The following is a 47,156-nucleotide window of genomic DNA, read 5'->3' as shown; positions in this document are numbered from 1 at the left end:
CCCACCTGGCCCCTCCGCCCCGCCGCCGGAGCCGCCGGCCGGCCGCGATCGCCAGGCCGCGCGGCGTGCGCCCGATGTGGGCCCCCCGCCGCCGCTGCCGTCCTCACCCGGCGTGCGCGGCTTCCGCGACATCACGGCCGACGCCAACGATCTCGGCGGTGCCGCCGCGCAGGCCAGCCGCGCCGCGCGCCGCACCTACGCCAACGTGCCCTCGCCCTCGCCGGAATTCGACCGGCTGGAGCCGAGCCTGGAAAACCGCGCCGGCGAGACCGAAGCGCCCTATTCCTACGACGAGTCGATCGAGGAGGCCGAGCGCTACACGCCGCAGCCGCCGTCGCCGCGTCCGCGCATCGCCCCCGATCGCGACGTCAAGAAGCGCGCCCGCACCGGCTCCGCCTTTCCGTTCAAGAGCGCGATTGCCGTCGGCATCGTGCTCATCCTGGTCGGCGCCGGCATCCTCTGGGGCAAGCAACTGGTCCAGATCGTCAACGGCTTTCTCAAGCCGTCCGCGACGCAAGTTGCGGATACGCCGACCCCGGCGCAGCCGCAGAGCAAGCCCAAGATTCCCGATCGCGTCGGTCAGCCCTCGGCGGACCAGCCGGTCGCGCCGGTGGCGCAGAAGGTCGTGCTCTACGACGAGGATCCGTCCGATCCGAAGGGCAAGCAATATGTCGGCTCGGTGGTGTGGCGGCTCGAGCCGATCAAGGCCTCGGGCAACCAGAAGGCCGACGTCGCCGTGCGCGCCGACATCGAGATTCCCGACCGCAAGTTCAAGATGACGATGTCGTTCCGCCGCAACACCGATTCCTCGTTGCCGGCGAGCCACACGGCGGAGCTGACCTTCATCCTGCCGCAGGATTTCCCCGGCGGCAGCGTCTCCAACGTGCCGGGCATCTTGATGAAGTCGAACGAGCAGGCCCGCGGCACGCCGCTCGCCGGCCTCGCGGTCAAGGTCACCGACGGCTTCTTCCTGGTCGGCCTCTCCAATGTCGACGCCGACCGCGCCCGCAACGTCCAGCTCCTGAAGGAGCGCTCCTGGTTCGACGTGCCGCTGGTCTACGCCAACCAGCGCCGTGCCATCATCGCCATCGAGAAGGGCGCCCCCGGCGAGCGCGCCTTCAACGACGCCTTCGCGCAGTGGGGCGATTAAGGCTCTTCTGTCATTCCGGGGCGCGCGTAGCGCGAACCCGGAATCCATTTCACCGCGTCACATGCCGCCCGATGGATTCCGGGCTCGTGCTTCGCACGCCCCGGAATGACGTCCGAGAGGACTACTGCGCCGCGGCTTCCCGCTTGCGCGATGCCGCGGCGGCGGCGTGCTGGCGGTCCATCACGGCGCGGCAGCCGGGGCTGACCTGCGCCTTGTTCCGCACCATGCAGGCGGTGATCCGCGGGATGTCGGGAATCTCGCTGGAGCACAGCCGCATGGCGTCACCCGAGCACATCTGCTGGGCTTCTTGCGTGAAGGCGAAACTGGGTGAGGTCTGGAGAGCGAAGGTGGTGGCGACTGCGAAGAGCGAAGCGATGGTCTGAAGGCGTGTCATATGGAATGGATCCCCGAGTTCCCTTAAGGCTTGAGCCGCTTGGTTTTGGGGCGCCGCACGCGGCTTGATCTGCCGCATGTCGCAGCCTTCACATCGGGAGCTTCGATCCCGCGTGTGGTCGCTCGACTTCTTGATGCTCGAATCGAAAGTGCTGCGCCGCCCGAGCGAAGTATGCGCCATTGTCACGCGCCCGCAATGGCCGGCACAAAGGAATTCGCAATTGTTGCACGCCAGTCACGTCGCGCGATCGGATCAGCCGATCGGAGACGCTTGTTCCTCATCGCTCGCGCCGAGAGCGGCGGCGTGCTCCTCGACAGCGGTAACGCCCTTGGGCGTCAATTCGAACAGATCGCCGTCTTTCATCACGTAGCCGTCGGCGATCAATTGCCCCATCTTGCCCTGCCGGTCGTCGGCAAAGGCAACGGATTGGCTGATGTCCCGCAGGATCGAGAGCTCTTCGTCGTGCAACATGGCGTCACTCTCCGTTTCGCGGGTATGGGTCCGTCCTCACATGCCGTGGCTCTGAAACACCTTGCTGCAGGACTTCGACAGCTTGGCCCGGTTGGCTTGCAGGCAGCTCTGCACCGCGCCGTCATTGCCGAGGTCCTTGCGGCAGAAGCGCTGGGCATCGCGCGTGCAAGCCTGCCGCTCCTGCGGCGTGCCCATATGGCCTTGGGCCAGCGCGGGTGCCGCCGGCAGGCTGCTCAGGGCCGCCAGCGCGATCGTCGCCAGGAGAAATTTGCGGGCCATCGGCGGCTCCAGTCTGCCAGGGGTCAATTCAGGTCCAGCATGAACTCATCGCCTTGCCACTTGTTCCCCTTAAGGAGCCCGGCGCCCGCTGTTCAAGGTTCCCGCTGCGCTGCTATAACGCCTGCAGAGTGTGAGGTGCTTGATGAAACGCTATCTGGTATTTGCGCTGGTCGTCCCATTCATCGGCGGGTTCCTGCTGCTGCTGACGACGACCTACCAGTCCGGCTATTGGGCCCAGACCAACCTCGGCGAGGTCGGCAAGCTGTTCGCGGTGTTCTTCAAGACGCTCCAATACAGCTACCTGTTCGGGTTCTTGCCTGCGCTGATGATCGGCGCAGTCGATGACATCCTGATCCACATCCGCCGGATTGGGCCGGTCTTGCGGATGCTCCTGGTCGGCCTGTTCGCCTTCGCTCTGGCCTCGCTCACCCACAGCTCGCGCGGGCCGGATTCGGGCGCGGTGCAGTTCATTCTGTACGGGCTCGTCGGTTTCGTGCCGGCGGTGATTTCATCCTGGCTGGTGCATCGCTACGTCGAGGAGCCGCAAGCCGCGCCGGTGCCGACCTGACGCGCGGCGTTCGGGCGCGGCCGCAACCTCCGCCGCGCTGGCGCGTTCACTGAAGGCCATGGCCATGCAAGACGACGACATCCTCGCTCCGCGCAAATCCCGTTCCGGGAGCGGCTCGCATGCGCGCTTTTCGCGCGACGAGGCGCGCGGCCCGATCATCGACCAGGACGGCCACGAGATCAGGCCGGAAAGCCTGGAGCAGGGATTTCGCGAGTTTCGTTTCGAGTTCGGTCAAGGCAGCCCGTTCGGCAATCTGACGCGCGAGCAGCGGATCGCGCGGCTCGAGGCGATCGCCAAGCTGCTCGACGTCGCCTTCATCCTGCCCGGCACCAACATCCGCTACGGCATCGACGGGCTGATCGGATTGATTCCCGTCGTCGGCGACGTCATCACCACCGCGATCTCGCTGTGGCTGGTGCGCGAAGCCCGCGCGCTGGGCGCGCCCTGGCACATCACGGCGCGCATGCTCGGCAATGTCGCGGTTGACGGCGTGGTCGGCCTCGTCCCGTTCGCGGGCGACGCCTTCGACGTCATGTTCCGCGCCAACACGCGCAACGTCCGCCTGCTCCAGCGCTGGCTGGAAAAGCAGCCGCGGATGTAGCCTGGCTGAGAGCGCTCGCCGCGAGTCCGACTGGTCGACAATGCGCTCGATCTCCCTGCGTCGTCATTGCGAGCGCAGCGAAGCAATCCAGAATCTTTCCGCGGAGGGACGCTGGATTGCTTCGCTGCGCTCGCAATGACGGATGAGAGATAGCGGGTGAGAAAGCCCCCAAACACAAAAGGCGCGACGACCTTTCGGCCATCGCGCCTTCTGCGCACATCGAACTTTGTTGCGAAAGCTTACGCAGCGTCGGCGTCGGTCTCCGCGGCCGGGGCCGGCTTGGGCCGGCGGGGCAGCGGGAAGGCATCGCTCTCGTACAGCGAGCGGATGCCGTTCTGGTCGAAGCGCGCTTCCTCGACCTGGAGATAGGCGCCGTTCAGCGAGTCCGTCGGCAACTGCTCCATCGCGAACTGCACGGCCTCGGCCGCAGTGCCGAACCGTCGATAGGTGAAGCCCGCGCGCTTCTTCTTGCGGATGGCGGCGGGGAAGAGTTCGGCGGAGGTGTTGAAGTTGAACGGACGCAGTGGACGCATGGTCAAAGACCTCGTGATCTTCTCTGGGGCTTTAAGCGCGTGGGGTTGGGGAGGGCAGGGGCCGCAATCGAGCGGGCCCGCCGCATGTCGTTGTCGCCCTCTAATATAGGCCGATTTGACAAAAATGCGACCCCCGCGATGCGAGATGATGAATCAGCGCATGGCAGCCCCGCGGAGACGAAACTTATCAATGTTTCAAAGACTTATATGGCTTAAACTTTGCCAAGAAGCAGCAGCACGACCAGGATCACCAGCACGACCCCGCCGATCCCGATGCCGGAATGGCCAAGGCCATAGCCGTAGCCGCCGAACCGGCCGGACAGGCCGCCGACGAGATAGATGATCACCAGGATAATCAGGATGGTCCCAAGCGCCATGGCATCCTCCCTGGCGGCCACCGAAATGCGATGATCGGCCGCACCGCCAGAGCAGAAAAGCACATCGCGCCGCCGGGTTCCATGGGGGAACCCGACGGCGGGCTTGGGTTTATTTGGGCTCGAGCTTCAGGGCCGCGGAATTGATGCAGTAGCGCAGGCCGGTCGGCCCGGGGCCGTCGGGGAAGACGTGGCCGAGATGGCCGCTGCATTTGGAGCAGAGCACCTCGGTGCGGATCATGCCGTGGCTGGTGTCCCGCTCCTCGTCGATATGGCTCTCGATCGCGGGCTGGGTGAAGCTCGGCCAGCCGCAGCCGGAATCGAACTTGGCATCCGACTCGAACAGCACATTGCCGCAGCCGGCACAGACATAGGTGCCGGTACGGTGGTCGTGCTCATATTCGCCCGAGAAGGGACGCTCGGTCGCCTTCTCGCGCAGCACGGCGTATTGCATCGGCGTCAGCTCGCGCCGCCACTGCTCTTCACTCTTGATGACCTTGTCGTCGGTCGCTTTCGTCTTGGTGTCGGGCATGGGTCTCCCGTTGCATTGGGGATCTCGCGATCAGTTGGTGGCCTTGCCGGCATTCACCAGCGTCGGCTTCTCGATGTAGTTATCCGCGAACAGCTTTTTCAGGTTCTCGACCTTCGGGATGTCGTTGAAGGCGATGTAGGGCTGGTTCGGGTGCAACGTCATATAGTCCTGGTGATAGGCCTCCGCCGGGTAGAACGCCTCCAGCGCGCCGACCCTGGTCACGATCGGCTTGTTGAACACCTTGGCGCCGTTGAGCTGGGCGATATAGGCCTCCGCGATCTTCTTCTGCTCGTCCGACGTGGTGAAGATGGCCGAGCGATATTGCGGGCCGACGTCGGGACCCTGGCGGTTGAGCTGGGTCGGGTCGTGCACCACTGAGAAGTAGATCTGGAGGATCTTGCCGTAGGAGATCTTCTTCGGGTCGTACTTGATCTCGACCACCTCGGCATGGCCGGAGCGGCCGCTCGACACGGTCTTGTAATCGGCGGTCGCCTTGGTGCCGCCGGCATAGCCGGAGACCGCGTTGACCACGCCTGCGGTGTGCTGGAAGACGCCTTGCACGCCCCAGAAGCAGCCGCCGGCGAGCACGGCGGTCTGGACGCCGCTCGCGGGCGCCGCGTCCAATGTAGGGGCTGGGATCACGACCGCCTCCTCCGCGGCCCGCGACGGCATCACGAAAGCCAGCGTCAGGGCGGTGGTTGCGGCGAGCAGGGTGGCGAGGGCGGTTCGGCGCATGGCATCCTCTTCCGGAAGGGCTGACAGTCTAGGGCGGTCGGGACCGGGCGAACAGCCTGCCCGGCCGCGTTTTCGCATCATCCGAGATACGGGCCGTACCGCAGATTGTTACGCCGGGGCGGACACGAGACCGTGAGGACGCGGCTGACGCGGCGACGGGCCGGCTTGGCGGGATGCGGAACTCCGCGCTAGATGAACCGGCGCGATCGGTGATCGACCAAATGGTGGCTGGAGCTGGCCTGACAATATGCTGCGCGTCGTACTCCTGATCCTGGCCGTCCTCGCCGCCGGCACTTGCTTTGCCGCGGCCGATCCCCGAGCCGGCGACGATCTCGCTTTGTGCCGCGACCGCCAGGCTGAGCTGCAGGCCCGCGCCGCCGCCTGCGAGAATCTGCTGAGCGCCGATCGCCTCACCGCCAAGGACAAGGCGATCGCCCTGTCCGCGCGTGGCAATGTCCTGCTCAACAAGCGCGACCATGTCCACGCGATCGAGACGCTGTCCATGGCCATCGACCTCGATCCCGACAACGTCGTCGCGCTCAACCTGCGCGGCCTCGCCTATGAGCGGAGCGGGCAGGAGGATCTCGCGATGGCCGACTACAATCTCGCGCTCCGGAAACGCCCGGCCTATGGCGTTGCCTACAACAACCGCGGCGTCATCCACGCACGCCGCGCTGCGCTGCAGAGCGCGATCGATGATTTCAGCCTGTCGATCAAGTACACGCCGAAATTCCTGCTCGCCTGGACCAATCGCGCCCGCGCGCGCACGCTGATGAAGGATTTCGACGGCGCCATCGCCGATTTCGCCGAGGCCGAGAAGATTGAGCGGCTGCGCCGCAGATCGCCGGCAACCGCTGCGTCACCTACGGCATGATGGGCAAGTTCGACCGCGCCCTGGCCGATTGCAATGGCCTGATCGAAAAGCAGCCCAGGAACGCGTTCGCGATTAACAACCGCGCCGACGTCAACATGATGAAGGGCGATCTCGACGCGGCGCTGAAGGATTACAACACGGTCATCCAGATCAACCCGAACAATGTCCGCGCCCATTCCGGCCGCGGCCAGATCTACGAGCGCAGGAAGGATCTCGCGCAGGCCCGCGCCGATTATCGCGCCGCCGCCTATTCGCTGACGAGGTTCGACGAGACCGAGGTTGCGCGCGCCCGCGCCATCGCGCAGGAGCGGCTCGCCGCCCTGACGCCGAAGGAGGCGGCGAGCGCGACGACCGGCCGTCGCGTCGCGCTGGTGGTCGGCAACGGCGCCTACAAGAACGTCCATGCGTTGCCCAATCCGCCGCGCGACTCGAAGCTGATCGCGGGCGTGCTGCGCGACCTCGGCTTCCAGACCGTGATGGACACCAGGGACCTCACCCGCGATGCGTTCTTCCAGACGCTGAAGGCCTCCGCCGAGGAAGCGGAAAAGGCCGATTGGGCCATGGTGTATTATGCCGGCCATGGTTTCGAGATCGGCGGGGTGAACTATCTCGTTCCGGTCGACGCCAAGCTCACCGCCGACAAGGACGCCGAGACCGAGGCCGTCGCGCTCGAGCAGGTGATCGCCGCGGTCGGCGCGGCGCGAAAAGTGGGTCTCGTCGTCCTCGATGCCTGCCGCGACAATCCGTTCGCGCCGGCCATGCAGCGCACGCTGTCGCTGAAGCTGGTCGAGAAGGGCTTTTCTAACATCGAGCCCGGTGCGGGCTTCATGGTCGTCTACGCCGCCAAGCACGGCCAGACCGCGATGGATGGCGATGGTAGCCCCAACAGCCCGTTCGCCACCGCGCTCGCGCGCGAGATCAAGCAGGCGAAGGTCGAGATCCGAAAATTGTTCGACATCGTCCGCGACGACGTCTGGGCCGCGACCAGGCACGAGCAGCAGCCGTTCACCTATGGGTCGCCGCCAGGGCGCGAAGATTTTTACTTCGTCGCGGGGAAATAGCCGCGCTCACGCCAGCGAATTGAACCAGTCGAACGCCGTCGCGTGTCCGTTCAGAACGGCCGCTTCGCCATAGAGGCTCGACAGGAACGTGCCGCGATGGCTTGCGCCATTGACCGCGACGCCCGCGGCGAAATGCCCGCCGGCGGCGATTGCGGGCCGCACCAGCCGGGGATGCAGCGCCTCATCGGCCAGCCCGTAGTAAAATCTGATCGGGGAATCGTACTGCCAGTACGTCGCACCATTGCCACCAAGGCGGCGCAGCAATGCGCTGTTGGTCTCGTTGGTGAAGCGATCGAAGAAGCCTTCGACCAGGAAATCGCCGGCGGGCGGAATGCTCTTCGCGATCTCGCCCTCGAGGCTGTAATCGGACCAGTATTTCTCCGCGAAGGCTTGATATTGGGGCTTGACCGCCGTCTTGAACAAGTCGGTCAGCCCGTAGTAGCGGCGATAGCTGCCGAGCAGGACGATCAGGCAGGGTGTGATCCAGGCCGGCGGCATCGGGTAGGAGGTTTCCGAGGCCGGAATATAGGCCGTGGGGTTCGTCCAATAGTGAAAGCTCTCGGCGAGATCATTGAACGGACTCTGTGTGGCGGTCGCCCGCACCTTGATGCCGCGGCGCTGCAGCTCCTGTTTCAGCCACTGCGTGTTCAAGGCGCCTTGCGACCAACCGTTCAGGAACAGGTTTGATTGGCGCAGGCTCAGTGTCCGCAATTCGTGCAACCCTGCCGTCAGGATGTCGAGGCAGCATTGCACCGTCGCGCCCTTCACGGCATAGGCTTCGCTCCGACCGTTGCGATAAGGGCCCTTGCCGACATAATCGGCCGCGACGACCGCATAGCCGTTGCCGGCGAAGCGCTGGATATTGAACAGGGTCTCGATCGAATCGACATTGTCGCGCAGCTCGTAATTTTCGTCCTTCAGCCGCAGCAGGTTCGACGGGACCTGGTCGAAGGAGAGGATCGTGCCGTGCTGCCATGACAGGAGCGGCAAGGTGCCGCGCGCGCCGACCGGAACCGCAAGCAGGCCGCTGACCTTGACGCGTTCTCCGGTATCCGGGATGCGCGTGAAGGTGACGATGCGCCGCAGCTCCACGTCGTTTCGTGCCGCATATCTTTCGGGAAAGGCAGCTGGCAGGATATTGCCTTCGTTGAAGACGGCATAGAACTTTGCGGCCAGCGTATTGAGCCGTTCCTTGGAGACGCGCACAGGCTTGCCCGCATCCGTGCGTCGTACCTGCGCCGGCAATGCAAAAGCGGTGTCCGGAATTGTGGTCGAGAGCGCAAGGCCCGCTGCCGCGCTTCCGGACTTGAGGAAGCTCCGGCGGCTCACTGCAACATCATCGAGCCGGCGATCGAGGTCATCAGGCTTTGTCGCGCGAGAGGTCATGCGTTCCACTCCGAGGCTGATACAGCACAAAGCCTAGCGGGCGGTGAACGCACCTCGTCGTGGGTGCTCATTGTGCGGGTCCGTGGCCCGGATGAGCGCAGCTACAAGCGGCGGATATCGCTACGCTCATCCGCGCTACGGCAGCTTCATACCACCACGCTCAGCCGTTTCGCGGCACGCGTGATGCCGGTATAGAGCCACCGCGCCCGCGAATCCTGGAACGCAAAGCTCTCGTCGAACAGCACGACGTCGTCCCATTGCGAGCCCTGCGATTTGTGCACGGTCAGGACGTAGCCGTAGTCGAACTCGTCATAGGGCTTGCGCTGCTCCCAAGCGATCTGCTCGACGCCGCCCTCGAAGCAATCGGCGCGCACTGAGACCTTGGTCACCTTGTGACCGAAATCCTCATCCGGCGACAACCGCATTGAGAGGATGCGCGATTTCGATCGCGAGGTGTTGCGCGACTTGACGCGCCACAGGCCGCCATTGAACAGGCCCTTCTTGCGGTTGTTGCGCAGGCACACCAGCTTGTCGCCGGCGACCGGGAACTGGTCCTCGATGTTCTGGCGCTGGCGCACCCGCATGTTGTAGGCGCGGCGCGTGTTGTTGCGGCCGACCAGGATCTGGTCGGCGCCCATGACGCGATCGGGATCGAGCTCCTTGCGCGAGACGACCTCGCTCTCGCCGTAACGGCCAATGTCGAGCTCGCGTCCCTCGCGCACGTCCATCGACATCCGCACGATCGGATCGTCCTGGGCCTGGCGATGCACCTCGGTCAGCATCGCGTCCGGCTCGGAATTGGTGAAGAAGCCGCCGCCCTGGATCGGAGGCAACTGCGCGGGATCGCCGAGCACCAGCAGCGGACAGTCGAACGACATCAGGTCGCGCCCCAATTCGGCATCGACCATCGAGCATTCGTCGATCACGATCAGCTTCGCCTTCGACGCCGGCGCATCGTCCCACAATTCGAAGCTCGGCTGCTCCTCGCCGGATTCGCGGGCGCGGTAGATCAGCGAATGGATGGTGGAGGCGCCGTCGCAGCCCTTGTTGCGCATGACGAGGGCCGCCTTGCCGGTGAAGGCGGCGAACTTCACCTCGCCGTCGACGCCCTCGGCGATGTGCCGCGCCAACGTGGTCTTGCCGGTGCCGGCAAAGCCGAACAGGCGGAACACCGGCGGCGTGCCGCCCCGTCCCGGCTTGGCCTTGAGCCAGTCGCCGACGGCCTTGAGCGCAGCATCCTGATGCGGGGTGAAAGTGGCCATGTCTGTCTTGAGGGAGCGGCGAATGAGGCGATTCGCCTTCCCCCAAACTAACCATTCGCCCCGCTGGTTCAAGCGCGGGCCCGTCGCATTTGAAGTCCGTTCCCGGCCGCCATCCTTCGAGACGCCCGCCTTTGGCGGGCCCTCAGGATCAGGGCTGAGTGCGCGGCGGCATTTTTGGCGGGCAAGATGCCGTTGAGCCTCATCCTGAGGAGGCTGCGAAGCAGCCATCTCGAAGGACGAGGCGTTCGCTCAGGCGTCGCCAAACCCTACTGCCAGCCGGGAACGCCGCGCATGTCGGGCAGCTGGTGGGCGATGCCCTTGTGGCAGTCGATGCAGGTCTTTTCCTTGGTGAACAGGAAGCGCTGGTGCGCCACCGAGGCCCGCGGCGACTGCTTGGTGATGTCCATGGAATCGGCGCTGTGGCAGTTGCGGCATTCCAGCGAGTCGTTGGCCTTGAAGCGCGCCCATTCGTGCGCGGCGAGCTCGAGCCGGTGATCCTGGAATTTCTCGCGGGTGTCGATCGTGCCGAAGATCTTGCCCCAGACCTCCTTGGAGGCCTGCATCTTTCGCGCGATCTTGTCGGTCCAGTTGTGCGGCACGTGGCAGTCCGGGCAGGTCGCGCGCACGCCGGAGCGGTTGGTGAAGTGGACGGTCGACTTCAGCTCGGCGTAGACATTGTCCTTCATCTCGTGGCAGCCGGTGCAGAACTTCTCGGTGTTGGTGATCTCCAGCGCGGTGTTGAAGCCGCCCCAGAAGATCACTCCGGCGACGAAACCGGCCAGCACCAGGGTGCCGAGCGCGAACACCGAGCTCGGCCGGGTCAGCACCTGCCACAGCTCGAGCAGGAACGCCCGGCTGCGCGCGATGACGCCGCGCTTGGCATTCAGCTCCGCGTTGGGATCGTCGGCAGTCGTCGTCATCTGCGGCCACCCGGGCTTGCGCGTGACAGCAGCGTGTCGATGTCGGTGAAATCGTTGCTGACCGGAGGATTGGCGGTGTTCTGCGGCACGTGGCATTCGGTGCAGAAGAAGCGGCGCGGCGAGACCGAGGCCAGGAACTGGCCGTCGCGATCCATGAAGTGCGTGATCGACACCATCGGCGCCTGCGACTCCGCCGTGCGCGCCCGTGCATGGCAGGACAGGCATTTGTTGCCGTTGAGGTCGACCTGGTAGCCGTCGATATTATGCGGGATGACGGGCGGCTGCTCCGGATAGTTGCGCACCTCCTTCTCGGAGGTGTTGCGGTTCGGCAGCATCGGCGGCGCCGGGCCCTCGTCGTTGAGCGGGGTCGGGCCGCGCAGGCCGGAGCTCACCGTCTGCGCCGTCAGCGAGCTCGTGCCCGCTGCGATCGCGAAGGCGAGCAGGATGATTGCGGATCGTTTCATCATGACATGTTCACCCGCTCGATGCGCACGGCGCATTTCTTGAAGTCGGTCTGCAGCGAGATCGGATCGGTGGCGTCGAGCGTCACCTTGTTGATCAGCTTGGATTCGTCGAACCACGGCACGAAGACGAGGCCGCGCGGCGGCCGGTCGCGGCCGCGCGTCTCGACGCGGGCGCGGATGAAGCCGCGGCGGGAGACCACCTTCACCTCGTCGCCGCGGCGCAGCTTCGCCTCCTGCGCATCGTCCGGATGCATGAAGCAGACCGCTTCTGGAAAAGCCTTGAACAGTTCGGGCACGCGGCGCGTCATGGTGCCGGAATGCCAGTGCTCCAGCACGCGGCCGGTCGAGAGCCAGTAGGGATATTCGTTGTCGGGCGATTCCGCCGGCGGCTCGTAGGGCAGCGCGAAGATGCGGGCCTTGCCGTCGGCATGGCCGTAGAACTGCACGTTGGTGCCCTGCTTGACGTAGGGGTCGCTGCCTTCGCGGAAGCGCCACTTGGTCTCCTGGCCGTTGACGACGGGCCAGCGCAGGCCGCGCTCCCGGTGATAGGTGTCGAACGGCGCGAGGTCGTGGCCATGGCCGCGGCCGAACTGGGCATATTCCTCGAACAGGCCCTTGTGGACGTAGAAGCCGAACGCCTTGGATTCGTCGTTGGCATAGCCCGGCTCGATATCGGTGACGGGGAATTTGTCGACCTGGCCATTCTTGTAGAGCACGTCGAACAGGGTCTTGCCGCGATATTCCGGCTTCTTGGCGATCAGCTCCGCGGGCCAGACCTCCTCGATTCTAAAGCGCTTGGAGAACTCCATGAGTTGCCAGAGATCCGACTTCGAATCGCCCGGCGCGGGGACGAGCTGGTGCCAGAACTGGGTGCGCCGCTCGGCATTGCCGTAGGCGCCTTCCTTCTCCACCCACATCGCGGTGGGCAGGATCAGATCGGCGGCGAGCGCCGTCACGGTTGGATAGGCATCGGAGACCACGATGAAATTGTCGGGGTTGCGGAAGCCTGGATAGATCTCCTCGTTGACGTTGGGACCGGCCTGCAGGTTGTTGTTGACCTGCACCCAATAGGCGTTGATCAGGCCGTCCTTCAGCATCCGGCTTTGCAGCACGGCGTGCGCGCCCGGCTTGTCGGGAATGGTGCCTTCGGGCAGCTGCCAGATCTGCTCGGTGTGGTCGCGATGCTTCTTGTTGGTCACCACCATGTCCGCGGGCAGACGGTGCGAGAAGGTGCCGACCTCGCGCGCGGTGCCGCAGGCCGAGGGCTGGCCGGTCAGCGAGAACGGGCTGTTGCCGGGCGCGGAGATCTTTCCGGTCAAAAGGTGGATGTTGTAGACGAGGTTGTTGCACCAGACGCCGCGGGTGTGCTGGTTGAAGCCCATGGTCCAGAACGAGACCACTTTTGTCTTCGGGTCGGCATACAACTCGGCCAGCGCCTCGAGCCGGTTCAGCGGCACGCCGGACATCTGCGCGGCCTTTTCCAGCGTGTACTCCGACACGAACTTGGCGAATTCGTCATAGCTCATGTCGGTGGCGTCGTTGGGTTTCGCCGCGCCCGTCGCCTTCTTCTGCAGCGGATGGTCGGGCCGCAGGCCGTAGCCGATGTCGGTCTGGCCGCGCTTGAACACGGTATGCGCGGCAACGAAGTCCTTGTTGACGCGACCGGTCTTGATGATGTGGTTGGCGATGGCGTTGAGGATGTACAGGTCGGTGTGCGGCTTGAACACCATGCCGATGTCGGCGAGGTCGAACGAGCGGTGCTCGAAGGTGGAGAGCACGGCGACGCGGACATGCGGTGCGGACAGCCGGCGGTCGGCGATGCGCGTCCACAGGATCGGATGCATCTCCGCCATGTTGGAGCCCCACAGCACGAAGGCATCGGTGGCCTCGATGTCGTCATAGCAGCCGGCCGGCTCGTCGATGCCGAAGGTGCGCATCATGCCGGCGACCGCCGAGGCCATGCAGTGCCGGGCGTTTGGGTCGATGTTGTTGGTGCGGAAGCCGGCCTTGAACAGCTTGACGGCGGCATAGCCTTCCCAGATCGTCCACTGGCCGGAGCCGAACATGGCGACGCCGTTGGGGCCGCGCTTCTTGATCGCCTCCTTCCACTTCAGCTCCATGATGTCGAAGGCTTCGGTCCAGGTGACGGGCGTGAACTCGCCGTTCTTGTCGTACTTGCCGCCCGTCTTGCGCAGCATCGGCTGCGTCAGCCGGTCATGGCCGTACATGATCTTGGAGAGGAAGTAGCCCTTGACGCAGTTGAGGCCGCGATTGACCTCGGCCTTGATGTCGCCGTGGGTGGCGACGACGCGGTTGTCCTTGGTCGCGACCATCACCGAGCAGCCGGTGCCGCAGAAGCGGCAGGCGGCCTTGTCCCATTTCAATTCGCTCTCCTTCCGCTCGGCGGCGAGGTTCGCGGCGAGCGCCGGTGCCGGAAGGCCGGCGGCGGCCGCGGCGATCGCGGCGGCCTCGAGCTTGAGCATCTGGCGGCGGTCGAGCTTCGGCGATGTCATGATGGCTCTTCCTGACTCAGGCGGTTTCGATAGCGTGGAAGACGAGCGCTGCGGAATAGACGTTCGGCAGCGACTGGATGGTGTTGAGCATGGTGCCAAGGCTGCCGGCATCCGCCGCTTCAGCCACGACGACGAGCTTTCCGCGCGCGTCGCGGGCATGAATCTCGCAGCCGGGAAGCGCTGCGATCTCCGCTTCTAGTTCGGCAAGGCGCTCGGGCCGCGCCTGCACGATGATGCTGGCGATCTCGGCGCCCGGCGGTGCGATGACGCGGTCGGCGCTGAGCACCCGGCCGGTGATCAAGGCGCGGCGGTTGAGTGTGGCGTGAGCCATGATGCCTGTCTTTCGCTGGTTGCCGATCAATGCGGGGAGGGCGGCGGGCCGGGAGGGCCGGCGAACATCTGGTAGATCCAGACGCCAAGGCCGTAACTGCCGACGGTCCCGACCGCGAGCACGGGCATCACGATCGCGGTCAGGAACAGGAAGGCGAAAATCTCCATGCGCTTACGGCGCACGCGCGACGTCGTGTCGTCAGGGGCCGACATATTCGGTCTCTTGAAGCTGTGGGGAATCGTGACGGCATCCGGGCCGTCGCCTTGCTGCACTTTAGATACGTTCCACCCGACAGCGCGTTGATTTGGATCAATGTCGGTTGGCTGCTTCTCGCTGCGCCGGAGGATGGATCGTCTCCCACGTGGCGGAATTGCGCATCCGTAGACAGCGTCGCCTCGCGCATTAAGATGCCGTTAACAACAATAAGCGGGAGAGCGACGCCATGAAGTTCGGCATCTTCTACGAGCTGCAGCTGCCGCGGCCCTGGGCGGCCGGCGACGAACTCGCCCTTTATCAGAATGCGCTCTCGCAGATGGAGCTCGCCGACAAGCTCGGCTACGACCATGCCTGGGTGGTCGAGCATCACTTCCTCGAAGAATATTCGCACTCGCCCTCGCCGGAATCGTTCCTGGCTGCCGCAAGCCAGCGCACCAAGAACATCCGGCTCGGCCACGGCATCCTCCAGCTCACCACCAACCATCCGGCGCGCGTCGCCGAGCGCGTCGCGGTGCTGGATCTGCTTTCGAACGGCCGCTGCGAGTTCGGCATGGGCGAGAGCGCCTCGATCACCGAGCTCGAGCCGTTCGGCCGCGACATGGAGACCAAGAAGGAGGTGTTCGAGGAGGCGGTCGCGGCCATCTTCCCGATGTTCAAGGACGCAGGCTCAGAGCATCACGGCAAATATTTCGACATCCCCTTGCGCAACGTCGTGCCCAAGCCGGTGCAGAAGCCGCACCCGCCGCTGTGGATGGCCTGCTCGCAGCTGCCGACCATCGAGCGCGCCGGCCGCCACGGCTTCGGTGCGCTCGGCTTCCAGTTCGTCAGCGCCGATGCCGCGCATGCCTGGGTGCACGCCTATTACAACGCCATCACCAAGCGGCTGCACAAGCTCGCCGACTACGAGATCAATCCGAACATGGCGCTGGTCTCGTTCTTCATGTGCGCGAAGACGGATGAAGAGGCGCGCGCCCGCGCCGACGGCGCCACCTTCTTCCAGTTTGCGCTGCGCTTCTACGGCGCCGCGCAGAACCGCCAGCGCCCCGCGCCCTACACCGTCAACATGTGGGACGAGTACAACAAGTGGAAGCGCGACAATCCGCAAGCCCAGGAGGCGGCGCTGCGTGGCGGCCTGATCGGCTCACCCGACACGATCCGAAGGAAGCTGAAGCGCTTCCAGTCCTCGCACATCGACCAGGTCATCCTGCTCAACCAGGCCGGCAAGAACAGCCACGAGCATATCTGCGAGTCGCTGGAGCTGTTCGGCCGCGAGGTGATGCCGGAGTTCCAGAACGATCCGGCGCAGGCGGCCTGGAAGCAGGGCGTGATGAGCGGCGAGATCGAGCTGGAAGAGATCGATACCGAGGCTTTCACCGATCGCTACGGCAAGCTGGCGATCAACGTGGCCCCCGCGAAGGCGGCGGGGGGGTAGCCTGTAAGCAACGACAGGTCCTGCTTCCTGGTGCTGAAGCGGTGCGGTGAGCCGCGCATCAGTGCGGCGTTTTGACCCGGAGCAGACCTTTCGAACCCTTCCGCATCCAGCAATGGCTAGGCGGCCGAGGTCGCGCGCCGTTGCGCTGCTTCACGCATATCGTCGTCCCGGCAAGCGCCCAAGCGGCGCGAGGAACGATTCAACACAGCGTGAGTTCGACCTCAAATCTAAGAAACAAAGGCAAGAGGGTAACGCGATGACACGATCCGTGGAGGAGTTGAGACGGGAGTCCGAGCGTAGCCGCGCCGAGCTGGCGGCAACGGTCGGACGGTTGAAGGAGCAGATATCGGACACCGCCGAGGACATTCGCCACAAGGTCTCGCCGCAGCACATCAAATCCGAAGTTACCGAATACGTCAGCCACAAGACCCAGAGCTGGGTCGAAGGGCTCAAGCAACAGATCATGGACAACCCGATAGGCGCAGTCGCCGCGGGCGCCGCAGTCGGCATTCCGTTGCTTCGGTTGGTGCGAGGTACGCCGTTGCCACTTCTCATGATCGGCGCAGGACTCGCTCTGACCTCGAAGACGGTGCGCGATCGTGCTGCAGACGTCACCGCCCCGGTCATGGACAAAGCCGGGCACATGCTTGAGGAGGTGGCCGAGAGCGCACGGGCGATGCAGGGTGACGCCAAGGAGACGCTATCCTCCGCGCAAAGCCGAACCGCTGGCATGGCTGATGACGCGCAGGAGAAGGCCGCCGGCATTGCCGCCGATCTGCGGGAGAGCGCGGCGCGTGCTGCCAGTTTTGCGAGTGAAAAGCTCAAGAGTGGCATGAATGCAACCAGGGATGCCGCCGCGAGCGCGCCTGACCAGGCCCGGCAGGCCATTGGCGACAATGCTGCGCTCATCGGCGGCCTGGGCATCGCGATCGGCGCCATCATTGCGGCTGCTCTTCCCGAGACCAAGGTCGAAGCTAAGGTTATGGGCCGGACGAGCGACGAGGTGAAGCAGGCTGCTGCCGCCGCGGCGCAATCCGGGTTCGAGGCCGCGAAAGACGCCACCACGTCGGCGGCCGATGCTGCGGTGCAAAGGGTCGCCGATGCTGATCTCGGCACCCATGCCAGCCGCATGACGCAGAACATGGCGGACACTCTGAAGGAGGCTGCGGACGACGTGGTCAAAGCTGCCTTTAGCCCCTCTCAAACCAACACCTGAAGGAAACCATCATGAGCGATTTGGACCCGCAGAACGTGAAGCAGTTCACAAAGAACCAGGACAAGGGCACCGCGAAGGACATGAAAGAGCAGATCGGCGATGCCGGAGCGGAGATGAAGCAGCGCGCCGGCGATGCGTTCCGGGCATCGGCCGACGTCGCGCGAGACAAGTTCGGCGAGGCCGCGGATGCAGCAAAGGGCGTCGCGGACGGAACCATGGACCAGATTCAGAGCCAGGCGCGCGAACAGCAGCGATCGGGCGCCGATTTCGTCGAGCGCCTCGCGGCCAACATCCGCGAGGCCGGACGGGCTTTCGAGAGCGACGTACCGTTCGCCGCACGCGGCATCGGTTCGGCGGCGGACTATGTCGAGGATGCCGCCCAGAAGATTCGGGACGGAAGCTTCCGAGATCTTGTCGCAGGCGCGACCGATTTCGCCAAACGTCAGCCGGCCGCCTTTCTTGGCATATCGGTGCTGGCTGGCTTCGCGGCCGTTCGCTTCCTGAAGGCATCGGGCGGACAGTCGTCATCCCAAGGGCAGCGCAACACCCCCGGCAGCACGTCGGGGAGCGGGCAAACGTCGGGCGGGAGACCGTTTTCGGCGGGAGAGCAAAACTGGAATCGGGAGTCCGGGACCCGTAACCCCCATACGCAACAATCCTCATCCTTCCAGGGCAGCACGTTACCATGAGCATCGAGCGCGATATCAAAACCAGCAAAAGCGAGTTCAGGGAAATCTCGACGCTGCTCGGCGATGCCATGTCGCAGTTCGCCAAGCTGTTCCAGAACGAGATCGACCTGGCAAAGGCAGAAGTTGGCGAGAAGCTCCAGAAGATCGGCGGCGCCGTCGGCTTGATCGTAGGCGGCGCCGTTCTGGTGATCCCGGCCATCGTCATGGCCTTGTTTGCCCTCTCGGCCGCATTGATCTCCGCAGGATGGTCGCAGCCACTGTCATATCTGACATCGGCAGTCATCGCTGCGGCCATCGCCGCCGCGCTGGTGGCCATGGGCATGAACCGGCTTGATATGCGTCAGCTGGCTCCCCGCGAAACGATCGGCCAGCTGGAAAAAGACAAGGACACCGTGAAGGGAATGGTGCGATGACCAGCACGAAAACCGGCTTTATCGACAATCTGGTAACGGCCGCCAGGGACAATCCGCTCGCCGCAGCCCTCATCGGAGGCGGCGCGCTATGGCTGTTGGCCGGAGACCAGAGGCTGAAGACTGTGGCGCGTTCCGCTGCCGAGGCCGTCGAACCTGTTGCCGATATTGGGACGAGTGGTTTCAGGTCGGCAGCATCCGCGATCAAGCGGACCGTCGCGCCGCCGACCGCCCCCGAAATGGACAACGACGGCTCGCAAGGGGTCGGGGAGACCCTGCGTGGCGCGACCGCCGCCGCTTCCGATACTATGTCGCAGGCCGCCGAGGGCGTCCGGGATCGTTTCGACGAGGGCGTCGCCTTCGCGCAGGAGCAATTCAGCAAGCTGGGCAATGCGCTTCCGAACAAGGACACCATGGCGAGTGCGAAGTCGTCACTGGCGGACATGCTGGAGCGGCAACCGCTCGTGCTAGGGGTCGTGGGCATCGCAATTGGTGCGGCCGTGGCGGGCGCGTTCCGCGCCTCCGAGATTGAGAACCAGTATATCGGAGACGTCAGCGACGACGTGAAGGCTGACCTGAACCGGCGCGCCGGTGCGGTCTCGCAGGCCCTGCGTGAAGCCTCGGACACGGTTGTCTCGGAAATCAGCGATACCGGCGCCGAAATTGTGGACCGGGTCAAGCAGGCCGGGATGGACGCCGCGGCAGCTGCCCGCGCCGAGGTGAAGGCTCCGTAGTGAGGCGACGGAGAGCGGGGTGCGCTGGCCACGCGCCTCGCTCTGGTTGGGTGATCAGGCAGGTGGGTTGTCCTGAAGGCGAACCTAATCCCAGTATGGAATGGCCGGACGGGCGATCATCAGCCAGAAGATCATCAGCACGGCCGCGAAAGCCGGAAAGCCGAACGCGAACCACCACCAGAAGAGACGGTGATAGCGGGCGGGCAGCTTGCCGTTGCTCGCGACCGCCGCAACGGCGAGATCGCGCATCTGCATCTGCATCCACACCACCGGCAGCCAGAAGGCGCCGATCACGAGATACAGTGCAATCGACGCCGCCACCCAGCCGTCGCCGAGGGAATACCCGCTCGACCAGGCGAGCCATGTCCCGGTGATCGGCTGCAGGATCACGGCACTCGCCGTGAACAGGAAGTCGGCCAGCACCACCGTGCGCGCGACGCCCGCGATCTCGCGCGGGTCGCCGCGCAGATGTGCCACCAGCATGAAGAAGGCGATGCCGGCCCCGGTGCCGAGCAGCACGGCAGCGCCGATGATGTGCGCCATCTTCACGAGGAAGTAGAGCATCAGCGATCCTCCCGGATCGCCATGGCGACCAGGTTGAGCATGATCACCGGCCAGATCTTCAGCATCGGTCCGAGCGGATCGGCCCACAGCCGCGGCACCAGGACGGTGCCGATCACGGCATAGGTGAGCGAGATGATCAGTGCCGCCCAGAGTCCGTAGCGGCTCAGAGGCCGCCAGAGAATGGCGATGCCGATGACGATGTCGGCGAGCGCGCCGGCGGTGACGACGAGCGCCGCGACGTTTCTTTGCAGCCCGCCTTCAAGCAGCAACGACATGCCGATGTCCCAGCCCGCGCTCAGCGAGATGATGCCTGTGGCGATCCAGAACGCGCCGAAGACGCCGAAGATCAGCGGCTTGAGCGCATACAGCTGTGCAAACCAGCGTTCCTGCACCGACGCAGGCTCGCGTGCGAGCGCGGTTTCGAGATCGCGCGGTGGAGTGCCGGTCAATCGACGCCAGGGCTCGGGATCGCCGGTCGCGCCGCGGCGCATTTCCGCCTGTGCCGTCGTGTTGATGGGCGTTGGCCATCCCAGCATCTGCGCAACGTCGCCCGCACGATAGGCAATTGAAGCCGCCCAGCGCGGCAGCTGCAGGCGATAGGCCGGGCGCCAGCGCAGCCAGGCGCGAAACAGCGCGACCGCATCGCTGAAGGCGATCCGCCGCGGGCCGGCCAGATCGACCGCGACCCGTGAAGGCGCGCCGGGCTGCAGGAAGAACAGCACGGTCTCAACGACGTCGTCGAGATGCACCGGTTGAATCGCCGCCGTGTCGGGCATGACCGGCAGAACCGGCAGCGCCGCCAGCCCGCGCAGCAGCGCGCTGCCACCATAGGCGGGCCGGCCGACCACGACAGAAGGCCGCAGCACCACCCAATCGAGCTCCCGCGCCATCAAGGCGGCTTCGCCCTCGCGCTTGGTGCGGGAAAAATCGCTGAGCGCATCGACATTGCTGCCGATTGCCGAGAACAGGATGACCCTGCGGACCCCGGCGGTCTCGCAGGCCGCATAGAGTGCCGCGCTGCCGGCGACATGAACGCCTTGCATGTCCTGTCCCTGCAGCGCACCCGCTGCATTGATCACGGCATCGACGCCGGCGAGAAGGCCCTTCCATTTCGACACATCGGTGGTCCGGGCGACGTCGAGCGCGACGTGGCGAGGATCGTGCGCCGCCGCGGGATGACGCGACACCAAGATGCAGTCATGTCCTTCGGCGGACAGCCTGGCGTGGATCGCCGATCCGATAAGTCCTGTAGCCCCGACGAGAAGGATGCGCATCGACTGATCCTTCGATGAGCGGCCTGGGCAACGCCCTGATCAAGCCTTGAAGATATGGACCAATAAAGCGGGGCTGCAATCGTTCCTCGCGGGGGAACTGATGGGTTTGGCTGCAGGCAGAGAACCGGACACCCCGCCCCGCGCAGCTCCCTTGAAGTCAATGACGGATGATCGAAAGGGTACGGAGCGACGCAGCGGCGTGATCCGCGAATGCCCTCACAGCCGGTGCGGTGCGCCGGGAACCGGGAATCACGACTTGAACCGGTACGGCCGGCGGCTCATAGGCCGGAAGAAGACGCACGAGCTTGCCTGACGAAATCTCGGCTTCGACCTGATAGGATAACAGTCGAGCGATGCCTTGGCCCGATGTCACGGCGGCAATGACCGTGTCGAGATCTGTCGTCATGAGGCGCGGCATCATGCGAACCGTGTGCAAGCGACCTCGATTCTGAAAACGCAGTTCGGTCGGCCCCGCAAATCCGGAAAAGAACACGACATCGTGCTTCGGTATGTCTCGCGGATGTCGAAGCTCAGGTTGCCTGCGCAAGTAGGAAGGGCTGGCGACCAGGACGCGACGGACCGACCCCACTGATCTGACGACGAGGCGCGAGTCGCGCGGCTGACCTATCCTGACCGCAACATCGATGCCTTCACTGATCAGGTCGAGCGATCTTTCGCCCATGACGAGCTCGATACGGATCGCCGGATGAGCGTCAAGGAAGCTCGATACGATCGGAGCGACATGACGGCGTCCGAAGATGGTGGGAGCGGCTATTCGCAGGATACCGTGCAGCGGAGCCCCCTCCGTCTCGACAAGCCTGCTCATGACGGTCGAGTAGCCGTTGACCAGCTCGCGGGCGCGCTCAGCAAAGTGGCGTCCGGCATCCGTCGGTGCAAGGCGGCGGGTTGTTCGCTCCACCAATCGTCTTCCGACCCTTTCCTCGAGGGCCGCAAGCGCGCGAGTGACCGCGGGAGGCGAACGCTTCAATCGCTTTGCTGCGCCTACCAGACTTCCAACCTCAACTATCGCGACGAATGTCGCAAGTTCATCGAGCCTGTCCATCGGATCATTCCCCGAAATGGAATTGTGACTTTCAGCATTAATTCTAGTGCAATTCAGGAGGTCGTAATAGCCTTCGAATGCGGTCGGCAGCGGAGGCGATCATGATCGCGGCAGCGCGAGAGGCCATAAAGGCTGATAACGCAGACGCAGCGCTCGCGTTTTTCAACGAGCATCAGTGCCCCGCCTTTGTTTCGCAACACGTTTCGAAAGGTGCCCTCATGCCCGCAGCATTGGAATTTCTGTTGTGGTGTGTCGCGCTCGCAACGTGGCTGATGCTTCTCTGCGGGCTCGTGAGTGAGCGCTTGAAGCGGCTCTCAAAGCTTTTCAGTCATCTGCGCGAGATTGCTTTCAGGCACAGGGTGAAGTGACTCGGTGGGGCCATCGGATCAGCCTCATCTGAGAAAATCGCGACGATGCCGTCTCGAAGGGGGAGGCGCAGCGTGAGACCCGCCAATGGTGTCTGCAACAGCCGAGCGGCCCTGGGCGGCGGTGCTCGTGAGCGCTTCCGGTAAGATTCCGTTGCTGCTATCCTCTCGCAAAAGAGCGTCTTGCGGAGGAATACGGTGCGACCCAACGGGACAACCTTTCATCCGTCGGCCGGCGATGTCACGCCCGCGGTGCTCGCCATCGGCCGCTCCGATTTTCCCGATGTGCTCATCGACACGCTGCGCCGGCAGGCCGATGTCGGCCATTGCATGGTGTTCGCGCTGAGCCGGGCCGGCGCGGCAAGCTGCCTGCTCGATGCCGGCAACATCTCGATCGGCGCCGATCTCGGCGCCGCCTATGCCGGCCAGTTCCACGAAACGGATCCCAACCGCGATGCGCTGTTCGAAGGCGAGGGCGGCGCGCCGATCATGCTGCCTCGCTTCGCGCCGCGCATGTACGGCGCGCGCTATCGCAAGATCTTCTTCCAGGATTCCGGCATCGTCGACAAATGTGCGACCGCGATCTGGACCGGTGACACCTGCTTCTACGTCAACTTCTATCGGATCGCCGCGCAGGGCCGCTTCAGCGCCGCCCAGCGCGAGCGGCTCGGGGCGATCGCACCGGCGATCGCAGCCAGCGTCGCCCGCCATTTCCAGGAGAAGCCGACGTCCGATCTTGCGTCCCTGTTCGCGACGCGCAAGCCGCTCTCCGCGCTCACCCTGCGCGAGCAGGAGGTCTGCCGCCATATCCTCGGAGGCTTCAGCTCGGAGGCGATTTCGCAGGCGCTCGGCATCAGCCTGCATTCGATCCTGACCTACCGCAAGCGCGCCTATGAGCGGCTCGGCATCTCCTCGCAGAGCGAATTATTCGGAATTGTGCTGCGCCTGCTGACGGGTCCGCGCGGCCTGAACTAGGGGCTCCAAGTCCGCGATGTCTGTGTCCATCCAACTTTAGTTGAAGCATTTGGCCTATCATCCGATGCGGTTGCGGCACGTAGGGCCGATCCGAGGATGAGAACATGCCAGACTGGCTTCTTGCACCTATCTGCCTGGTCGCCTTGCTGGGAGTCATTGGCTACGCCTTTTACCAGGGCATGAGGGTCCCGCCGGATCGAAACAATACGAACTTTGGACCCGGCCAGAATGATGGTTGGTCCGGCGGCTCTGACGGCCATTCCGGAAGTTAGCAACGTCGGCGCGGCCGAACGTCCGACGAACCCGAGCTAACCCGACGATCGCTTCTCGACAGCCGCCGCGATTTTCTCCAGGGCGGCGTTTGTGTGCCGCAAGTCGACCAGCTGCTGTTCGCACATCTCGATGATCGTTCGTCCAGACCGCCATCCGAACGACCGTGCGCCCCCTCGGCAACAAAGCCAGATCAGCGCTGCCAGAAAGACGCCGGCAGCGAGCCAGGATAGCGCCTGCTTCCGGTCGACGTCCGCGAAGGCCTGGCGGAGGTCGCCCTTGCGCAGGTACGCAATCGCGCGGCTGCCGTAGGCGGCATAGTCGTGGGCATATTCGGGATCAACTGCGATCACCCGGTTGTAGTCGGCAATGGCACGGTCAAAATCGCCTTTGGCAAAATAGGCGTTGCCCCGGGCCATGAGAGCGAAGCTATTGTTCGCATTCAGCTGGATGGTGGCGGTATAGTCGGCAATGGCGCGGTCGTTGTCCCCTTTCCTTTGATAGGCGTAGCCGCGCTCGCCGTATCCGACCCGCTTTCCATGGTCTGACAGGCCGGCTTCGAATGCCTGGTCGACGTCCGCTATTGCCCGGTCGTGGTCGTGCCGTTGGTTGTAGATGTGCGACCGGTTGAGCAGTGAGCCGCCAGCTTTCGGGTTTACCCGGATCGCCGCGGTGAAATCTTCCAGGGCGCGGTCATCGCGATCGGCGAAGCTTGTCCATGGCCAGGAACAGCCACGCGCATGATACAAACTTGACAGGTCTTCGCCGTTGTAGTCTCCGCTCTGGATCGCGCGTGTGCAGGCAGCGATGATCTCGGCAGAGGCTTCCTTCGTCCGTTCCAAACAGACTTGTCGATCGTCGGCAGCCGCTGGCCGGCTGACGACGGCGGCTGCGAGTGCCAGAACAACTAGCAGGATGTCGGCGGCAATGCCCGAGCGCATGACTTCGTCCCCGCGATGCCCGGTGTTCGCGCTAACCAGGAGACGGCTTTTCCAGAGCGGTCGCGATCCTCTCCAGCAATGCATTGGTTCGCCTGTTTTCCGCGACCTGCTGCTCGTATAGATCGACCCAGCTCGCCCCGGATGATGAGCGCCGGATCGTGCGCGAGTACCATAGCCAGGCGCCCACCAGCACCAGGAACGGCAACCAAGACACGATCAGATTAAAGACCCAGGATGAACCACCGCTTCCGCCTGGTGTGTTGGCGAACGCAAAGAAAACGACGAGAGCTCCGACGAGACTGACCCACAAGGCAATCAACAGAAGTCGAGATCGAAGCTTGGTCATTTCAGTCACGGCAGTTCCCTTTGGTCGGCTGACAAGGCCGATACTATCATGAGTTGATTTCTCCTCCATGCTCTCGCGCGTGCGGTCGTTGCAACGTGGTTAGCCGTTTCTTTGCTGGACGCCTTGGCCATCATGACGCCCACCGTCACGAGGGCACACCGTGAAATTCGTTGCAATTGTCCGGATTGAGCCGGAAGCCGTCGTTGCCTTTCGCTCAGGACGTTCGCGCGGGGTCCCTCAGCGGAAATTAACGTTGCGTCGCCATCATGCTCGACATGCATTCCAAACGGCGTCGTCAAGTGCCCTATCTGGTTCACACCAACAGAGAGCTCGGCCTGATGCTCCGGGGCACCAAGCCCCTCGCATATTTCATGGATATCGTCGGCCAGGAGCCGGACATCTGTATTCGGTAGTGGCGCATGTTCGACCGGCATGTCGCTGAAGGCCGCCTGACGAAGCGCGAGCTGATCGAGCCATGTCCTGGGGCGCCGCAGCTCGAATATCGGATGCTGTTCTACACATTGCCCGGTCACAAGTGGCGGATTGACGCCATGCTTGCGCTGCTGAACGAGCCCGGAGCCTGGTCCGATGATCGAGAACGGTGCTTCGGCGAATTGCTCGGTTACGAGACCTGGCAGATCGACCATTGGCTGACGCATGGTCGCTCGCCGACCGACGCTTAGCTTGCTGTCCCGCACACTGGCAACCCTGCAGCGCTCGAGGAGCTCCTTGCTATGCGGAAAGTCGGGAACGATAGGGCGCGGTGAGCAGCAGCATGAACAGCGCTCTCTCGGCCTGGTACTTTGCTGCGGGTCGACTGGCTTCCCGGCCCTGCATCACCACCGCGCCTTGAATGGTGCAGACGCTCCAGCTCCATGTCCTGCGCCTGCGCTGCGCCAGGGTCACTTCGAAAATCGGAAATTCCGGTCCCGCCATCGCCGCCGCTTCTCGCCAGACATCCAATTTGGGCGGAGTTGAACCCGGAGCGCCGGCCTGTGTCTTCACCCATTTGGGTGAAGCGAAGCTTGTCCCTGCCGACGCACGCCACCGGACAAGTCCGGCGTCAATCTCTCAGCGGTAATTTGGGGATCGCGCCGAAGAGGGCAGCTGCGCTCTTCTGGTTTCGCGTTCCCGTCTTGGCGAGGACGGCCTTGACCTGCGTGCGGATGGTTTCGCGGCTGAGCCCGTGATGCGCGGCGATGTCGCCGATCGTCTGTCCTTGCGCGATTCCGCGCGCAACGCGCGCCTCGCTCGGGGTGAGGTCGAACAGGCCGCGAATGAGGGCGAGGCTCGGGGCCTGTGAGGCGGTGACCGGCGTCGCGATGAGGAGGCCAACCGCTCCATCGAAGAGATCGCGGGCCTCGCCCGGCATCGAAACCAGATGAAGCACCACCCGATCGAGATCGCTGGCGCGACGCGCGGCGAAGGAGCACACGGCCTTGTCCGGCGCATCGAGTTGGGCGAGGCCGGCGCGCAGCAGGGTGTCGGCGGCGCGGTCCTTGATCGCGATCCGGTCCTTCGGCAACCATTGCAGAAGGTCGGTCATGGCTTCGATCAAGGCGTTGGCGGTCAGAACCCGCCCGGAGCGCGTGATCGCGAGGGCCGGCAAGCCGACCAGCGACAGCGCCTCGGTTGCCGCCCGCATCCGGGTGAGGCGCCAGCGTGTCGACAGCAAAGCCGCCCGCGCGAGATGGGGGCGAAAGCGGTCGAGAAAATCGAGATCCTGCCGCGAAAAGGCGGGGCGGCCGGCCAGTCTTTCCATGTGGAAGACGATGATCTCACCGGACGGGCTGCGGACCGCCGTCGCGCAGGCGTGTTCGAAGCCCCACTTCTTGTTCCATTCCACCCGATATGGATCGCGCTCCCATTCCTCCGGCGAAAATGCCTCGTGCTCGCCGACGAAGCCGGGGTGATCAAGCGCCAGGAGTCGCGGGGTCGTCTCCGTCCGGCTGGAGAGGTCGCCACGCAGGAACGCCGAGAAAGCCTCGCGGATCGACGGCGACGTCACGACACCATTCCAGACACCGGACCACTGATCGGAGTCCGAGGTGATCATGACCATGCCATGCGCGCCCGCGGCATGAGCGATGTTCTCCAGGACATCAGGCCAGAGCTCCGGAACGGTCGCTGCCTCGTGGATGCGGTCCACGATCTGCTCGAAGTCGATGCCCGTCATTGCTGCGCTGGACCCATCAGATTCGACTGATCTTTCAGACGCGCGGCGTGCATTTCTGCAGCAGCCTTCGTGCTTCGCCCGCCCAAGGCCCTTGATACCAATCCGCTTCGGCGGAACCAATTGCTACTATTTCCCAAGCCGGCCCGGATGGACGGCTAGCAGAAATCATGTCCATATATCAACTATTTGACAGGTCAGAGGTTGTCCCGGCGGCTTTCAAGGTCGGTCTGATCCCGTAAGCCGGGGGCAGCGCTGAATGGACCACGGTTCTCGGCGCATCAACCTATCGGCGTTCGCGGGTAGAGGAGGCGAGCATGATCCTCATATGGCTTGGAGTGCTCCTTGTTTTCGGCGGCCTATTCCAAATGGCGTTTCAGCCCATTTGGCGAGGTCGATTCAGTGGTGGGAAGTGGCTTCGCTCCGGGCGTGACACGCTGGAGCCTGAAAGGCCCGGTAGCGGCTTCGGCGTCAAATCGAACTGGCCTGGACTTGTGATGGTCGCGCTTGGCGGCGCTTTCTTGCTGGCCGGAGCTGCCATCTGAGTTGAAAGCGGATAAAGGCAGCTTTTGGCCCGCCTGTCCCAATCCATGGGGACAGACGGCGGCAACTGAAAGGCGCTAGCCTTGGTATCGAGGAGACGACAAGGGAGCGAAGCTTGAGCACCGCGCCGCGCATCGAGATCGACCCGGCTGCCTTCTGGGCCGACCCCTATCCGATGCTCGCCAAGATGCGGAAGGAGGCGCCGATCGCCTTCGTGCCGCAGCTCGGCTCGACGCTGCTGACGAGCCGCGACGACATCTCGATCTCGGAGAAGCAGATCGACGTGTTCTCCTCGCACCAGCCCGCCGGCCTGATGAACCGGCTGATGGGCCACAACATGATGCGCAAGGATGGCGAGGCGCATCTCGTCGAGCGCCGGGCGATGTTTCCGACGGTCTCACCGAAGACGGTGAAGGGCTACTGGACCGCACAGTTCCAGTCCCATGCGGATCGCATCATCGCTTCGCTTGAACCGGGCCGGATCGATCTGATGCACGACTTCGCGCTGCCGTTCTCCGGCGAATGCCTGAAGTCGATCACCGGCCTCACCAATATCGGCTTTCAGGACATGGACGCGTGGTCGCAAGGCATGATCGAAGGCATCGCCAATTATGCAGGCGACCCTGAGGTCGAGGCGCGCTGTCATGCGGCAACCGCGGGCATCGACGCCGCGATCGACGACATCCTGCCGGTGATGCGCAAGCATCCCGACCAGAGCATTTTGGGCGTGCTGCTCGCCTCGGACATGGCGATGGAGAGCGTGCGCGCCAACGTCAAGCTCGCCATCTCCGGCGGCCAGAACGAGCCGCGCAAGGCGATCGCCGGCACGGTCTGGGCGCTGCTGACCCATCCCGACCAGCTCGATCTGGTCCTGCGCGGCGAGGTGTCGTGGCTGCAGGCCTTCGAGGAATATGCCCGCTGGATCTCGCCGATCGGCATGTCGCCGCGCCGCATCGCAAAACCCTGGACCATTCGCGATGTGTCGTTCGAGCTCGACGAACGCGTATTCCTGATGTTCGGCTCCGCCAACCGCGACGAAAAGCATTTCGAGCGCGCCGATCAGTTCGACGTGCGGCGCGACACCTCCAAGAGCGTCGCCTTCGGCGCCGGCCCGCATTTCTGCGCCGGCGCCTTCGCCTCGCGCGCCATGATCGCCGACGTCGCGCTGCCGACATTGTTCGCGCGCGCCTCGCGCATCGAGCTTGCCGAGGACGAAGAGGTGCGGATCGGCGGCTGGGCCTTCCGCGGACTGCAGAATCTGCCGGTGAGGTGGGAGCAATAGGCCGGTAAGGAGCCTCTCCCCCAAGGCTGCAATCGTGCCATTCTGCCGCTGTTTTGCCCGACAGGTCAAACAAATTTCGGATAATTCGTAAGTCGTTGATCTTGCACGTCTCGTCTACTGTGCATGGGGTTGTTTTCGCGTTTTATGTTTCGCGCCAAAGACCGCCCGACCAAATCCGTGGAGCTCTCACATTCGCGTGCAGAAAAATTCCATCCTCATTCGCTTCGCCGCTTGAAAGATTAGTCACGCGCGCGGCATGCAGCGCAGTGCTCGCATCGCTATTTTCCCGGACGTCTCGACACTTCCGATGACGCGCACCATCATTCGGCAAACGTGAATGATGACGGCCGCACGCGGCCGGGAGTGTGGAATGCAGCGTCGAGACTTTCTGAAACTTTCGGTTGGAACTGCGGCCGCCGCCGCGTTCGCATCGCCTGCGATCGCGCAAGGGGCGGTGAAGGAAATTCGTATCGGCTACCAGAAGACCGGCGTGCTGGTCATCACGCGCCAGCAGGCTGCCCTGGAAAGACATTTCGCAGCCTCAGGCATCGAGGTGAAGTGGATCGAGTTCTCCTCGGGCCCGCCGATGATGGAGGCGATGAACGTCGGCAGCGTCGATTTCGGCGCGGTCGGAGATTCCCCGCCTGTGTTCGCCCAGGCCGCGGGCGCGGCGATCGTCTACGCCGCCGGTCAGCCCATCACCAACGGCCAGGGCATCCTGGTGCCCAAGGATTCGCCGATCCGCGACATCACCCATCTCAAGGGCAAGCGCATCGGCTTCACCAAGGGCTCCAGCGCCCACAACGTCGTAGTGCAGACGCTGGAGAAGGCCGGCCTCACCTATGCCGACATCACACCGGTCTACCTGACGCCGCCGGATGCCGGCCCCGCCTTCGCCAATGGCAGCATCGAGGCCTGGGCGATCTGGGATCCCTATTTCGCCATCGGCGAGACCAAGCAGAACGGCCGCATCCTGATCAATGCGCGCGAGGTCACCAAGACCAATTCCTTCTACATCGCCAACCGCGAGTTCGCGAAGAACCATGCGGCGATCCTGCAGCAGATCGTCGACGTGACGACCGCGGCCGGCCAATGGGCCGAGCAGCACCGCGACGAGGTCGCAAGATCGCTCGCCGCGATCACCGGCGTTCCCTTGGATATCCAGACCGTCGCCGCCAATCGCGCGAACTTCGTGGTCGGCCCCGTCACCGACGAGATCATCGCGACGCAGCAGGGCGTCGCCGACCGCTTCTACAAGCTCGGCCTGATCCCGAAGCCGATCGTCATTCGCGACATCGTCTGGCGCAACCCGGCAGCCTGACCGTGCCGACAACTCTTCCCGTTCAAAAAGGTCTGAACATGAAGCGCATCGTTCAACGCGTGATCGCAGCCATCGTGCTGTCGATCGGCATCGTCGCGGCCGCCGTCGGCACCTCCTACGGTCAGGATAAGGTGGTCCGCATCGGCTACCAGAAGTACGGCAAGCTGGTGCTGCTCAAGAGCAAGGGCACGCTGGAGCCGAAGCTCGCCGCTGACGGCTACAAGGTGGTGTGGACCGAATTTCCGTCCGGTCCGCCGCTGCTCGAAGCGCTTAACGTCGGCGCGATCGATTTCGGCAACACCGGCGAAGCTCCGCCGATCTTCGCGCAGGCCGCCGGCGCGCCGATCCAGTATGTGGCCTACGAGCCGCCGGCGCCGAAGGGCGAGGCGATCCTGGTCCCGAAGGAAAGTCCGCTGAAATCCGTTGCCGACCTCAAGGGCAAGAAGGTCGCGCTCAACAAGGGCTCCAACGTCCACTATCTCCTCGTCAAGGCGCTTGAGAAAGCCGGCGTCAAATACTCGGAGATCGAGACCGTGTTCCTGGCACCAGCCGACGCGCGGGCCGCCTTCGAACGCGGCGCAGTCGATGCCTGGGTGATCTGGGATCCGTTCCAGGCCGCGGCGGAAGCGGCCACCGGCGCACGCACGCTGGCCGATGGCAGCGGCATCGTGGCCAACTACCAGTTCTACTTCGCCTCCAAGAAATTCCTCGAAGCCAACCCGAAGATCGTCGATGCCGTGCTCGCCGAACTCAGCGCGGTCGATGATTGGGCCAAGGGCGACATCCGCGCCGTAGCCGAGCAGCTGGCTCCCTCGATCGGTCTCCCGGTCCCCGTGGTCGAGGTGGCCCTGAAGCGCCAGTCCTACGGCATCAAGCCGATCACCGATGCCGTCATCGCCGACCAGCAGCAGGTGGCCGACGCGTTCTTCGCGCTCGGCCTGATCCCCAAATCCATCAAGATTTCCGACGTGGCGCGGAAGCCGGGAACGTGAGCACACTCATGAGCAAGCAATCAAACGCCAACATCCTCTGGTTCCTGCCGACCCACGGCGACGGCCGCTATCTCGGCACCGGCATCGGCGGCCGCGAGGTCAATTTCAACTATCTGCGCCAGGTCGCGCAGGCCGCCGATCAGCTCGGCTATTTCGGCGTGCTGTTGCCGACCGGGCGATCCTGCGAGGATTCCTGGATCGTTGCGTCCTCGGTCGCGCCGTTCACCGAGCGGCTGCGCTATCTCGTCGCCGTTCGGCCCGGCCTGCAATCGCCGAGCGTCGCCGCGCGCATGACCGCGACGCTCGATCGCGTCTCGAACGGCCGGCTTCTCGTCAACGTCGTCACCGGCGGCGATCCCGTCGAGAACAAGGGCGACGGCATCTTCCTCGGCCACGACGAGCGCTACGAGGTCACCCGCGAGTTCCTCAGCGTCTACAGCGACCTGCTCGCCGGCAAGACGGTGAACGCCGAGGGCAAGCACATCCGCATCGAGGGCGGCAAGCTGCTGTTTCCCCCCGTGCAGTCGCCGCGGCCCCCGCTCTATTTCGGCGGCTCCTCCGATGCCGGCATCGACGTCGCGGCGGACACCGTCGACAAATATCTCACCTGGGGCGAGCCGCCGGCGCTGGTCGCCGAGAAGATCGCGAAGGTGAGGGAGGTTGCCGCCGCTCGTGGCCGCAAACTCTCCTTCGGCATCCGTCTACACGTCATTGTCCGCGAGACCAACGAAGAAGCCTGGCACGCCGCAAACGAGCTGATCAGGCACGTCAGCGACGACACCATCGCGCTGGCCCAGAAGAACTTTGCCCGTATGGACTCGGTCGGTCAGCAGCGCATGGCGCAGCTCCACGGCGGCAAGCGCGACAAGCTCGAGATCGCGCCGAACCTGTGGGCCGGCGTCGGCCTCGTCCGCGGCGGCGCCGGCACGGCTCTGGTCGGCGACGCCCAGACGGTTGCGGCCCGCATCAAGGAGTATCAGGATCTCGGCATCGATACCTTCATCATGTCGGGCTATCCGCATCTCGAGGAAGCCTATCGCTTCGCCGAGCTGGTGTTCCCGCTGCTCGCGCTGGAGCAGCCGAGCAACGTGACGAAGCTGCATTTCAACGGCGGTCCGTTCGGCGAGACCGTCGGCAGCGATTTCCGTCCGCAGCACCGGGTGTCGCAGTCATGAGCCTGATCGACAGCATTTCGCTTCCGCGCAGCATCCGCCTGCCGCGGGCCGACGGCCTGATCCAGTGGATCGTGCCGCTCGCCATCATCGCGGTCTGGCAGGTCGCGAGCGTCACCGGCTTCGTGCCGACGCGGGTGCTGCCGGCCCCGAGCGACGTCGTGCTCGCGGGCTGGAAGCTGCTGGTCTCCGGTGAGCTCGTCCGCAACATCTGGGTGTCGTTCTGGCGCGCCTCGGTCGGCTTTTTGATCGGCGGCAGCATCGGCTTCGCCTTCGGCCTCGCCAACGGCCTGTCGCAGCTCTCGGCCAGGCTCACCGATACCACCCTGCAGATGGTGCGCAACGTGCCGCATCTGGCGCTGATCCCGCTGGTCATCCTCTGGTTCGGCATCGACGAAAGCGCAAAGCTCTTCCTGGTGGCGCTCGGGGTGTTCTTCCCGATCTATCTCAACACGCTGCACGGCATCCGCACCGTCGATCCGCAGCTGATCGAGATGGGCCGCATCTACGGCATGACCGATGGCGAACTGTTCCGCCGCGTCATCTTCCCGGGCGCGCTGCCCTCGATCTTCGTCGGCATCCGCTTTGCGCTCGGCATCATGTGGCTGACGCTAATCGTCGCCGAGACCATCGCGGCCTCTTCCGGCCTCGGCTACATGGCGATGCAAGCGCGCGAGTTCATGCTGATCGACGTCGTCGTGCTCTCGATCCTGATCTACGCCCTGCTCGGCAAGCTCGCCGACAGCGCCTCCCGCGTGCTGGAGCGTCTGACGCTCTCCTGGCACCCCGCCTTCCAGAAACGTTGAGCGAAAATACTGGGAATCACATGCAGACAGCGCTTCGTACCTCTCTTCCCGAGACCGAGCTCGCCGGCCGCGCCACTTTCGCCCCTCACGCCCGCGTGGTGCGCGAGGAGCGGCAAGAAGAACACCGAGTTCAGGCCAGCGGCCTGCCGCTCAGCATCCGCGGCTTGCGCAAATCCTTCGGTGACAACGAGGTGCTGCGCGGCATCGACCTGCACATTCCCGCCGGCCAGTTCGTCGCGATCGTCGGCAAGAGCGGCTGCGGCAAGAGCACCCTGCTGCGCCTGATCGCCGGCCTCGACAAGATCGATGCGGGCAGCATCAGCTTCGGTCAGGAGATCCAGCCCGAGGACATCCGCGTGATGTTCCAAGAGCCGCGGCTGCTGCCCTGGGCCCGCGTGCTCGCCAATGTCGAGGTCGGCCTCGGCCGCGATCGTGCCTCGAGCGATGCGCATGCCCGCGCCGAGAAGGCACTGATCGAGGTCGGCCTCGCTGACAAGCGCGACCAATGGCCTTCGGTGCTCTCGGGCGGCCAGAAGCAGCGCGTCGCGCTCGGCCGCGCGCTGGTCTCGCGCCCGCGCATGCTCGCCTTCGACGAGCCGCTCGGCGCGCTGGACGCGCTGACCCGCATCTCGATGCAGCGCCTCTTGGAGCGGGTCTGGCGCGATCAGGGCTTTACCGCGATCCTGGTGACCCACGATGTCTCGGAAGCCGTGGCGCTGGCCGACCGCGTGCTCGTCATCGAGGAGGGCCGCATCGCCCATGACGTCACGGTTAACGCCGCCCGGCCGCGCCAGCGCGGCTCGGCCGAGCTTGCCGGGCTCGAAGGCTCGATCCTGAGCCACCTGTTGTCGGCGGACGATCGTACCTAAATAGAGGGAACCCCGCTTGCGGGGAGTAGCGCCATGAATGTAGTGCCCCGCGAGCTCATGACCGAAATTCCCGTCTCGTCCGCCGATTTCCGCGGCGCCATGCGCCACCTCACCGGCGGCGTCAGCGTCATCACGGCCGGGCGGGGCAAGGACATCTCCGGCATGACGGTGACCTCGGTCACCTCGCTGTCGGTCGAGCCGCCGACGCTGCTGGTCAGCATCAACCGCGACGCCTCGTCTTTTCCGCTGATCCGCCGCCACGGCGCCTTCGGCGTGAATATCCTCAATGCTGACCAACTCGACATTGCCGAACGCTTTGCCGGCAAGGGCGGGCTGAAGGGTGCGGATCGCTTTGCAGGCAGCCAGTGGGTGACGGCAGTCTCTGGTGTCCCGCTGCTGGCCGGCGCGCTCTCGGCCTTCGATTGCGAAGTCGAGGAGATCGTCGAGCGCCACTCGCACGGCATCGTCATCGGCCGTGTCCGGGACATCAGGAGCTCGACCCGCACCGCCGCGCTGGCCTATTGGCATGGCCAGTACGTGGCGGTCGACCAGGACGAAGACGCGGCCCGGCTCGCCGATGTCAGCCTTCCCGCGCGCGGCCGGCGCGGCATTTGATCGCCATCGGCGAGCCTCGCGCAAGGCTGGCCTTTTCCGCCTCGTCGCTCTAGAAGCGCTCCTCGGCTGTCCCGCCGGACGCATGGAGGGGAACGATGAAGCGCGTGGCTACCTTTGTCTTCTACGCCGTCGGTGCGCTCGCGATCGCCTATCTCGCGCTCTACGCCTACGCGATGTTCTCTGGCTCTCCGATCGTGCCGGGCGATCCCATCCACATCTTCCGCAAGCCGGATGCGCCGAGCTATTCGTGAGGGTCTCGTAGGGTGGGTTAGCCGTAGGCGTAACCCACCACTGTTTGTCTCCACGGAAAACGACGAGGTGGGTTACGCCGAGCAGATGCGCTTTGCGCATCTGCAGGGCTAACCCACCCTACGCACCTGTGTTCACCCCCGCAGAATCGCCAGCGCCAGCGCCTGCGCGCGCGGCACGATGCTGTCGATCTCCAGATATTCCTCCGGCGTGTGCGCGAGCCCGCCGACCGGGCCGAGACCGCAAATGGTCGGCGTGCCCACGGCGGCCGTGAAGCCGGAATCGGCGCAGCCGCCGGAGAACTCGCCCTGCAGCGTGGTGAGGCCCACCTGCCTTGCGGCGGACTGATAGCCTTCGAACAGCGCCTTCGAGTCCGCGCTCTGCACCACCGGCACGAACTCGCCCTTGATCGACAGCGTCGCGCTGGTGCCCGGCACGTAGGAGGTCGCGACGATCTTTTCGATCGCACCCATGATCCGCGCGCGATCGGCCGGATCGACATAGCGCAGGTCGATCTGCCCTTCCGCGTAAGGTGCCGTCGTGTTGACGGACTGCCCGCCCGAGATGAGGCCGACATTGAGCGTGATGCCCTTGTCGAGGTCGGTGAGCGCGTGGATCTGGACGATCTTGTGCGCGAGCTCGCCAATGGCGCTGACGCCGGCGGCGAAGTTGGCGCCGGAATGCGCGGCCTTGCCGGTGATGGCCATGTGCATGAAGATGCCGCCCTTGCGCCCGGTGACGACGTTGCCCGTGGGCCGGCCCGGCTCGGAATTGAACACCGCGCGGGCCGCGCGTCCCTCGCGCTCGATCACCGGGCGCGAGGAGGGCGAGCCGATCTCCTCGTCGGAGGTGATCAGCACCTTGATCGGATGCGGTGCGCCGCCGAACTTTTGGAAGGCGGCGGCCACGAATACGTTCATGACGAGGCCGGACTTCATGTCGGCGACACCGGGTCCATAGGCGCGGCCATCCCGGATCGTGAAGGGACGCCGCCCGGCCTCGCCCTTGCCGAAAACGGTGTCGCGGTGTCCCATCAACAGCACCGGCTTCTCGTTGCTGCCGGGCTTTGCCACCTCGGCATGGATCGCGTCGCCGAAGGTGGCGTTGGCCTCGCGCCGGAACGGAATGCCATGCTCGGCAAAGTACCGCTCGAACCGCGCACCGACCGCATCGACGCCTTCCTTGTCATAGGAGCCGGAATCGATGTTCACGACGTCGCGCAGCAGGTCGATCATCGCCTGCTTCTGCGACGCCAGCCAATCCGTGATTTGAGCTTCAGACATGTGGTCCCTCGCGTGGTTTTCGGGCGGGGTTATAGGGCGTGCCGCGCGGATGGCATAGTCACGTGGCGCGGTTCGGTCATGCGAAGGACGCTCCTGAGGTTCGTCATTGCGAGCGCAGCGAAGCAATCCAGTCTGTCGCCGCCAAAGGATTCTGGATTGCTTCGCTGCGCTCGCAATGACGGGGTGGCGGCCTGCGCCAAACGAAAATGCCCGGACTTGGCCCGGGCATTCGCGTCCGCTCGATGGTCGCGGGCGCCTACGCCCCCATCATCGGCATCCGCGGATATTCCCCGGGCGTGCCTGCGGGCGGGATCGGGATGCCGCCGTCGGCATATTCGTTGAGCTTGTTGCGCAGCGTGCGGATCGAGATGCCGAGGATGTTGGCGGCATGGGTGCGGTTGCCGAGGCAGTGCTTCAGCGTCTCCAGGATCAGGTCGCGTTCGACGTCGGCGACGGTGCGCCCCACCAGCGCGCGCGTCACCTGCTCGGCGGCCATGGTCGCGTGTGCCACGGCAGGTGCGGTCTTGGCGAGGTCGAGGCGGTCGCCGTCCGGGGTGATGATGGCGTCGGGCCCGATCTCGTCGCCCTGGGCCATCAGCACCGCGCGGTGCATGGTGTTTTCGAGCTCGCGGACGTTGCCCTGCCAGCGGTTGGCGGAGAGCACGCGGCGCGCCTCGGCCGAGAGCGGACGCAGCGGCACGCCGTTGGCCTCGGCATATTTCTTCACGAAGTGCTGGGCGAGCTCGAGGATGTCGGCGGGACGCTCGCGCAGCGGCGGGATCTTCAAATTCACGACGTTGAGGCGGAACAGCAAGTCCTCGCGGAACGTGCCCTCTCGCACGGCCTCGGCGAGATTGCGGTTCGAGGTCGCGATGATGCGGATGTCGACCGGAACCGGCTTGGTGCCGCCGACGCGATCGATCACACGCTCCTGGATGGCGCGCAGCAGTTTCGATTGCAGGCGGACGTCCATCTCCGAGATTTCGTCGAGCAGCAGCGTGCCGCCGGTCGCCTCCTCGAACTTGCCGATGCGGCGGGCGACCGCGCCGGTGAAGGCGCCCTTCTCGTGGCCGAACAGCTCGGATTCCAGCAGGTGCTCCGGGATGGCGGCGCAGTTGATCGAGATGAACGGGCGCTTGGCGCGGGCCGAGCGGGAGTGGACGTAGCGGGCCAGCACTTCCTTGCCCGTGCCGGATTCGCCGGTGATCATCACCGAGGCGTCCGAGCCGGCGATCTGCTGGGCGAGCTTGATCACCTTTGCCATCGCATCGTCACGGTAGACCAGCTCGCGGGAATCGTTGGCGACAGCAGCCAGCACCGCGGCGATCAGCTCCGGATCCGGCGGCAGCGGGATGTATTCCTTGGCCCCGGCATGGATCGCGGCGACCGCGGCGCGGGCGTCGTTGGTGATGCCGCAGGCGACGATCGGGGCGTGGATGTGCTCGGCTTCCAGCCGCAGCACGAGGTCGCGGATGTCGAGCGCGACGTCGACCAGCAGGAGGTCGGCGCCCTTGCCCCCGCGCAGCACGCGCATCGCCTGCTCGTGATCCTCGGCATGGGTCACGGTGGCGCCGTTCTCCATCGCGATCTTGGTGGCGGTGGTGAGCTGGCCCTTCAATGTGCCAACGATGAGAAGCCGCATGTCAGTCTCCTATCCGTCTGCTCGCGCCGTCGCGCGTCATGTCCTTTGTCAGCCGCGTTCGGCCTTGATGATTTCCGTCATGGTCACGCCGAGCTTGTCCTCGACCAGGACGACCTCGCCGCGGGCGACCAGCTTGTTGTTGACGTAGATGTCGATGGCCTCGCCGACGCGCCGGTCGAGCTCGAGCACGGTGCCCGGTCCGAGCTTCAGGAGCTCGCCGACGTCCATCTTGGAGCGGCCGAGCACGGCCGAGACCTGCACCGGCACGTCGAACACCGCCTCGAGGTCGGCGGCGGCACGCGCCGCATATTCGTCCTCGTTGTAGCCGACGTCGGTGCCGGCAGGCGGCATCGGGCCGTTGAGATCGGGCAGCGGAACCTGTCCGTCGGTGTCGCTCATGGTTTAGCTCCCCCTGCGGGACGCGATATAGCGTCCGACCATTTCGTCGATCTTGGCCGCGATGGCGCCGCGCTCCAGCACGACGCCGCCATCGGCCCATTCGATCCGGCAGTCGCCGGTGGCAATTTCCGGCTCGGCCAGGATCACCAGCCGGCCCTCGAAGCCGCTCTGCTTGGCGAGCCGCTCGATCTTCTCGCGCGCGCTGTCGTAGAGCGAATCGTTGATGCGGACGACGAGATGCGGCGTCGCGACCAGATGCGAGAAGCAGTCCTTGACCAGCGCGATGACCTCGCCGAGCGGCTCGGCGGCGACAAGGTCGGCGCACAGCTTGCGCGCCACCGCGACCGCGACCTCGACCGCCTCGGTCTCCATCCTGGTCTCGATGTTGCCGATGCCGGAGGCGACGCCCCGAATCGCGATGTTGATCTCTTCCATGGCGAGCGCAACGCGGCGGTCGCTCTCGGCCTTGGCTTCGCGCTGGCCGGCGGCAAAGCCGTCCTGATAGGCGCGGGCCTCGGCTTCCGCGACCTTCTGCGCGATCTCTGCCGCGGTCGCGGCCTTCTCGCGCGTCGCCCGCTCGGGCGCCGCGAAGTCGGTATCGAACAGGAATTTTGCCGGAGCGGCCATCAGTACACCAGCTCGTCGTCGGCGCGGTTCTTGGTCAGCATGATCTCACCCTTGGCGGCGAGGTCCTTGGCGAGATTGACCAGCAGCGCCTGGGCTTCGTCGACGTCGCGCAGGCGCACGGGACCCATCGCCGCCATGTCGTCCTGGAGCATCTTGGCCGCGCGCGAGGACATGTTGCCGAAGAAGAAGTTGCGGACGTCCTCGTTGGCGCTCTTGAGTGCGACGCCGAGCTTGTCCTTGTCGACGTTGCGCATCAAGGTCTGGGCGGAGCCGGAATCGAGCTTCACCAAGTCGTCGAAGGTGAACATCAGCGCCTTGATGCGCTCGGCGGATTCGCGGTTGTCCTCTTCCAGCGAGGTGATGAAGCGGGTTTCGGTCTGCCGGTCGAAATTGTTGAAGATTTCCGCCATCACCTCGTGGGCGTCGCGGCGGCGGGTCTGCGACAGGTTGGACATGAATTCGGTGCGCAGCGTCTTCTCCACGCTCTCGATCACCTCCTTCTGCACCGCCTCCATCTTCAGCATGCGGTTGACGACGTCGAGCGCGAGCTCCTCGGGCAGGATGCCGAGCACGCGCGCGGCGTGCTCCGGCTTCAGCTTCGACAGCACCACGGCGATGGTCTGCGGGTATTCGTTCTTGAGGTAGTTGGCGAGCACCTCTTCCTGCACGTTGGAGAGCTTCTCCCACATGTTGCGCCCGGCGGGACCGCGGATCTCGTCCATGATGCCGTTGACGCGTTCCGGCGGCAGGTATTGCTGGAGCAGCCGCTCGGTGGCGTCGAAATTGCCCATCAGTGCGCCCGAGGCCGACATGCGCGAGACGAATTCGAGCAGCATGTCCTCGACGGTGTCGACCTCGACGGTGCCGAGCGTCGACATCTCCAGTGAGAGCTGGCGGACCTCGTCGTCGTCGAGCAGGCTCCAGATCTTGCCGCCATATTGCTCGCCGAGCGCCAGCATCAGGATCGCGGCGCGCCTCGGCCCGGTCAGACCTTCGGTCTTGGGTCCGCCCTCACGGCTGCCGGCGCGCTGACCGAGCGTGGAGATCACGCTGGTGATGTCGTTGGAGTTGGCGTTTTGCAAGGAGGCGGCCATGTCAGATCACTTCTTGATGCACTTGGCTTTGGTTATTTCGTCGGCTCAGTCAGCCACTGGCGGATGATTGCGACGGTTTCGTTGGGATTGCGTTCGGCGAGTTCGCCGACGCGGTGAACGGACTGGGCGTGGACCTGGCCCTGAATGGTGGCGACGTCGATGGCGCTGGTGCCGCCGCTCGGCAGCAGCGGCTGGCCGGCCGGCGCGGCCTCTTCCGAGGCGGCTGAGCCCGTCAGCACGCCGGAGATGGCGGCGGCGACCTCGTCGGAGGCGAGAATGCGCTTGACCAGCGGGCGGATCACCAGGAACAGCACGACGAGGCCGAGCAGCATCATCACGCCGAGCTCGACGAAGTACATGACGTCGTCCTTGGTGAACTGCAGCATGCCGAGAAAGCCGCTGGGCTCGCCGATCGGGGCAGTGGAGGGCGCGTCGGCGAAGCGCAGATTGACGACCTCGACCTGGTCGCCGCGCTTCTGGTCGAAGCCGATCGCCGAGCGCACCAGCGCGGCGATGCGGTCGAGCTGCTCCTTGGTGCGGTCCTGGTAGGCCAGCTCGCCCTTGTCGTTCTTGCTGTAGATGCCGTCGACCAGCACCGCGACCGAGATGCGGTTGACCCGGCCGGCCTCGGTCACCTCGGTCTTGGTGGTGCGGGAGATCTCGTAATTGTTGGTCTCTTCGGTCTTCTTGCTCTGGTCCTTGGGCGCGACGCCGTTGTTCTGCTGGTTGCCGGGCAGCTCGTTGTTGACGGTGACCTGGCCGTTGTTGTCGGCGGTCATGCTCTGCTCTTCGCGGGTCTGGCTCGAGCGCAGCACGCGGCCCTCGGGATCGAACTTGTCCGAGGTCTGGGTGACCTTGTTGAAGTCGAAATCGGCGGAGAGCTGCACGCGGGCGCGGCCCGAGCCGACCACGGACGAGACGATGTCCTCGACCTGCTTGCGCATCCGCTTCTCGAAGGCGATGCGGCGTTCCTCGCCGATCGCCTGTTCCGGATCGGTCTGGGCGCCGTCGGCGAGCAGCTGGCCGGCCTCGTCGACGATCGAGACCCGCTGCGGCTTCAGGCCGTTGACGGCGGAGGCGACGAGGTGGCGGATGGCGCGGATCTGCTGGGCTTCCAGCGCACCGCGGACGCGGACCACGATCGAGGCCGACGGCTCCGGCGCCTCGCGGGCGAACAGCGGGCGCTCGGGCAGCACCAGATGGACGCGGGCGGCGTGGATGCGGTCGATGGCGCGGATGGTGCGGGCGAGCTCGCCCTCGAGCGCGCGCAGATGATTGATGTTCTGGACAAAGGAGGTGGTGCCGAGCGCGTCCGACTTGTCGAACACCTCGTAGCCGACGCCGCCGCCCTTGGGCAGGCCGCCCTCGGCGAGCTTCATCCTGAGACGCGTGACCTTGTCCTTGGGCACCATGATGATGGAGCCCTCATTGCGGATCTCGAACTGGATGCCCTGGCGTTCCAGGTCCTTGATGATGCTGGAGGAGTCTTCGACTGACAGGTCCGTGAACAGCGTCGTCATCTGCGGCGTGGTGACACGCATGATGACGAAGGCAAAGAAGCCGATGAGCGCGGCGGTGACCGCGATCATCGCCCCGAACCGGGCGGCACCGATACTTTTTAAGAAGTCCGCAAGACCTTGCAAGCAACCGCCCCGACCAATCCGACCCGCAACCGAGCGGTCGACTGGGCAATTATTGCCTAGGTGATGGTTTCGATATGGTTAACGAAGGTTAAGAGGTCGGACAAAAGTGCATCATGAAAAAAATCGGCCTCGCAGAGCGAGGCCGATTTTCGTCAATAACCGCAGAATTCCGGATCGCCTACTGGCGATATTGCTGGATGCGGGTGGTGCGAAGACCCGCCAGACCGTGCTGGTCGATGGAAAACTGCCAGGAGAGGAATTCGTCGACCGTCAGGGTATAACGGCTGCAGGCCTCCTCCAGGGAGAGAAGTCCGCCACGGACAGCGGCGACGACTTCGGCCTTGCGGCGGATGACCCAGCGTTTGGTGCCGGGTGCAGGCAGATCCGCGATCGTCAACGGACTGCCGTCCGGCCCGATGACGTATTTTACCCTCGGGCGATGGGGTTCTGTCATGGCGTACTCACAAACTCTCAACCACTGAACTCACGCCGTAACCGTAACCCCCGCGGCTTAAAAATCCGCTAAGCCTAAGGGTTCAATACAATTCTCGTTGAATCTTGCGGGAACGCGGCCGACTCGGCGGGCGAAAGACGCAGTCTCGGCCGGCTGAGCGGGGCAGAAGGTAAATACTTTGCTAACGAACGGGGTCTGCGGTGGTGTCGCAAAGACCCTGATAGTCATCCCGGGGCGCGCAGAGCGCGAGCCCGGGATCCATAACCCCAGGGAGTAGTTTTGACGAAGACTCGGGGTTACCAGCTGCGCGCTACAATTGCTCCCTGGGGTTATGGATCCCCGCCTTCGCGGGGATGACACCGAACTTGTCGCTGCAGCGCTCCCTCAATTGCTCGTCGCAATGATGCTCTTCACCTGGCTCAGCGTGTAGCTGGCGCCGTCGATGGTGAGCAGCGGCGGCGACTGGGTCAGATCGACCGACGACACCAGGCCCTGCACCTGCGCGGCGATGCCGACATTGTTGTTCGCGACGTCCTTGCCCGTGGCCGAGATCGTGTACTTGCCGTCGGGCCATTGCGTGCCGTCATTGCCCATCCCGTTCCAGGTGAAGGGAATGTCGTTGCCGGCGGCCGCGGTATATTTACCGTTGAACACGGTCTGGCCGCTCGAATTGGCGATGGAGATCTCGACGGTGGAGTCGGTCGGCACGTTGAGATGCCAGACAGCCGTCGAGTTGGTCATCGTCGCGGTCGAGCCGTCGACCAGCGCGGTCTTGCCGACGAAGCCCAGCGCCTGGGTCGCCTGCGTGGTCTGCTGCAGGGTGACGAGCTGGGCCAGCGATTCGTTGGTCTTGAGCTGCTGCTCGACGCCGGCGAACTGCACCAGCTGCTGGGTGAACTGGTTGGTGTCGAGCGGATCGAGCGGGTTCTGGTTCTGCAGCTGCGTCGTCAGCAGGGTCAGGAAGGTCTGGAAATTGCCGGCGAGCGTCGACCCCGTGGTCGAGCTCATCGACGAACTCGACGAGGATTTCGGCAGGTCGGTCGTCCCGGAGACGACCGGGGGCGAAGTGGCGGCATTCGTGGTGGTCATTGCCAGATACTCCTCACACTCTGATGTCGACGCCGCTGCTCGATCCGAGCATGCGGCCATAGCCGCGCCCGATGGGCGCCGTGGAAACGCTGTCGTCCTCGCTGATGATCAGGCGGCGGGCATTGCCGCCATTGTCGTTGTTCTGGCCTGAGTGCTGGCCCGATGAATTCTGGTCGCGCAGGCTGAAGGACAGACCGTTGCTGCCGGTCTTGAAGCCGGCATCGTCGAGCGCGCGCTGCAATTGCGGCGCGTCCTGACGCAGCATCTGCAGCGTCTCCGGCTTCTCGACGGTGAGATGCGAGGTGACGTTGCCGGCGCGGTCGACGTTGATGCGCACATCGATGCGGCCGAGCTCGGCCGGATCGAGGCTGATGTCGAACCGCGACTTGCCGGACCGAATGGCGGCTGCGATCTCGATCGGGATGCCGCTGATCGGCACCGCCGTAGTGTGGGTCGCCGCGGTCGCGGTGAGCGTCGCGGTTGATGCGGTGGCCGCCGAGGTCGCATTCGTCAGCGGCGCCTGCACGGTAGAAGCGGCCTGCGCGCTGGTCTCCGTCGGAGCGATCGTGGCTTGCGGGCCGGCATGCGCCGGCGCGGCCGACGTGGCCTGGGCCGGATCGGCGGCGCGGTCGGCGGGGCCCGCCTTGGCGTCGGTCGCGACGCTATCGGGCTGCGGCTTGACGCCTTGCGCATGCGCGGCGCTGGCGGGTGCCTGCGCCGTGGCGAGGTTCGTCTTGCCGGTGTCCTGGCCGATATTCGAGATGTCGGTCTGGGCTTGCGCCGTGGCGGCATCCTTGAACGCGGTCTTGGGCGTGCCCTGGCTGACCGCGGCGATCAGTCCGCCACCAGCTTTTCCATCGGTCGAGGCGGTCTCGGTCGTGCCGGCGGCGGCCTCGCCGAGCGTCGTCGTGGTCTCGGCATCGACCTCGGCGCCTGCGGCCTTGGCGCTCGCCGTGGCGGTATCGGTCTTGGTGCCGGCGATCTGGGCCGCGATGGAGGCGCTGGCGGCAAGACCTGACGCGGCGATCGCGAGCGGCGCGGCGGCGGCATCGCCAGCCTGGTTCGCAGCTGCATTCGGGTCGACCGGGACGACCGGCGCGGCAACGATGATGCCGGGGTCGGGCAGGGCGGTCTGCGTCGTCGCGGACGGCGCGGCGGCAGCCGCCTCGACGGCGGCGGTGAGGACCTCGGTGCCATCAGTCGCGTCGGTCTCGGTCTCGTCGGATTTGTCGGCCGATTTGGCGTCCGCCGTCTCGGACTTGTCTTTGACCTTGCCGGCGTCCTTGGCCGGATCGCTGGACGCCTCGCCCCTGCCATTCTCCGCCGGCGCGGAAGGGTCGGTATCGTCGCTCGCCTTGCTCTGCGAAGTCTGGTCCGTGGACGAGGTGTCGCGCGACGGCCGCTCGGCCGCCGGGGAGGACGAGGTCTGCTCGCTCCGGCGCGGCGCGCTGTCCTGCGCCGGCGCGTTGTTGCCGATGGCCTGCGTGTTGCTGTCGACCAGCGAGCCGAAAGCCTCGCTCGCGGGCGTGTCCTTCGGAGCTTGCGACCGGGCAGGCTTCTGCTGCGCGCTCTGGATTTGCACGCTTGCCACGACATCTGACATCCGACCGACCACAGGCAACCCCTTGCAAGCAACTTCGCATCAAGAGGGAGCAAGGAGCGGGCCAGCCACCTAAGGCGTCGATTTCATCAATGTAATCAATGGCTTGATGATGTGGGTCCATCGCCGGCCAGCCGGCTGCGACCCCGTCATTTCTGCCGCCCCGGCAAGAATTGCCCTAAGCGGGGGCTCGCGTGATTGCTTCACCGGAATGCCGCCTATATTAAAGAGGCTACTCTCAGCCGCTTTCGACTTGGGCAGTCGTGCTCTTCGGGAACCAAGGTTCCGGGGGATCGCCGCCGTCCCCCGAGAAAGCAATATCGCGGATCGCGCGTCGCCGCCGTCACAACGCTCCAGGGCCCATGCTCAACAGTCTGGATCTCGAAGGCCGTCCCGAGGACACCAGGGTCGTCGTTGCCATGTCGGGCGGCGTCGATTCCTCGACGACGGCTGCGCTCTTGAAGGCTGAGGGCTACGACGTCGTCGGCATCACGCTGCAGCTCTACGACCATGGCGCGGCCACCCACCGCAAGGGCGCCTGCTGCGCCGGCCAGGACATCCACGACGCCCGCGACGTCGCGGCCAAGCTCGGCATTCCCCATTACGTGCTCGACTACGAGGACCGCTTCCGCGAGTCCGTCATCGACAATTTCGCCGACTCTTACGCGCTCGGCGAAACGCCGGTGCCCTGCATCGAGTGCAACCGCAGCGTCAAATTCCGCGACCTCTTGAAGACCGCCCGCGAGCTCGGCGCCCAGGCGCTCGCCACCGGCCATTACGTCGCCTCGCGCCGCCGGGGCGACGGCTCACGCGCGCTGGTCTGTGCGGCCGACGCCGACCGCGACCAGAGCTATTTCCTGTTCGCGACCACGCAGGAACAGCTCGACTTCCTGCGCTTTCCGCTCGGCGACATGACCAAGCCCGAGACGCGCGAGCTCGCGCGCCGCTTTGGCCTTGCGGTCGCCGACAAGCACGACAGCCAGGACATCTGCTTCGTGCCGACCGGCCGCTACACCGACATCATCACGCGCCTGCGCCCCAATGCGATGGACCCCGGCGACATCGTCGATCTCGAGGGCCGCGTGCTCGGCCGGCACAACGGCATCGCCAATTTCACCGTCGGCCAGCGCCGCGGCCTCGGCATCGCAGCCCATGCGCCGCTGTTCGTGGTGCGGCTGGACGCGGCGACCCGCCGCGTCGTGGTCGGCCCGCGCGAGGCGCTGAAGATGCACCGCATCGCACTTCGCGACGTCAACTGGATCGGCGACGGCGACATCGACCGCGCCATCGGAAGCGGCCTTGAGATGTTCGTGCGCGTGCGCTCGACCCGCAGCCCCCAACCGGCATGGCTGCGCGGCAGCAACGGCCGTTACGAGGTCGAGCTCGTCGCCGGCGAGGAGGGCGTCTCGCCGGGACAGGCCTGCGTGTTCTACGACGCAGCGAGCGGCCAGGCCCGCGTGCTCGGCGGCGGCTTCATCCAGAGCGCCGCGGCCAAGGTCGGCACGGGCACATCGCGCCCGCTCGCGGAAGCCGTGCGCGGCTGAGGGAATGACGACATCAAGCACAACTCATTGGGCTGGGTTCACCTCTCCTGTTGTGGAGAGGTGAAGTAAGGGCAGGGGCATGGCAGCAGACATCTCGCGGGCCGGGGTCGAGAAGGCCTATGGCCGCTGGGCGCCGGTCTATGATCTCGTATTCGGCAAGGTGTTCGACGCCGGCCGGCAGTCGACCATCGCGGAGGCCGACCGCATCGGCGGCCGCGTCCTCGACGTCGGCGTCGGCACCGGTCTTTCGCTCTCCGAATACGCGCGCACCACCAAGGTCTGCGGCGTCGATATCTCCGAGCCGATGCTGCGCAAGGCGCAGGCGCGCGTGCGCTCGCTCCGCCTCTCCAACGTCGAAGTGCTCTCGGTGATGGATGCGAAGAACCTCGCCTTCCCCGATGATTTCTTCGACGCCGTGGTGGCGCAATATGTCATCACCGCCGTGCCCGATCCCGAAGGCACGCTCGACGAGTTCATGCGCGTGCTCAAGTCCGGCGGCGAGCTGATCCTGGTCAACCACATCGGTGCGGAGAGCGGCCCTCGCAAGCTGTTCGAGCTCGCTTTCGCGCCCATCGCCCGCCGCCTCGGCTGGCGCCCGGAATTCCCGTGGGCGCGCCTCGAGGGCTGGGCCGCAAGGCACGGCGGCGTCGCGCTCACCGAGCGCCGTCCCATGCCGCCGATGGGCCATTTCTCGCTGATCCGCTACCGCAAATCGTGATTGCCACCTGCGGGAACAGGGGGCCTCGCGCGCGCGTTTCCTTCCCATGCGCACGACAAACCTCATTCTTGCGGGCCTCCTGATCGCCGCCTCTGCAC

The 47,156-nt window shown here is 65.1% G+C and carries 51 protein-coding genes and 1 pseudogene; 21 read left to right on the top strand and 31 right to left on the bottom strand.

What is annotated here, in order from left to right:
* The coding region (locus tag I6F09_RS35485) for a hypothetical protein (RefSeq protein ID WP_225190104.1) at positions 1-1,150 on the top strand (1,150 nt) is incomplete at its 5' end.
* Between the two features lie 121 nt (positions 1,151-1,271).
* On the opposite strand, the gene I6F09_RS35480 is transcribed toward I6F09_RS35485, so the two are convergent.
* The 3 genes from I6F09_RS35480 to I6F09_RS35470 form a co-directional block, all read right to left on the bottom strand.
* The gene (locus I6F09_RS35480; protein ID WP_036022099.1) at positions 1,272-1,544 is read right to left on the bottom strand and encodes a hypothetical protein; all 273 of its coding nucleotides are present in this window, start codon (positions 1,542-1,544) and stop codon (positions 1,272-1,274) included.
* Between the two features lie 252 nt (positions 1,545-1,796).
* Positions 1,797-2,015, bottom strand: a complete 219-nt coding sequence (locus I6F09_RS35475; protein WP_192893089.1) for a hypothetical protein — start codon at positions 2,013-2,015, stop codon at positions 1,797-1,799.
* A gap of 36 nt (positions 2,016-2,051) precedes the next feature.
* A complete protein-coding gene (locus tag I6F09_RS35470) occupies positions 2,052-2,294 on the bottom strand; it encodes a hypothetical protein (protein ID WP_225190103.1) in 243 nt (80 codons plus the stop codon).
* Positions 2,295-2,436: 142 nt separating this feature from the next.
* Between I6F09_RS35470 and I6F09_RS35465 the strand changes: the two genes are divergently transcribed.
* Positions 2,437-2,862 (top strand): DUF5413 family protein, encoded by a 426-nt coding sequence (locus tag I6F09_RS35465; RefSeq protein ID WP_035998913.1) that lies wholly within the window; start codon positions 2,437-2,439, stop codon positions 2,860-2,862.
* A gap of 58 nt (positions 2,863-2,920) precedes the next feature.
* Positions 2,921-3,463 (top strand): DUF4112 domain-containing protein, encoded by a 543-nt coding sequence (locus tag I6F09_RS35460; protein ID WP_085972009.1) that lies wholly within the window; start codon positions 2,921-2,923, stop codon positions 3,461-3,463.
* A 239-nt stretch (positions 3,464-3,702) separates the two neighbouring features.
* On the opposite strand, the gene I6F09_RS35455 is transcribed toward I6F09_RS35460, so the two are convergent.
* The 4 genes from I6F09_RS35455 to msrA all read right to left on the bottom strand — a co-directional run bounded on the left by I6F09_RS35455 (position 3,703) and on the right by msrA (position 5,637).
* Complete coding sequence (locus tag I6F09_RS35455) at positions 3,703-3,996, bottom strand: hypothetical protein (RefSeq protein WP_024337713.1); 294 nt, start codon at positions 3,994-3,996, stop codon at positions 3,703-3,705.
* A gap of 212 nt (positions 3,997-4,208) precedes the next feature.
* Complete coding sequence (locus tag I6F09_RS35450; protein WP_035998916.1) at positions 4,209-4,373, bottom strand: DUF3309 family protein; 165 nt, start codon at positions 4,371-4,373, stop codon at positions 4,209-4,211.
* A gap of 109 nt (positions 4,374-4,482) precedes the next feature.
* The gene (gene msrB, locus I6F09_RS35445) at positions 4,483-4,902 is read right to left on the bottom strand and encodes a peptide-methionine (R)-S-oxide reductase MsrB (protein ID WP_225190102.1); all 420 of its coding nucleotides are present in this window, start codon (positions 4,900-4,902) and stop codon (positions 4,483-4,485) included.
* Positions 4,903-4,932: 30 nt separating this feature from the next.
* The gene (msrA, locus tag I6F09_RS35440) at positions 4,933-5,637 is read right to left on the bottom strand and encodes a peptide-methionine (S)-S-oxide reductase MsrA (protein ID WP_225190101.1); all 705 of its coding nucleotides are present in this window, start codon (positions 5,635-5,637) and stop codon (positions 4,933-4,935) included.
* Between the two features lie 247 nt (positions 5,638-5,884).
* Between msrA and I6F09_RS35435 the strand changes: the two are divergent.
* Positions 5,885-7,572, top strand: a pseudogene (locus I6F09_RS35435) (caspase family protein).
* 6 nt (positions 7,573-7,578) lie between these two features.
* Here the strand turns inward: I6F09_RS35435 and I6F09_RS35430 are convergent.
* The 7 genes from I6F09_RS35430 to napE form a co-directional block, all read right to left on the bottom strand.
* Positions 7,579-8,958: a lipase family protein gene (locus I6F09_RS35430; protein WP_225190100.1), complete on the bottom strand. Its 1,380-nt coding sequence runs from the start codon at positions 8,956-8,958 to the stop codon at positions 7,579-7,581.
* A gap of 146 nt (positions 8,959-9,104) precedes the next feature.
* Positions 9,105-10,220, bottom strand: coding sequence for an ATP-dependent RecD-like DNA helicase (locus tag I6F09_RS35425; RefSeq protein ID WP_035998929.1), 1,116 nt, complete (start codon positions 10,218-10,220; stop codon positions 9,105-9,107).
* Between the two features lie 266 nt (positions 10,221-10,486).
* A complete protein-coding gene (locus I6F09_RS35420; protein ID WP_035998932.1) occupies positions 10,487-11,140 on the bottom strand; it encodes a NapC/NirT family cytochrome c in 654 nt (217 codons plus the stop codon).
* Positions 11,137-11,607 (bottom strand): nitrate reductase cytochrome c-type subunit, encoded by a 471-nt coding sequence (locus I6F09_RS35415; protein WP_036022095.1) that lies wholly within the window; start codon positions 11,605-11,607, stop codon positions 11,137-11,139. The genes I6F09_RS35420 and I6F09_RS35415 overlap by 4 nt, the downstream gene beginning before the upstream one ends.
* Complete coding sequence (gene napA / locus I6F09_RS35410; RefSeq protein ID WP_225190099.1) at positions 11,604-14,117, bottom strand: nitrate reductase catalytic subunit NapA; 2,514 nt, start codon at positions 14,115-14,117, stop codon at positions 11,604-11,606. Before napA ends, I6F09_RS35415 begins: the two co-directional genes overlap by 4 nt.
* 16 nt (positions 14,118-14,133) lie before the next feature.
* On the bottom strand, positions 14,134-14,448 hold the full coding sequence (locus I6F09_RS35405; protein ID WP_157287402.1) for a chaperone NapD: 315 nt from the start codon (positions 14,446-14,448) through the stop codon (positions 14,134-14,136).
* A gap of 26 nt (positions 14,449-14,474) precedes the next feature.
* Positions 14,475-14,660, bottom strand: a complete 186-nt coding sequence (napE, locus tag I6F09_RS35400; RefSeq protein WP_018318384.1) for a periplasmic nitrate reductase, NapE protein — start codon at positions 14,658-14,660, stop codon at positions 14,475-14,477.
* Between the two features lie 230 nt (positions 14,661-14,890).
* Between napE and I6F09_RS35395 the strand changes: the two genes are divergently transcribed.
* The 5 genes from I6F09_RS35395 to I6F09_RS35375 all read left to right on the top strand — a co-directional run bounded on the left by I6F09_RS35395 (position 14,891) and on the right by I6F09_RS35375 (position 19,145).
* Positions 14,891-16,096, top strand: coding sequence for an LLM class flavin-dependent oxidoreductase (locus I6F09_RS35395; RefSeq protein ID WP_225190098.1), 1,206 nt, complete (start codon positions 14,891-14,893; stop codon positions 16,094-16,096).
* Positions 16,097-16,427: 331 nt separating this feature from the next.
* Positions 16,428-17,312: a DUF3618 domain-containing protein gene (locus tag I6F09_RS35390; RefSeq protein WP_346730144.1), complete on the top strand. Its 885-nt coding sequence runs from the start codon at positions 16,428-16,430 to the stop codon at positions 17,310-17,312.
* Positions 17,313-17,323: 11 nt separating this feature from the next.
* Complete coding sequence (locus tag I6F09_RS35385; RefSeq protein ID WP_036022119.1) at positions 17,324-18,001, top strand: hypothetical protein; 678 nt, start codon at positions 17,324-17,326, stop codon at positions 17,999-18,001.
* Entirely contained in the window at positions 17,998-18,414 is a 417-nt protein-coding gene (locus I6F09_RS35380; RefSeq protein ID WP_036022122.1) for a phage holin family protein, read from the top strand. The genes I6F09_RS35385 and I6F09_RS35380 overlap by 4 nt, the downstream gene beginning before the upstream one ends.
* Entirely contained in the window at positions 18,411-19,145 is a 735-nt protein-coding gene (locus I6F09_RS35375; RefSeq protein ID WP_225190097.1) for a hypothetical protein, read from the top strand. The genes I6F09_RS35380 and I6F09_RS35375 overlap by 4 nt, the downstream gene beginning before the upstream one ends.
* An 84-nt stretch (positions 19,146-19,229) precedes the next feature.
* On the opposite strand, the gene I6F09_RS35370 is transcribed toward I6F09_RS35375, so the two are convergent.
* From I6F09_RS35370 to I6F09_RS35360, 3 genes are all read right to left on the bottom strand, one after another.
* On the bottom strand, positions 19,230-19,709 hold the full coding sequence (locus I6F09_RS35370) for a DUF2269 domain-containing protein (protein ID WP_225126236.1): 480 nt from the start codon (positions 19,707-19,709) through the stop codon (positions 19,230-19,232).
* The gene (locus tag I6F09_RS35365; RefSeq protein ID WP_225139229.1) at positions 19,709-20,983 is read right to left on the bottom strand and encodes an SDR family oxidoreductase; all 1,275 of its coding nucleotides are present in this window, start codon (positions 20,981-20,983) and stop codon (positions 19,709-19,711) included. The genes I6F09_RS35370 and I6F09_RS35365 overlap by 1 nt, the downstream gene beginning before the upstream one ends.
* Before the next feature lie 157 nt (positions 20,984-21,140).
* Entirely contained in the window at positions 21,141-22,046 is a 906-nt protein-coding gene (locus I6F09_RS35360; protein WP_225114793.1) for a LysR family transcriptional regulator, read from the bottom strand.
* A gap of 101 nt (positions 22,047-22,147) precedes the next feature.
* Between I6F09_RS35360 and I6F09_RS35355 the strand changes: the two genes are divergently transcribed.
* Together I6F09_RS35355 and I6F09_RS35350 are read left to right on the top strand one after the other, a co-directional pair.
* Positions 22,148-22,414, top strand: a complete 267-nt coding sequence (locus I6F09_RS35355) for a hypothetical protein (RefSeq protein ID WP_225190096.1) — start codon at positions 22,148-22,150, stop codon at positions 22,412-22,414.
* A gap of 195 nt (positions 22,415-22,609) precedes the next feature.
* Positions 22,610-23,386, top strand: a complete 777-nt coding sequence (locus I6F09_RS35350) for a LuxR C-terminal-related transcriptional regulator (protein WP_225190095.1) — start codon at positions 22,610-22,612, stop codon at positions 23,384-23,386.
* Between the two features lie 308 nt (positions 23,387-23,694).
* Here I6F09_RS35350 and I6F09_RS35345 read toward each other — a convergent pair whose 3' ends face one another.
* The 5 genes from I6F09_RS35345 to I6F09_RS35325 all read right to left on the bottom strand — a co-directional run bounded on the left by I6F09_RS35345 (position 23,695) and on the right by I6F09_RS35325 (position 27,119).
* Positions 23,695-24,597: a tetratricopeptide repeat protein gene (locus I6F09_RS35345; RefSeq protein WP_074447710.1), complete on the bottom strand. Its 903-nt coding sequence runs from the start codon at positions 24,595-24,597 to the stop codon at positions 23,695-23,697.
* Between the two features lie 31 nt (positions 24,598-24,628).
* Positions 24,629-24,952, bottom strand: a complete 324-nt coding sequence (locus tag I6F09_RS35340; protein ID WP_225126228.1) for a hypothetical protein — start codon at positions 24,950-24,952, stop codon at positions 24,629-24,631.
* Complete coding sequence (locus I6F09_RS35335; protein ID WP_225190094.1) at positions 24,949-25,590, bottom strand: hypothetical protein; 642 nt, start codon at positions 25,588-25,590, stop codon at positions 24,949-24,951. The genes I6F09_RS35340 and I6F09_RS35335 overlap by 4 nt, the downstream gene beginning before the upstream one ends.
* A gap of 85 nt (positions 25,591-25,675) precedes the next feature.
* Positions 25,676-25,879, bottom strand: a complete 204-nt coding sequence (locus tag I6F09_RS35330; RefSeq protein WP_050995847.1) for a hypothetical protein — start codon at positions 25,877-25,879, stop codon at positions 25,676-25,678.
* Between the two features lie 127 nt (positions 25,880-26,006).
* Positions 26,007-27,119: a helix-turn-helix transcriptional regulator gene (locus I6F09_RS35325; protein ID WP_036022142.1), complete on the bottom strand. Its 1,113-nt coding sequence runs from the start codon at positions 27,117-27,119 to the stop codon at positions 26,007-26,009.
* Positions 27,120-27,774: 655 nt separating this feature from the next.
* On the opposite strand from I6F09_RS35325, the gene I6F09_RS35320 reads away from it, so the two are divergent.
* The 8 genes from I6F09_RS35320 (at position 27,775) to I6F09_RS35285 (ending at position 34,967) form a co-directional block, all read left to right on the top strand.
* A complete protein-coding gene (locus tag I6F09_RS35320; RefSeq protein ID WP_225190093.1) occupies positions 27,775-28,941 on the top strand; it encodes a cytochrome P450 in 1,167 nt (388 codons plus the stop codon).
* Positions 28,942-29,311: 370 nt separating this feature from the next.
* Entirely contained in the window at positions 29,312-30,262 is a 951-nt protein-coding gene (locus I6F09_RS35315) for a sulfonate ABC transporter substrate-binding protein (RefSeq protein WP_225190092.1), read from the top strand.
* Between the two features lie 38 nt (positions 30,263-30,300).
* A complete protein-coding gene (locus tag I6F09_RS35310) occupies positions 30,301-31,254 on the top strand; it encodes a sulfonate ABC transporter substrate-binding protein (RefSeq protein ID WP_035999020.1) in 954 nt (317 codons plus the stop codon).
* Positions 31,255-31,262: 8 nt separating this feature from the next.
* Positions 31,263-32,429, top strand: coding sequence for an FMNH2-dependent alkanesulfonate monooxygenase (gene ssuD / locus I6F09_RS35305; protein ID WP_225114788.1), 1,167 nt, complete (start codon positions 31,263-31,265; stop codon positions 32,427-32,429).
* On the top strand, positions 32,426-33,232 hold the full coding sequence (ssuC, locus tag I6F09_RS35300) for an aliphatic sulfonate ABC transporter permease SsuC (RefSeq protein WP_035999023.1): 807 nt from the start codon (positions 32,426-32,428) through the stop codon (positions 33,230-33,232). The genes ssuD and ssuC overlap by 4 nt, the downstream gene beginning before the upstream one ends.
* Positions 33,233-33,252: 20 nt before the next feature.
* On the top strand, positions 33,253-34,101 hold the full coding sequence (locus tag I6F09_RS35295; protein WP_225114787.1) for an ATP-binding cassette domain-containing protein: 849 nt from the start codon (positions 33,253-33,255) through the stop codon (positions 34,099-34,101).
* Between the two features lie 33 nt (positions 34,102-34,134).
* A complete protein-coding gene (locus tag I6F09_RS35290; RefSeq protein ID WP_225190091.1) occupies positions 34,135-34,716 on the top strand; it encodes a flavin reductase family protein in 582 nt (193 codons plus the stop codon).
* A gap of 95 nt (positions 34,717-34,811) precedes the next feature.
* Positions 34,812-34,967: a hypothetical protein gene (locus I6F09_RS35285; protein ID WP_225146495.1), complete on the top strand. Its 156-nt coding sequence runs from the start codon at positions 34,812-34,814 to the stop codon at positions 34,965-34,967.
* A 132-nt stretch (positions 34,968-35,099) separates the two neighbouring features.
* On the opposite strand, the gene I6F09_RS35280 is transcribed toward I6F09_RS35285, so the two are convergent.
* The 9 genes from I6F09_RS35280 to I6F09_RS35240 all read right to left on the bottom strand — a co-directional run bounded on the left by I6F09_RS35280 (position 35,100) and on the right by I6F09_RS35240 (position 44,787).
* Complete coding sequence (locus I6F09_RS35280) at positions 35,100-36,248, bottom strand: M20 family metallopeptidase (protein ID WP_225190090.1); 1,149 nt, start codon at positions 36,246-36,248, stop codon at positions 35,100-35,102.
* A 256-nt stretch (positions 36,249-36,504) separates the two neighbouring features.
* On the bottom strand, positions 36,505-37,890 hold the full coding sequence (locus I6F09_RS35275) for a sigma-54 dependent transcriptional regulator (RefSeq protein ID WP_025034232.1): 1,386 nt from the start codon (positions 37,888-37,890) through the stop codon (positions 36,505-36,507).
* A gap of 48 nt (positions 37,891-37,938) precedes the next feature.
* Entirely contained in the window at positions 37,939-38,289 is a 351-nt protein-coding gene (gene fliN, locus I6F09_RS35270) for a flagellar motor switch protein FliN (protein ID WP_035704875.1), read from the bottom strand.
* 3 nt (positions 38,290-38,292) lie between these two features.
* Positions 38,293-38,916: a FliH/SctL family protein gene (locus I6F09_RS35265; RefSeq protein WP_035999041.1), complete on the bottom strand. Its 624-nt coding sequence runs from the start codon at positions 38,914-38,916 to the stop codon at positions 38,293-38,295.
* On the bottom strand, positions 38,916-40,010 hold the full coding sequence (gene fliG / locus I6F09_RS35260; protein WP_035999044.1) for a flagellar motor switch protein FliG: 1,095 nt from the start codon (positions 40,008-40,010) through the stop codon (positions 38,916-38,918). The genes I6F09_RS35265 and fliG overlap by 1 nt, the downstream gene beginning before the upstream one ends.
* A 32-nt stretch (positions 40,011-40,042) precedes the next feature.
* A complete protein-coding gene (gene fliF, locus I6F09_RS35255) occupies positions 40,043-41,653 on the bottom strand; it encodes a flagellar basal-body MS-ring/collar protein FliF (RefSeq protein WP_225190089.1) in 1,611 nt (536 codons plus the stop codon).
* A gap of 178 nt (positions 41,654-41,831) precedes the next feature.
* Complete coding sequence (locus tag I6F09_RS35250) at positions 41,832-42,107, bottom strand: DUF1153 domain-containing protein (protein WP_002714638.1); 276 nt, start codon at positions 42,105-42,107, stop codon at positions 41,832-41,834.
* A 384-nt stretch (positions 42,108-42,491) separates the two neighbouring features.
* Entirely contained in the window at positions 42,492-43,196 is a 705-nt protein-coding gene (locus I6F09_RS35245; protein WP_225190088.1) for a flagellar hook capping FlgD N-terminal domain-containing protein, read from the bottom strand.
* Between the two features lie 13 nt (positions 43,197-43,209).
* Positions 43,210-44,787, bottom strand: coding sequence for a flagellar hook-length control protein FliK (locus I6F09_RS35240; RefSeq protein WP_346730143.1), 1,578 nt, complete (start codon positions 44,785-44,787; stop codon positions 43,210-43,212).
* Between the two features lie 371 nt (positions 44,788-45,158).
* Here I6F09_RS35240 and mnmA point away from each other — a divergent pair, with 371 nt between their 5' ends.
* A complete protein-coding gene (mnmA, locus tag I6F09_RS35235; protein ID WP_225190086.1) occupies positions 45,159-46,340 on the top strand; it encodes a tRNA 2-thiouridine(34) synthase MnmA in 1,182 nt (393 codons plus the stop codon).
* Positions 46,341-46,419: 79 nt separating this feature from the next.
* Entirely contained in the window at positions 46,420-47,058 is a 639-nt protein-coding gene (locus I6F09_RS35230) for a methyltransferase domain-containing protein (protein ID WP_109142574.1), read from the top strand.
* Positions 47,059-47,156 lie beyond the last annotated feature (98 nt).

Source organism: Bradyrhizobium sp. IC3195 (assembly GCF_020193585.1).
Lineage (GTDB): Bacteria > Pseudomonadota > Alphaproteobacteria > Rhizobiales > Xanthobacteraceae > Bradyrhizobium > Bradyrhizobium yuanmingense.
This window is presented reverse-complemented; position numbering and strand designations above follow the sequence as displayed.

Excerpts from the sequence above, each read along its gene's own strand:
- I6F09_RS35480 (WP_036022099.1), bottom strand. The coding sequence starts at position 1,544 with ATGACACGCCTTCAGACCATCGCTTCGCTCTTCGCAGTCGCCACCACC.
- I6F09_RS35475 (WP_192893089.1), bottom strand. The coding sequence starts at position 2,015 with ATGTTGCACGACGAAGAGCTCTCGATCCTGCGGGACATCAGCCAATCC.
- I6F09_RS35470 (WP_225190103.1), bottom strand. The coding sequence starts at position 2,294 with ATGGCCCGCAAATTTCTCCTGGCGACGATCGCGCTGGCGGCCCTGAGC.
- I6F09_RS35465 (WP_035998913.1), top strand. The coding sequence starts at position 2,437 with ATGAAACGCTATCTGGTATTTGCGCTGGTCGTCCCATTCATCGGCGGG.
- I6F09_RS35460 (WP_085972009.1), top strand. The coding sequence starts at position 2,921 with ATGGCCATGCAAGACGACGACATCCTCGCTCCGCGCAAATCCCGTTCC.
- I6F09_RS35455 (WP_024337713.1), bottom strand. The coding sequence starts at position 3,996 with ATGCGTCCACTGCGTCCGTTCAACTTCAACACCTCCGCCGAACTCTTC.
- I6F09_RS35450 (WP_035998916.1), bottom strand. The coding sequence starts at position 4,373 with ATGGCGCTTGGGACCATCCTGATTATCCTGGTGATCATCTATCTCGTC.
- msrB (WP_225190102.1), bottom strand. The coding sequence starts at position 4,902 with ATGCCCGACACCAAGACGAAAGCGACCGACGACAAGGTCATCAAGAGT.
- msrA (WP_225190101.1), bottom strand. The coding sequence starts at position 5,637 with ATGCGCCGAACCGCCCTCGCCACCCTGCTCGCCGCAACCACCGCCCTG.
- I6F09_RS35430 (WP_225190100.1), bottom strand. The coding sequence starts at position 8,958 with ATGACCTCTCGCGCGACAAAGCCTGATGACCTCGATCGCCGGCTCGAT.
- I6F09_RS35425 (WP_035998929.1), bottom strand. The coding sequence starts at position 10,220 with ATGGCCACTTTCACCCCGCATCAGGATGCTGCGCTCAAGGCCGTCGGC.
- I6F09_RS35420 (WP_035998932.1), bottom strand. The coding sequence starts at position 11,140 with ATGACGACGACTGCCGACGATCCCAACGCGGAGCTGAATGCCAAGCGC.
- I6F09_RS35415 (WP_036022095.1), bottom strand. The coding sequence starts at position 11,607 with ATGATGAAACGATCCGCAATCATCCTGCTCGCCTTCGCGATCGCAGCG.
- napA (WP_225190099.1), bottom strand. The coding sequence starts at position 14,117 with ATGACATCGCCGAAGCTCGACCGCCGCCAGATGCTCAAGCTCGAGGCC.
- I6F09_RS35405 (WP_157287402.1), bottom strand. The coding sequence starts at position 14,448 with ATGGCTCACGCCACACTCAACCGCCGCGCCTTGATCACCGGCCGGGTG.
- napE (WP_018318384.1), bottom strand. The coding sequence starts at position 14,660 with ATGTCGGCCCCTGACGACACGACGTCGCGCGTGCGCCGTAAGCGCATG.
- I6F09_RS35395 (WP_225190098.1), top strand. The coding sequence starts at position 14,891 with ATGAAGTTCGGCATCTTCTACGAGCTGCAGCTGCCGCGGCCCTGGGCG.
- I6F09_RS35385 (WP_036022119.1), top strand. The coding sequence starts at position 17,324 with ATGAGCGATTTGGACCCGCAGAACGTGAAGCAGTTCACAAAGAACCAG.
- I6F09_RS35380 (WP_036022122.1), top strand. The coding sequence starts at position 17,998 with ATGAGCATCGAGCGCGATATCAAAACCAGCAAAAGCGAGTTCAGGGAA.
- I6F09_RS35375 (WP_225190097.1), top strand. The coding sequence starts at position 18,411 with ATGACCAGCACGAAAACCGGCTTTATCGACAATCTGGTAACGGCCGCC.
- I6F09_RS35370 (WP_225126236.1), bottom strand. The coding sequence starts at position 19,709 with ATGCTCTACTTCCTCGTGAAGATGGCGCACATCATCGGCGCTGCCGTG.
- I6F09_RS35365 (WP_225139229.1), bottom strand. The coding sequence starts at position 20,983 with ATGCGCATCCTTCTCGTCGGGGCTACAGGACTTATCGGATCGGCGATC.
- I6F09_RS35360 (WP_225114793.1), bottom strand. The coding sequence starts at position 22,046 with ATGGACAGGCTCGATGAACTTGCGACATTCGTCGCGATAGTTGAGGTT.
- I6F09_RS35355 (WP_225190096.1), top strand. The coding sequence starts at position 22,148 with ATGATCGCGGCAGCGCGAGAGGCCATAAAGGCTGATAACGCAGACGCA.
- I6F09_RS35345 (WP_074447710.1), bottom strand. The coding sequence starts at position 24,597 with ATGCGCTCGGGCATTGCCGCCGACATCCTGCTAGTTGTTCTGGCACTC.
- I6F09_RS35335 (WP_225190094.1), bottom strand. The coding sequence starts at position 25,590 with ATGGTCGATCTGCCAGGTCTCGTAACCGAGCAATTCGCCGAAGCACCG.
- I6F09_RS35330 (WP_050995847.1), bottom strand. The coding sequence starts at position 25,879 with ATGGCGGGACCGGAATTTCCGATTTTCGAAGTGACCCTGGCGCAGCGC.
- I6F09_RS35325 (WP_036022142.1), bottom strand. The coding sequence starts at position 27,119 with ATGACGGGCATCGACTTCGAGCAGATCGTGGACCGCATCCACGAGGCA.
- I6F09_RS35315 (WP_225190092.1), top strand. The coding sequence starts at position 29,312 with ATGCAGCGTCGAGACTTTCTGAAACTTTCGGTTGGAACTGCGGCCGCC.
- I6F09_RS35310 (WP_035999020.1), top strand. The coding sequence starts at position 30,301 with ATGAAGCGCATCGTTCAACGCGTGATCGCAGCCATCGTGCTGTCGATC.
- ssuD (WP_225114788.1), top strand. The coding sequence starts at position 31,263 with ATGAGCAAGCAATCAAACGCCAACATCCTCTGGTTCCTGCCGACCCAC.
- ssuC (WP_035999023.1), top strand. The coding sequence starts at position 32,426 with ATGAGCCTGATCGACAGCATTTCGCTTCCGCGCAGCATCCGCCTGCCG.
- I6F09_RS35295 (WP_225114787.1), top strand. The coding sequence starts at position 33,253 with ATGCAGACAGCGCTTCGTACCTCTCTTCCCGAGACCGAGCTCGCCGGC.
- I6F09_RS35290 (WP_225190091.1), top strand. The coding sequence starts at position 34,135 with ATGAATGTAGTGCCCCGCGAGCTCATGACCGAAATTCCCGTCTCGTCC.
- I6F09_RS35285 (WP_225146495.1), top strand. The coding sequence starts at position 34,812 with ATGAAGCGCGTGGCTACCTTTGTCTTCTACGCCGTCGGTGCGCTCGCG.
- I6F09_RS35280 (WP_225190090.1), bottom strand. The coding sequence starts at position 36,248 with ATGTCTGAAGCTCAAATCACGGATTGGCTGGCGTCGCAGAAGCAGGCG.
- I6F09_RS35275 (WP_025034232.1), bottom strand. The coding sequence starts at position 37,890 with ATGCGGCTTCTCATCGTTGGCACATTGAAGGGCCAGCTCACCACCGCC.
- fliN (WP_035704875.1), bottom strand. The coding sequence starts at position 38,289 with ATGAGCGACACCGACGGACAGGTTCCGCTGCCCGATCTCAACGGCCCG.
- I6F09_RS35265 (WP_035999041.1), bottom strand. The coding sequence starts at position 38,916 with ATGGCCGCTCCGGCAAAATTCCTGTTCGATACCGACTTCGCGGCGCCC.
- fliG (WP_035999044.1), bottom strand. The coding sequence starts at position 40,010 with ATGGCCGCCTCCTTGCAAAACGCCAACTCCAACGACATCACCAGCGTG.
- I6F09_RS35250 (WP_002714638.1), bottom strand. The coding sequence starts at position 42,107 with ATGACAGAACCCCATCGCCCGAGGGTAAAATACGTCATCGGGCCGGAC.
- I6F09_RS35245 (WP_225190088.1), bottom strand. The coding sequence starts at position 43,196 with ATGACCACCACGAATGCCGCCACTTCGCCCCCGGTCGTCTCCGGGACG.
- mnmA (WP_225190086.1), top strand. The coding sequence starts at position 45,159 with ATGCTCAACAGTCTGGATCTCGAAGGCCGTCCCGAGGACACCAGGGTC.
- I6F09_RS35230 (WP_109142574.1), top strand. The coding sequence starts at position 46,420 with ATGGCAGCAGACATCTCGCGGGCCGGGGTCGAGAAGGCCTATGGCCGC.